The organism is Kitasatospora sp. NPDC059146, assembly GCF_042786665.1.
Classification (GTDB): domain Bacteria; phylum Actinomycetota; class Actinomycetes; order Streptomycetales; family Streptomycetaceae; genus Kitasatospora.
Map to the genome: position 1 here is coordinate 1 of NZ_JBHZCY010000041.1, position 54,304 is coordinate 54,304.

The 54,304-nt window shown below is 73.8% G+C and carries 59 protein-coding genes (1 of these 59 cut by a window edge); 31 read left to right on the top strand and 28 right to left on the bottom strand.

The features are described from left to right. Together ACFXPX_RS19285 and ACFXPX_RS19290 are read right to left on the bottom strand one after the other, a co-directional pair. A partial coding sequence (locus ACFXPX_RS19285) for a GNAT family N-acetyltransferase (RefSeq protein WP_380642395.1) occupies positions 1-451 on the bottom strand: 451 nt, incomplete at its 3' end. A 239-nt stretch (positions 452-690) separates the two neighbouring features. Then, positions 691-1,800 carry a hypothetical protein gene (locus ACFXPX_RS19290; RefSeq protein ID WP_375896326.1) on the bottom strand — a complete coding sequence of 370 codons (1,110 nt, stop codon included), beginning with the start codon at positions 1,798-1,800 and terminating at the stop codon, positions 691-693. Between the two features lie 179 nt (positions 1,801-1,979). Between ACFXPX_RS19290 and ACFXPX_RS19295 the strand changes: the two genes are divergently transcribed. After that, positions 1,980-3,986 carry a transglycosylase domain-containing protein gene (locus ACFXPX_RS19295; protein ID WP_380524373.1) on the top strand — a complete coding sequence of 669 codons (2,007 nt, stop codon included), beginning with the start codon at positions 1,980-1,982 and terminating at the stop codon, positions 3,984-3,986. A 70-nt stretch (positions 3,987-4,056) separates the two neighbouring features. On the opposite strand, the gene sigJ is transcribed toward ACFXPX_RS19295, so the two are convergent. Continuing rightward, positions 4,057-4,983, bottom strand: coding sequence for an RNA polymerase sigma factor SigJ (gene sigJ / locus ACFXPX_RS19300; protein WP_380642397.1), 927 nt, complete (start codon positions 4,981-4,983; stop codon positions 4,057-4,059). Between the two features lie 89 nt (positions 4,984-5,072). On the opposite strand from sigJ, the gene ACFXPX_RS19305 reads away from it, so the two are divergent. Beyond that, on the top strand, positions 5,073-5,444 hold the full coding sequence (locus ACFXPX_RS19305) for a hypothetical protein (protein WP_380642399.1): 372 nt from the start codon (positions 5,073-5,075) through the stop codon (positions 5,442-5,444). 7 nt (positions 5,445-5,451) lie between these two features. On the opposite strand, the gene ACFXPX_RS19310 is transcribed toward ACFXPX_RS19305, so the two are convergent. The 3 genes from ACFXPX_RS19310 to ACFXPX_RS19320 form a co-directional block, all read right to left on the bottom strand. After that, complete coding sequence (locus ACFXPX_RS19310; protein WP_380642401.1) at positions 5,452-6,720, bottom strand: hypothetical protein; 1,269 nt, start codon at positions 6,718-6,720, stop codon at positions 5,452-5,454. Positions 6,721-6,866: 146 nt separating this feature from the next. Next, positions 6,867-7,814 carry a trypsin-like serine peptidase gene (locus ACFXPX_RS19315; RefSeq protein WP_380642403.1) on the bottom strand — a complete coding sequence of 316 codons (948 nt, stop codon included), beginning with the start codon at positions 7,812-7,814 and terminating at the stop codon, positions 6,867-6,869. A gap of 98 nt (positions 7,815-7,912) precedes the next feature. After that, positions 7,913-8,164: a hypothetical protein gene (locus tag ACFXPX_RS19320; RefSeq protein ID WP_380642405.1), complete on the bottom strand. Its 252-nt coding sequence runs from the start codon at positions 8,162-8,164 to the stop codon at positions 7,913-7,915. A 345-nt stretch (positions 8,165-8,509) separates the two neighbouring features. On the opposite strand from ACFXPX_RS19320, the gene ACFXPX_RS19325 reads away from it, so the two are divergent. Then, positions 8,510-9,538: a phosphotransferase family protein gene (locus ACFXPX_RS19325; RefSeq protein ID WP_380642407.1), complete on the top strand. Its 1,029-nt coding sequence runs from the start codon at positions 8,510-8,512 to the stop codon at positions 9,536-9,538. A gap of 5 nt (positions 9,539-9,543) precedes the next feature. Beyond that, a complete protein-coding gene (locus tag ACFXPX_RS19330) occupies positions 9,544-10,755 on the top strand; it encodes an acyl-CoA dehydrogenase family protein (protein ID WP_380524360.1) in 1,212 nt (403 codons plus the stop codon). Positions 10,756-10,849: 94 nt separating this feature from the next. On the opposite strand, the gene ACFXPX_RS19335 is transcribed toward ACFXPX_RS19330, so the two are convergent. Next, positions 10,850-13,579 carry an AAA family ATPase gene (locus ACFXPX_RS19335; protein WP_380642409.1) on the bottom strand — a complete coding sequence of 910 codons (2,730 nt, stop codon included), beginning with the start codon at positions 13,577-13,579 and terminating at the stop codon, positions 10,850-10,852. 298 nt (positions 13,580-13,877) lie between these two features. Here ACFXPX_RS19335 and ACFXPX_RS19340 point away from each other — a divergent pair, with 298 nt between their 5' ends. Further along, positions 13,878-15,167: an alpha/beta hydrolase family protein gene (locus ACFXPX_RS19340; RefSeq protein ID WP_380642411.1), complete on the top strand. Its 1,290-nt coding sequence runs from the start codon at positions 13,878-13,880 to the stop codon at positions 15,165-15,167. A 15-nt stretch (positions 15,168-15,182) separates the two neighbouring features. Here ACFXPX_RS19340 and ACFXPX_RS19345 read toward each other — a convergent pair whose 3' ends face one another. Then, entirely contained in the window at positions 15,183-15,596 is a 414-nt protein-coding gene (locus ACFXPX_RS19345; protein WP_380524354.1) for a winged helix-turn-helix transcriptional regulator, read from the bottom strand. Positions 15,597-15,675: 79 nt separating this feature from the next. Between ACFXPX_RS19345 and ACFXPX_RS19350 the strand changes: the two genes are divergently transcribed. Then, positions 15,676-16,497, top strand: a complete 822-nt coding sequence (locus ACFXPX_RS19350) for an NAD(P)H-binding protein (RefSeq protein ID WP_380592233.1) — start codon at positions 15,676-15,678, stop codon at positions 16,495-16,497. Here ACFXPX_RS19350 and ACFXPX_RS19355 read toward each other — a convergent pair. Further along, on the bottom strand, positions 16,481-16,906 hold the full coding sequence (locus ACFXPX_RS19355) for a DUF3291 domain-containing protein (RefSeq protein ID WP_380642413.1): 426 nt from the start codon (positions 16,904-16,906) through the stop codon (positions 16,481-16,483). The two genes, ACFXPX_RS19350 and ACFXPX_RS19355, sit on opposite strands and share 17 nt — an antisense overlap. A 49-nt stretch (positions 16,907-16,955) precedes the next feature. On the opposite strand from ACFXPX_RS19355, the gene ACFXPX_RS19360 reads away from it, so the two are divergent. Beyond that, complete coding sequence (locus ACFXPX_RS19360) at positions 16,956-17,600, top strand: MerR family transcriptional regulator (RefSeq protein ID WP_380642415.1); 645 nt, start codon at positions 16,956-16,958, stop codon at positions 17,598-17,600. Between the two features lie 45 nt (positions 17,601-17,645). On the opposite strand, the gene ACFXPX_RS19365 is transcribed toward ACFXPX_RS19360, so the two are convergent. Genes ACFXPX_RS19365 through ACFXPX_RS19375 form a run of 3 tightly spaced genes read right to left on the bottom strand, consistent with a single transcriptional unit; the run spans position 17,646 to position 20,196 of the window. Further along, on the bottom strand, positions 17,646-18,629 hold the full coding sequence (locus tag ACFXPX_RS19365) for an NADPH:quinone oxidoreductase family protein (protein WP_380592239.1): 984 nt from the start codon (positions 18,627-18,629) through the stop codon (positions 17,646-17,648). Next, positions 18,626-19,441: an SDR family oxidoreductase gene (locus ACFXPX_RS19370; protein ID WP_380642417.1), complete on the bottom strand. Its 816-nt coding sequence runs from the start codon at positions 19,439-19,441 to the stop codon at positions 18,626-18,628. The genes ACFXPX_RS19365 and ACFXPX_RS19370 overlap by 4 nt, the downstream gene beginning before the upstream one ends. Further along, positions 19,438-20,196, bottom strand: a complete 759-nt coding sequence (locus tag ACFXPX_RS19375) for an SDR family oxidoreductase (RefSeq protein ID WP_375896364.1) — start codon at positions 20,194-20,196, stop codon at positions 19,438-19,440. The genes ACFXPX_RS19370 and ACFXPX_RS19375 overlap by 4 nt, the downstream gene beginning before the upstream one ends. A gap of 149 nt (positions 20,197-20,345) precedes the next feature. On the opposite strand from ACFXPX_RS19375, the gene ACFXPX_RS19380 reads away from it, so the two are divergent. Beyond that, entirely contained in the window at positions 20,346-20,972 is a 627-nt protein-coding gene (locus tag ACFXPX_RS19380) for a TetR/AcrR family transcriptional regulator (protein ID WP_380404707.1), read from the top strand. Between the two features lie 184 nt (positions 20,973-21,156). Here the strand turns inward: ACFXPX_RS19380 and ACFXPX_RS19385 are convergent, their stop codons facing one another. From ACFXPX_RS19385 to ACFXPX_RS19400, 4 genes are all read right to left on the bottom strand, one after another. Further along, positions 21,157-22,230, bottom strand: a complete 1,074-nt coding sequence (locus tag ACFXPX_RS19385; protein ID WP_380642419.1) for a M14 family metallopeptidase — start codon at positions 22,228-22,230, stop codon at positions 21,157-21,159. 15 nt (positions 22,231-22,245) lie between these two features. Continuing rightward, positions 22,246-22,584 carry a hypothetical protein gene (locus tag ACFXPX_RS19390; protein ID WP_375896373.1) on the bottom strand — a complete coding sequence of 113 codons (339 nt, stop codon included), beginning with the start codon at positions 22,582-22,584 and terminating at the stop codon, positions 22,246-22,248. Between the two features lie 50 nt (positions 22,585-22,634). Beyond that, on the bottom strand, positions 22,635-23,354 hold the full coding sequence (locus ACFXPX_RS19395; protein WP_375896375.1) for a TetR/AcrR family transcriptional regulator: 720 nt from the start codon (positions 23,352-23,354) through the stop codon (positions 22,635-22,637). A gap of 253 nt (positions 23,355-23,607) precedes the next feature. Then, positions 23,608-24,225 (bottom strand): LysE family transporter, encoded by a 618-nt coding sequence (locus tag ACFXPX_RS19400; RefSeq protein ID WP_380642421.1) that lies wholly within the window; start codon positions 24,223-24,225, stop codon positions 23,608-23,610. Between the two features lie 209 nt (positions 24,226-24,434). On the opposite strand from ACFXPX_RS19400, the gene ACFXPX_RS19405 reads away from it, so the two are divergent. Continuing rightward, complete coding sequence (locus ACFXPX_RS19405) at positions 24,435-25,064, top strand: maleylpyruvate isomerase N-terminal domain-containing protein (protein WP_380592247.1); 630 nt, start codon at positions 24,435-24,437, stop codon at positions 25,062-25,064. 114 nt (positions 25,065-25,178) lie between these two features. Further along, a complete protein-coding gene (locus tag ACFXPX_RS19410) occupies positions 25,179-25,538 on the top strand; it encodes a hypothetical protein (RefSeq protein WP_375895650.1) in 360 nt (119 codons plus the stop codon). A 143-nt stretch (positions 25,539-25,681) separates the two neighbouring features. On the opposite strand, the gene ACFXPX_RS19415 is transcribed toward ACFXPX_RS19410, so the two are convergent. Further along, on the bottom strand, positions 25,682-26,596 hold the full coding sequence (locus ACFXPX_RS19415; RefSeq protein ID WP_380592249.1) for a lysozyme: 915 nt from the start codon (positions 26,594-26,596) through the stop codon (positions 25,682-25,684). 210 nt (positions 26,597-26,806) lie between these two features. Here ACFXPX_RS19415 and ACFXPX_RS19420 point away from each other — a divergent pair, with 210 nt between their 5' ends. The 3 genes from ACFXPX_RS19420 to ACFXPX_RS19430 all read left to right on the top strand — a co-directional run bounded on the left by ACFXPX_RS19420 (position 26,807) and on the right by ACFXPX_RS19430 (position 31,728). Then, entirely contained in the window at positions 26,807-27,355 is a 549-nt protein-coding gene (locus tag ACFXPX_RS19420) for a GNAT family N-acetyltransferase (protein WP_380404728.1), read from the top strand. Positions 27,356-27,552: 197 nt separating this feature from the next. Continuing rightward, positions 27,553-29,319, top strand: a complete 1,767-nt coding sequence (locus tag ACFXPX_RS19425; RefSeq protein WP_375895657.1) for a glycosyltransferase family 2 protein — start codon at positions 27,553-27,555, stop codon at positions 29,317-29,319. 183 nt (positions 29,320-29,502) lie between these two features. Further along, positions 29,503-31,728: an acyltransferase family protein gene (locus ACFXPX_RS19430; RefSeq protein ID WP_380642423.1), complete on the top strand. Its 2,226-nt coding sequence runs from the start codon at positions 29,503-29,505 to the stop codon at positions 31,726-31,728. Between the two features lie 68 nt (positions 31,729-31,796). On the opposite strand, the gene ACFXPX_RS19435 is transcribed toward ACFXPX_RS19430, so the two are convergent. The 3 genes from ACFXPX_RS19435 to ACFXPX_RS19445 all read right to left on the bottom strand — a co-directional run bounded on the left by ACFXPX_RS19435 (position 31,797) and on the right by ACFXPX_RS19445 (position 33,923). Further along, complete coding sequence (locus tag ACFXPX_RS19435) at positions 31,797-32,690, bottom strand: pentapeptide repeat-containing protein (RefSeq protein ID WP_380524329.1); 894 nt, start codon at positions 32,688-32,690, stop codon at positions 31,797-31,799. Next, positions 32,680-33,198 (bottom strand): hypothetical protein, encoded by a 519-nt coding sequence (locus tag ACFXPX_RS19440; RefSeq protein WP_380524328.1) that lies wholly within the window; start codon positions 33,196-33,198, stop codon positions 32,680-32,682. Before ACFXPX_RS19440 ends, ACFXPX_RS19435 begins: the two co-directional genes overlap by 11 nt. A gap of 245 nt (positions 33,199-33,443) precedes the next feature. Then, positions 33,444-33,923, bottom strand: coding sequence for a hypothetical protein (locus tag ACFXPX_RS19445; protein ID WP_380642425.1), 480 nt, complete (start codon positions 33,921-33,923; stop codon positions 33,444-33,446). 347 nt (positions 33,924-34,270) lie between these two features. Between ACFXPX_RS19445 and ACFXPX_RS19450 the strand changes: the two genes are divergently transcribed. From ACFXPX_RS19450 to ACFXPX_RS19475, 6 genes are all read left to right on the top strand, one after another. After that, complete coding sequence (locus tag ACFXPX_RS19450; RefSeq protein ID WP_380524324.1) at positions 34,271-34,501, top strand: hypothetical protein; 231 nt, start codon at positions 34,271-34,273, stop codon at positions 34,499-34,501. 41 nt (positions 34,502-34,542) lie between these two features. Beyond that, a complete protein-coding gene (locus tag ACFXPX_RS19455) occupies positions 34,543-35,037 on the top strand; it encodes a hypothetical protein (protein WP_375895671.1) in 495 nt (164 codons plus the stop codon). 44 nt (positions 35,038-35,081) lie between these two features. Continuing rightward, positions 35,082-35,759 carry a class I SAM-dependent methyltransferase gene (locus ACFXPX_RS19460; RefSeq protein WP_380642427.1) on the top strand — a complete coding sequence of 226 codons (678 nt, stop codon included), beginning with the start codon at positions 35,082-35,084 and terminating at the stop codon, positions 35,757-35,759. 54 nt (positions 35,760-35,813) lie between these two features. Beyond that, positions 35,814-36,038: a hypothetical protein gene (locus ACFXPX_RS19465; protein WP_380524321.1), complete on the top strand. Its 225-nt coding sequence runs from the start codon at positions 35,814-35,816 to the stop codon at positions 36,036-36,038. Between the two features lie 157 nt (positions 36,039-36,195). Further along, positions 36,196-36,564 (top strand): hypothetical protein, encoded by a 369-nt coding sequence (locus ACFXPX_RS19470; protein WP_380642429.1) that lies wholly within the window; start codon positions 36,196-36,198, stop codon positions 36,562-36,564. After that, entirely contained in the window at positions 36,561-37,034 is a 474-nt protein-coding gene (locus ACFXPX_RS19475) for a nuclear transport factor 2 family protein (protein WP_380592261.1), read from the top strand. Before ACFXPX_RS19470 ends, ACFXPX_RS19475 begins: the two co-directional genes overlap by 4 nt. 61 nt (positions 37,035-37,095) lie before the next feature. On the opposite strand, the gene ACFXPX_RS19480 is transcribed toward ACFXPX_RS19475, so the two are convergent. Beyond that, positions 37,096-37,620: an ArsR/SmtB family transcription factor gene (locus tag ACFXPX_RS19480; protein WP_375895683.1), complete on the bottom strand. Its 525-nt coding sequence runs from the start codon at positions 37,618-37,620 to the stop codon at positions 37,096-37,098. A 57-nt stretch (positions 37,621-37,677) separates the two neighbouring features. On the opposite strand from ACFXPX_RS19480, the gene ACFXPX_RS19485 reads away from it, so the two are divergent. The 6 genes from ACFXPX_RS19485 (at position 37,678) to ACFXPX_RS19510 (ending at position 42,226) form a co-directional block, all read left to right on the top strand. Further along, complete coding sequence (locus ACFXPX_RS19485) at positions 37,678-38,637, top strand: S41 family peptidase (RefSeq protein ID WP_380642431.1); 960 nt, start codon at positions 37,678-37,680, stop codon at positions 38,635-38,637. A 294-nt stretch (positions 38,638-38,931) separates the two neighbouring features. Beyond that, positions 38,932-39,396 (top strand): lactococcin 972 family bacteriocin, encoded by a 465-nt coding sequence (locus ACFXPX_RS19490; RefSeq protein ID WP_380642433.1) that lies wholly within the window; start codon positions 38,932-38,934, stop codon positions 39,394-39,396. A 91-nt stretch (positions 39,397-39,487) separates the two neighbouring features. Beyond that, positions 39,488-40,129, top strand: coding sequence for a DUF6518 family protein (locus tag ACFXPX_RS19495; RefSeq protein ID WP_380592266.1), 642 nt, complete (start codon positions 39,488-39,490; stop codon positions 40,127-40,129). Positions 40,130-40,184: 55 nt separating this feature from the next. Beyond that, entirely contained in the window at positions 40,185-40,649 is a 465-nt protein-coding gene (locus ACFXPX_RS19500; RefSeq protein WP_380592268.1) for a hypothetical protein, read from the top strand. A 727-nt stretch (positions 40,650-41,376) separates the two neighbouring features. Beyond that, positions 41,377-41,679 (top strand): hypothetical protein, encoded by a 303-nt coding sequence (locus ACFXPX_RS19505; RefSeq protein WP_380642435.1) that lies wholly within the window; start codon positions 41,377-41,379, stop codon positions 41,677-41,679. Between the two features lie 43 nt (positions 41,680-41,722). After that, positions 41,723-42,226 carry a GNAT family N-acetyltransferase gene (locus ACFXPX_RS19510; RefSeq protein WP_380592272.1) on the top strand — a complete coding sequence of 168 codons (504 nt, stop codon included), beginning with the start codon at positions 41,723-41,725 and terminating at the stop codon, positions 42,224-42,226. 47 nt (positions 42,227-42,273) lie between these two features. Here the strand turns inward: ACFXPX_RS19510 and ACFXPX_RS19515 are convergent, their stop codons facing one another. The 6 genes from ACFXPX_RS19515 to ACFXPX_RS19540 all read right to left on the bottom strand — a co-directional run bounded on the left by ACFXPX_RS19515 (position 42,274) and on the right by ACFXPX_RS19540 (position 48,114). Further along, positions 42,274-42,669: a transposase gene (locus tag ACFXPX_RS19515; protein WP_380642437.1), complete on the bottom strand. Its 396-nt coding sequence runs from the start codon at positions 42,667-42,669 to the stop codon at positions 42,274-42,276. A 493-nt stretch (positions 42,670-43,162) separates the two neighbouring features. Further along, complete coding sequence (locus ACFXPX_RS19520; RefSeq protein ID WP_380592276.1) at positions 43,163-44,032, bottom strand: hypothetical protein; 870 nt, start codon at positions 44,030-44,032, stop codon at positions 43,163-43,165. Positions 44,033-44,352: 320 nt separating this feature from the next. Next, positions 44,353-45,414 (bottom strand): SDR family oxidoreductase, encoded by a 1,062-nt coding sequence (locus tag ACFXPX_RS19525; protein WP_380642439.1) that lies wholly within the window; start codon positions 45,412-45,414, stop codon positions 44,353-44,355. 203 nt (positions 45,415-45,617) lie between these two features. Then, complete coding sequence (locus ACFXPX_RS19530) at positions 45,618-46,208, bottom strand: TetR/AcrR family transcriptional regulator (protein ID WP_380642441.1); 591 nt, start codon at positions 46,206-46,208, stop codon at positions 45,618-45,620. A 118-nt stretch (positions 46,209-46,326) separates the two neighbouring features. Continuing rightward, the gene (locus ACFXPX_RS19535; protein WP_380642443.1) at positions 46,327-47,046 is read right to left on the bottom strand and encodes a histidine phosphatase family protein; all 720 of its coding nucleotides are present in this window, start codon (positions 47,044-47,046) and stop codon (positions 46,327-46,329) included. Between the two features lie 102 nt (positions 47,047-47,148). Continuing rightward, a complete protein-coding gene (locus ACFXPX_RS19540; RefSeq protein ID WP_380642445.1) occupies positions 47,149-48,114 on the bottom strand; it encodes an aldo/keto reductase in 966 nt (321 codons plus the stop codon). A gap of 103 nt (positions 48,115-48,217) precedes the next feature. Here ACFXPX_RS19540 and ACFXPX_RS19545 point away from each other — a divergent pair, with 103 nt between their 5' ends. The 5 genes from ACFXPX_RS19545 (at position 48,218) to ACFXPX_RS19565 (ending at position 52,230) form a co-directional block, all read left to right on the top strand. After that, positions 48,218-49,201 (top strand): DUF5937 family protein, encoded by a 984-nt coding sequence (locus ACFXPX_RS19545; protein ID WP_380642461.1) that lies wholly within the window; start codon positions 48,218-48,220, stop codon positions 49,199-49,201. 59 nt (positions 49,202-49,260) lie between these two features. Next, positions 49,261-49,692, top strand: a complete 432-nt coding sequence (locus ACFXPX_RS19550) for a hypothetical protein (RefSeq protein WP_380642447.1) — start codon at positions 49,261-49,263, stop codon at positions 49,690-49,692. Between the two features lie 71 nt (positions 49,693-49,763). Beyond that, positions 49,764-50,138, top strand: a complete 375-nt coding sequence (locus tag ACFXPX_RS19555; protein ID WP_375895717.1) for a hypothetical protein — start codon at positions 49,764-49,766, stop codon at positions 50,136-50,138. Next, complete coding sequence (locus ACFXPX_RS19560) at positions 50,135-51,103, top strand: D-2-hydroxyacid dehydrogenase family protein (RefSeq protein ID WP_380524288.1); 969 nt, start codon at positions 50,135-50,137, stop codon at positions 51,101-51,103. Before ACFXPX_RS19555 ends, ACFXPX_RS19560 begins: the two co-directional genes overlap by 4 nt. Positions 51,104-51,144: 41 nt before the next feature. Next, positions 51,145-52,230 carry a hypothetical protein gene (locus ACFXPX_RS19565; RefSeq protein ID WP_380642449.1) on the top strand — a complete coding sequence of 362 codons (1,086 nt, stop codon included), beginning with the start codon at positions 51,145-51,147 and terminating at the stop codon, positions 52,228-52,230. A gap of 25 nt (positions 52,231-52,255) precedes the next feature. On the opposite strand, the gene ACFXPX_RS19570 is transcribed toward ACFXPX_RS19565, so the two are convergent. After that, positions 52,256-53,845 (bottom strand): M4 family metallopeptidase, encoded by a 1,590-nt coding sequence (locus tag ACFXPX_RS19570; protein WP_375895723.1) that lies wholly within the window; start codon positions 53,843-53,845, stop codon positions 52,256-52,258. A gap of 168 nt (positions 53,846-54,013) precedes the next feature. Between ACFXPX_RS19570 and ACFXPX_RS19575 the strand changes: the two genes are divergently transcribed. Continuing rightward, positions 54,014-54,304: the 5' portion of a GNAT family N-acetyltransferase gene (locus tag ACFXPX_RS19575; protein ID WP_380524283.1), read on the top strand. The gene runs 111 nt beyond the window's last position; only the first 291 of its 402 coding nucleotides appear in the window; it begins with the start codon at positions 54,014-54,016; its stop codon lies off the right edge, out of view.

Here is a 54,304-nt window from a genome sequence, read left to right on the forward strand (position 1 = left end):
CGTCCAGGGCGAGGGCCATCAGGGCCTCGTCCGGGATGTCGATGGTCAGGCCGATGCCGTGGGTGGAGGCCCGGGTGAAGCCGAACCGGGGGTAGTAGTCCGGGTGCCCGAGGACGACGACGTACCGCTCGCCCCGCTCCCGGGCCGCGTCGAGGACGGCCCGGACGGCGGCCGAGCCGGCGCCGGTCCGCTGGTACGCGGGGAGCACGGCGCACGGGGCCAGGCACAGGGCCGGGACGTCGCCGATGTGGCAGCGGGTCAGCAGGGCGTGGCCGACCACGGTGCCGGCGGCGTCGGTGGAGACCACGGACAGGCCGTCGAGCCAGGCGGGATCGGCGCGCAGCGCGTCGACGAGGTCGGCCTCGGCCGGGGTGTCGAAGGCGGCGGCGTTGACGGCGTGAACGGTCGGGATGTCGGCGCCGGTCTCGGCGCGGGTGTTCCAGTTGCGCATGGTGGTACGGGGATTCCGTTCCTGGGAGGTGTACGTGTGACGCCCCGCGAGCTCACGCTCCCGGCGGGGCAGGACAGGGCAGGGTCAGGCCGCGGCCCGGGACGCGAGGGAGACCCGGACGCTGCGCACGGCGGCCTTCGACGCGGTCATCAACCCCACCTCCCTACTCTCTGCTCCTGATCGGCACGTACTGCGTTCGAGTGTACCCGACCCTTTCCGGAGCCGCCGGGGATTTCTTCTCAGACCGGCGGCAGGCCCGGCGCCGAGGACTCCGGGCGGCGGTCGGTGGGGCGGGCCGGCGGGATGACCGGGGCGCGGAAGTCGCGCGGGCCGGTCCAGAGGGCGGGGACGGCGTCGCCGCGGCGGGCCAGTTCGTAGGCCAGGGCCTCGTAGTTGACCCGCCAGCCGCGGAAGTGCCGCCAGGCGTCCTCGACCGGGCGCTCGCGCGGGAAGCCCGCCGCGGTGATCATCGCGACGGCGCCCAGGTACTCGGCGTAGCCGAGGCGGATCGGGGTGTCCGGGTCCGGGTCGGTGTCGAAGTCGATCCGCAGGGCCCGGCCGATGTCGCGCATCGCGGTGAAGCCGGCCCGGATCACCAGCCGGGCCTCGGGCGGGGCGGAGCGCGGGCAGAGGGAGAGGTGGAGGGCGGCGGCGTCCATCACCGCGATCAGCCCGACCACCCAGCTGCGGTTGGGCTGGGGGGAGCGGAAGGCCAGCAGCACCGGGTAGTTGGAGTGGCTCTCGCCGATGTCGGCGGCCAGCCGCTCCCAGTCGCGGTAGAGCTGGGGGAGCGCGGTCTCGGTGTCGACCAGGGACTGCCGGGCGAGCAGCTCCGGGCCCCAGGCGGGTTCGCCGGCCCGGGACTGCAGCAGCGTCACCTCGGTCTCGCGCCGCTGGTAGGCCGCGTACAGGGTGGGCAGGTAGGCGATCTGCAGGGCGATCACCAGCGGGCCGCTGGCGGCGGCCATGAAGTCGATCGCGGACAGCTGGAGGCGTTCGCCGCTCGCGTAGCCGAGGGTGAAGAGGCTGGAGCCGGCCTCCCGGATGGAGATCGACCAGCTGAGTTCCGAGGTGCCGTGCAGCAGCAGGGTGTAGGCGAGCAGCATCCCGCTGAGCCACACCGTCAGCATGCCGAGCAGCACCAGCGGGGCGAGCCAGGTCAGGGCGCGGTCCTGCGCCCGGTAGGTGCCGAAGGGAGTGGCCCACAGCCGCAGGGTGGTGCGCAGCAGCGCCCAGAGCCGGAACACCAGGGCCGAGTAGAGCCCGCGGGGGACGACCAGGGTGCGCAGGATGCTGCCCACGACGAGCAGGAGCAGCAGCACGCCGATCAGGGTGTGGATCAACCTCATGGCGACATTGTGGCGGTAGGCCGCCGGGGGCGCGGGGCCGGACGGGCCGGATTGCCCGGGTGCGGTTCGGTTCCCCCGGCCCGATATGAACATGATCACACTGATCTCGGCCCCCCAAAGGACGGCCGGTTCGGCATCTGACGGGGTGGAGGGGGCCGCCCCAGGAGATCGGAGACCGGATGCGCGCACAGCAGGGTGGGGAAGCCGAGGAGGAGCGGAGCGACCGCCGGAGGTGGCGTCCGCTGCGGCGGATCGACTACCCGCGCCGCGGTCGGCGCGGCGTCCGGCGCTGGCTCCCCTCCTGGCGCCAGCTGCTCCTGACGACCGGTCTCGGGACGGCGGTGCTGAGCGGCCTGGCGGGCTGGTTCTACGTCACCACCCACGTCCCGGAGGACCTGAACGCCTTCGCCACCCAGCAGAACAACGTCTACTACTGGGCGGACGGCACCGAGATGGCCCGGATCGGCGAGACCAACCGGCAGGAGGTACCGCTGGGCCAGGTGCCCGAGTCGGTCCAGTGGGCGGTGCTCTCCGCGGAGAACGAGACCTTCTACTCGGACCCGGGGGTCTCGGTCAGCGGCATCGGCCGCGCCGTCTACGAGATGGCCACCGGCGGCGACACCCAGGGCGGCTCGACCATCACCCAGCAGTACGTCAAGAACATCTACCTGAACCAGCGCCAGGACGTCTCCCGCAAGCTCAGCGAGATGGTCATCGCGGTCAAGCTGGGCCGTCGGATGAGCAAGCAGGACATCCTGGCCGGCTACCTGAACACCAGCTGGTTCGGGCGCGGCAGTTACGGCATCGAGCGTGCCGCGGCCGCGTACTACGGCAAGGACGTGTCGCAGCTCGACCCCAGCGAAGGGGCCTTCCTGGCCGCCCTGTTGAAGGGTGCCGGGCAGTACGACCCGGCGGTGAGCCCGGAGAACCACGAGCGGGCCGTGGAGCGGTGGTCCTGGATCCTGGACCGGATGGTCGACGGGGGCAGGCTCTCCGCCGCCGAGCGGGCCCGGTACACGGTGTTCCCCGAGCCGCGGACACCGCCCAAGGGGGCCGGCCTCGCCGGCCAGATCGGCTACCTGGTCGACCTGTCCAGGGGCTTCGTGGAGAGCCACAGCGACATCACCCCGGCCCAGTTCGACCTCGGCGGCTACCAGATCCGCACCACCTTCGAGAAGGCGAAGGTCAACGCCCTGGCCGCGGCCGTGCAGGAGGCCACCAAGGGCCTCGACCCGGACAACCGGGAGGCCGACAAGCTGCTCAAGGTCGGCGCCGCCTCGGTCGCCCTGGACGGGCGGATCGTCGCCCTCTACGGCGGCCCCGACTACCGCAAGCAGGGCTTCAACAACGCCAACACCTCGACCGTGCCGATGGGTTCGGCCTTCACCCCGCTGGTGTACGCGGCCGGACTCGACCAGGGCGTGCAGCGCCGGCGCGACGGCGGCCGGACCCCGGTGACGCCCGGCACGACGTACGACGGCGACAACGGCGTCAACGTGACGACTCCGGAGGGGCCGTACTGGGGGCGGGACGGGAAGATCGTCAAGACCGCCAACGACGGCAAGCGGAACTGGGGCCGGGTCAGCCTGCGCAGCGCGGTCGAACAGTCCGTCAACGGGCCGCTGATGCAGCTCGGCATGGACGTCGGCCTCGACAAGGTGCAGCAGACCGCGGCGGCCCTCGGCCTGCTCCCCGAGAGCCTGGGCGAGCTGGTCCCCGCCTTCGGCGTCGGCAACTCCACCCCGAGCGCGATCCGCGCCGCCGACGCCTACGCCGCCTTCGGGTCCGGCGGCAGCCACACCGACCCGTACTCCGTGTCGGGCGTCACCCGCAACGGCAAGCCCGTCGACCTGCGGCTGCCCACCGCCGCCCGGGCGCTGCCCGCGGCCGTGGCGGCCGACGTGGACACCGCCCTCAAGGGCGCCGTCCGCGGCGGCAGCGCCCAGGCGGTGGCGGGCGCGGGCGTCGGCCTGGCGGCGAAGCCCGGCACCACCCCGGACCGCACCGCGGGGTGGACCGTCGGCTACAACGGGCAGCTGTCGACGGCGGTCACGGTGTTCCGGGCGGACCTCAAGGACATGAAGCTGCAGTCCCTGGAGGGGGTCGGCGGAGCCGCTCCGGACACCCCGGACTCGGACCTGCCGGGGCGGATCTGGACGGCGTTCATGAAGACCGCCGGGCAGTAGCCGTAGCCGTAGCCGTAGCCGTAGCCGTAGCCGTAGCCGTAGCCGTAGTCGTGGCGGTGGCCGCTGTCGTTCAGCGGGCCCACGGGCGGAGCTTCTCCGGGTTGCGGACCACCCAGATCCCGGTCACCCGGCCGTCCGCGACGTCGAACGCGGCCACCGTCAGCACGACGCCGTCGCGCGGGCCCACCAGGCCCGGCGCGCCGTTGACCGGGCACTCCAGCAGTTCCATGCCCGGGGCCCGGTCGGCGACGGCCAGCATGTACTGGGCGATCAGCGCGCCGCCCGCCACCGGGCGCAGCACGGTGCCGACCAGGCCGCCGCCGTCGGCGGTCATCACGGCGGCCGGGTCCAGGACGGCGACCAGGGCCGCGATGTCCCGGCTCTGCCAGGCCTCCTTGACCCGCCGTACGGTGTCGGCCCGCGCGGTCGGCGTCGCCGGGGCCGGGGCGGCACCGACCCGGCGGCGGGCGGAGGAGGCCAGCTGCTTGCAGGCCGCCGGGGTGCGGTCGAGGACGGCGGCGATCTCGGCGAAGGAGTAGCGGAAGACGTCGTGCAGGACGAAGGCCACCCGCTCGGCCGGGGTCATCGACTCCAGGACGACCAGGAAGGCCATCGCCACCGACTCGTCCAGGACGATCAGGTCGGCGAGATCGGCGCTCCCGGCCCGGTCCGACAGCGGTTCCGACAGCCCTGCCGGCAGCCCTGCCGACAGCGGTCCCGGCAGCGGTTCGGGCAGCCAGGCGCCGACGTAGCGCTCGCGCCGGGCCCGGGCCGAGCCCAGGAGGTCCAGGCAGATCCGGCCGGTGACGGTGGTGAGCCAGGCGCCGGGGGCCCGTACCTCCCGCCGCCGGCCGGGCGGCAGGGCGTACCAGCGCGCGTACGCCTCCTGCACGGCGTCCTCGGCCTCGGTCAGCGAGCCGAGCAGCCGGTAGGCGACGTTGACCAGTCTGTGCCGCTCGCCGAAGGTCGCGTCGGTGTCCGCCCCCGCTGCCGTCATGCGCTCGCCTTACCTTTCACGGGCCTGCGTCGTCGGATCGGTGAGACCCTACCGATCCACTGCCCCCGGGCGGAGAAGAGGACCACGACATGGCCACCCCGACGACGAGCGCGACGCACCGGTTCCCGTTCCTGCGGGCCGCGATCGCCCTGCAGACCGTGACGATCCTGCTCCAGGCCGTCTCCGCCGGACTGCTGCTGACCACCTCCTACGGGGAGACGCTGCACGGCGTCGGCGCCCGGGTGATGTACGGGGCGTCGATGCTCTACCTGCTGGCGGCGGTGCTGGCCTGGAAGCCGGGCGGCGGGCCGGTGCGACCGGTGGGGGAGGCGGCCGGCTTCCTGGCGCTCGCCTCGGTGCAGGTCGTGCTCGGCATCGCGCACGTCCCGGCGGTCCATCTCCCGCTGGGGGTGCTGATGTTCGGGCTGAGCCTGCTGGCGCTGGCCCGTCGTACGGGCTGAGCGCCGGTCACTTCACCAGGCGGGACCAGTCGCCCGGTTGGCCGGGGTCGAGTTGGCGGAGCCTGTCGAGGACCTTCGGGTCCTGGGCGTCCAGCCAGTCGGCGACCTGGCGGAAGGAGACGCAGCGGACGCCGTCCTGGTGGCAGACGTTCTTCACCACGTCCTCGACGGCGTCCATGTAGATGCCGCCGTTCCAGTCCTCGAAGTGGTTGCCGATGAACAGCGGGGCGCGGCTGCCGTTGTAGACCCGGTTGAAGCCGGCCAGGTAGCTGTCCCGGGCCTCCTTCTCCCAGTCGGCGTACTTCTTCGGGTCGCCCTTGGTGGTGTCCCCGGACTGGCCGGCCAGGAAGTTGTAGTCCATCGAGAGGCCCTGGGAGGACTTGGCCGGGAAGGGCAGCATCTGGAGCGGGAAGTTCCAGATGCCGCCCTTCTTGACCGGCCAGACCTGGAACTCGCCCGGAGAGCTGGCGTCGTAACGGAAGCCGGCGGCCTTCTCGGCCGGGAGGAGGTTCTTCTGCCCCTGGAGGCAGGGGGCGCGGCCGCCGACCAGCTCCTTGGTGTAGTCGAAGGGCAGCGGCGGCATGTTCTTGAGGCCGGTGTTGGTCTTCCAGTTGGTGACGAAGGAGACCGCCTGGTCGAGCTCGCTCTTCCACTCCTCGGTGCTCCAGTCGTCGCCGCCCTTGGAGCCGCAGAAGTGCCCGTTGAAGTGGGTGCCGATCTCGTTGCCGTCCAGCCAGGCGAGGCGCAGCTGCTCCAGGGTGTCCTTGATGTGGGCGTCGGTCGCGTAGTCGATCGAGGCGGCGCCCGGGTCGTGCTGGGGCGGGTGGTAGAGCGACTTCTTGGACTTGGGCAGGGTGTAGAGGCCGCTCAGGAAGTACGTCATCTGGGCGTTGTTGTCCGCGCCCAGCTTGCGGAAGCGGGAGAACAGGCGGTCGTCGCCCTCCAGGGCGCCGTCCCAGGAGAAGACGACGAACTGCGGCGGCTTCTCACCCGGTTTCAGCTTCTCCGGCTTCGGCTGCTTGGGCTGCGGGCCGGTGTAGGAGGTGGAGCCGTCCCCGAGCACGTGGACCTGGCCGTCCCAGGTGGGCGTCGGCGTCGGCGTCGGGGTGGGGGTGGGCGCCGGGGTGTCGGCGGCGCTCGCCTCCGGGGCCGCCGGGTCGGGATCGGGGGCGGCGGCGTTGGGTCTGCTCTCGGAGAAGGAGTCCCCCGTGGTGAGCGTGAGGGACGCGACGACCCCCACGGCCAACAGGACGACCGCACCGCGAGCAGTCCGCACGGATTCCCTTTCCTTCGGCGACAGTTTCGATCACACAGGGTTCTCCCTAGATCGATGACCTGAGCCGTCGGAAACGTTGCACGGGTGGTCGTACGGATTTTCGGACGGGTGGTCGGACTGAGGCTCCGTCGGGCGCTGGGCTCGGCTCAGGACGCCGGGCCGCCGGCCGGAGGGGCGCCGCTGATGGTGGCCTCGTACAGAGCTCGGACGGCCGGGCCGAAGGGGGCGCTGTAGGAGATCTGGGGGGTGTTGCCGCCGGTGTGGTAGCCGCCGATGAGGCCGATCACGGCCCAGCCGCCGAACCAGGGGATCAGCATGGGGCCGCCGGAGGTGCCGCCGGTGAAGCCGTCGCAGGCGATGCGCTCGAAGGTGCCCGGGTCGGCGGGGTCGTCGCTGGCCCAACGGGTGGTCCGGCTGAAGCACTCCACGGGTTTCGGGGCGCCGCCCGGGTAGCCGATCATCCGGACCGGGGCGTGGGCGTACCCGGTGCCGGTGAGCAGCTGCACCGAGCCCGCGACGTCCTCCAGTGCGTCACCCGCCTGGTTGGGCTCGGTGACGGCGAAGCCGAAGTCGTAGGCGGCGCCCGCGTGTTCGCCCCGGTCGTAGTACTCCTGTGCGACGTGGACGCCGTTCGCCCGGACCGGGAAGACGCCCAGGGGCGTGAGCCCGTCGTGGTACTGCGGGACGAACGCCAGGTGCCGCGTGGGGGAGCCGCCCGCGTAGCCCTTGAGGCAGTGGCCCGCGCTCAGGGCCAGGTCGCGGCCGGGGCTGTGGACGACGGCTCCGCTGCAGGTGCGGCCGGTGCCGGTGGCGTCGGTCCAGAAGAAGGCGCCGACCTGCGGGATGCCGTCGAAGCTGCGGCTCGGGGGGATGTACTCGCCCGGGCGGGGGCCGTCGGCGGTGGGCCGGGCGGCCTTGGTGTCGAGGGGGAGCGCGGCGGCCATCCGGGCGGGGGTCCAGTAGGCGCTGAGCTGTGCGGCGGCGCTGGCGGTGCTGGTGGTGGGTGGGGTCGCGGCGGTGGCGGTGGCGGTCGGGGCGAGGGCGGCGGTGGAGAGGAGGGCGACGGCGATGGCTGTGGTGAACCTGGACGCCATGGGTGGTCCCTTCCGGCTGGATGAGGGGGGCTTCGATGCGGGCACCCGCAGTTGTGGGTGCCCACGATCGGGGCCGGCTCACCCTCACTGTCGGCCGATCAGCCGATGGTGCGTCGGAAGGCCTTGGCGTCCTCGGGGCTGGAGGAGTCGATCAGGCGGACCTCGAAGGTGGTGGGAGTGTTGGTCCGGACCCAGGCCTGCGCCTGCGCGTACGAGTAGAAGCGGAGCGGCTCGTCGGCCGGGGGGAGGGCCTTGACGCATTCGGTGGTCGCGCGGTCCCGGATGACCCAGGCCTGGTAGTGGGTACCGCGCGGGGAGTCGGCGGGGAGGATGGCGTAGCGGTCGCTCATCGGCCGGTCGCCGCCTGGGTGAAGCCGGCGGCCTGGAAGCCGCGCACGGGGGTGCAGGGGGTGTTGGGGGGCATGGCTGTCTCCGTTGTAGCGCATAGCGATCGATACATCACTTGCTGTAGCCATGGTGCCGTGTCGCCGTCCATCATCGGAAGTCGATCCGGACCTTGGAGCGGATGCTCGGCACGTTGCTGATGCATTGGCGGGATCCGACCCCCTCCTTCCCTCCCGTGAGCCCCCGGATCGGTCGGTCCGGGGGCTCACGGCATTGACAGGGGGCATCTTCCGACTGAATGCTAAGCAAGCGCTTAGTCAATGATCCCCCATCCACCCTGGAGTCGCCCGATGGTCGAGAGCCCCGCTGACCTGCCCGGTCTGGATCTGGTGCGGCTGCGCACCCGTCTGGACACCGAGCTGCCCGGCCTCGTCCGGGGGCCGTTCCGGGCCGAGCTGGTCGAGGGGGGCCGCTCGAACCTCACGTACGTGCTCGCGGACGGCGCCGGCCGCTGGGTCCTCCGGCGCCCCCCGCTCGGGCACGTCCTCGCCACCGCGCACGACATGGGCCGTGAGCACCGGGTGATGTCCGCCCTCCGGGACACCGATGTCCCCGTCCCCCGCATGCTGCTGATCGACCACGGCACCGACGTGCTCGGCGCCCCCTGGTACCTGATGGAGCACGTCGACGGTGTCGCGCACCGCTCCCGCAAGGCCCTCGCCGCCCTCGGCGAGGACCGTGTCTCCGCCCTCGGCCGCCGCCTGGTCGAGACCCTCGCCGCCCTGCACCGGATCGATCCCGCCGACGTCGGCCTCGACGACTTCGGCCGGCCCGAGGGCTACCTGGAGCGCCAACTGCGCCGCTGGTCGACCCAGTTGGAGAAGTCCCGCTCCCGCGACCTCCCCGACCTCGACCGGCTGCACGCCCTGCTCGCCGAACGGCGCCCCGTCTCGCCCGCGCCCGCACTGGTGCACGGCGACTACCGGCTCGACAACGTCCTGGTCGACGACACCGACGCCATCACCGCCGTCCTCGACTGGGAGATGTCGACTCTCGGCGACCCGCTCACCGACATCGGCCTCCTCGTGATGTACACCGAGATCGCCGGCATCGGCGGCGGCATCATCCCCGACGCCATGACCGCCCCCGGCTTCCCCAAGGCCGAGGAAATCGTCTCGTACTACGCCGAGTTGACCGGCCGTCAGGCCACTGACCTGGACTGGTACGTGGCCTTCGCCTCCTTCAAGCTGGCCGTCATCGCCGAGGGCATCCACTACCGCTTCCAGCAGGGCCGCACCCTGGGCGCAGGTTTCGAGCGCGCGGGCGAGATGGCCCCGATCCTCGCCCGGCACGGACTGACCACCCTCAAGGAGAGCTGACAGCCATGGACTTCGCCTACGACGCCCGGACGAACGTACTCCGCGAGCAACTCCTCGCTTTCCTGGCCGAGCACGTGTACCCGGCCGAGAGCACCCTCGCCCAGCAGCTCGCCGACCCGGACCGCACCCCCTGGAGCGTCCCGCCCGTCGTCGCCGACCTCCAGACGGAGGCCCGCAAGCAGGGCCTGTGGAACCTGTTCATCCCCGGCGAGCACGGCGCCGGTCTCACCAATCTCCAGTACGCCCCGCTCGCCGAGATCACCGGCCGCAGCATCCAGCTGGCCCCGCCGGCCCTCAACTGCGCGGCCCCCGACACCGGCAACATGGAACTCCTCGCCCAGTTCGGCAGCGCCGAGCAGCAGGAGCGCTGGCTGCGGCCGCTGCTGGACGGCGCGATCCGCTCCGCGTTCGCGATGACCGAGCCCGAGGTGGCCTCCTCGGACGCCACCAACATCGCCACCCGGATCGAGCGCGACGGCGACCAGTACGTGGTCAACGGCCGCAAGTGGTACATCACCGGCGCGATGAACCCGGACTGCAAGCTGTTCATCGTGATGGGCAAGACCAACCCGGACGCCGCCCCGCACCGCCAGCAGAGCATGGTGCTGGTGCCGCGCGACACCCCGGGCCTCACCGTCAAGCGCGGCATGACGGTCTTCGGCTACGACGACGCCGACCACGGCGGCCACGCCGAGGTGCTGTTCGAGGACGTCCGGGTGCCCGTCGAGAACCTGATCGACGAGGAGGGCAGCGGCTTCGCCATCGCCCAGGCCCGGCTCGGCCCGGGTCGGATCCACCACTGCATGCGGGCCATCGGCATCGCCGAGCGCGCGCTGGAGCTGATGTGCCGCCGGGCGAGCGAGCGGGTGGCCTTCGGCCGGCCGCTCGCCGAGCAGGGCGTGGTGCAGGACTGGATCGCCGAATCCCGGGTCCGGATCGAGCAGTTGCGGCTGCTGGTGCTCAAGACGGCCTGGCTGATGGACACCGTCGGCAACCGCGGTGCGCACACCGAGATCCAGGCCATCAAGATCGCCACCCCGCGCACGGTCGAGTGGATCCTCGACAAGGCCGTCCAGACCCACGGTGCCGCCGGTGTCAGCCAGGACACCCCGCTCGCCCAACTCTGGGCCGGCAACCGCACCCTGCGCCTCGCGGACGGGCCGGACGAGGTGCACAAGCGCTCCCTGGCCCGGCGGGAACTCAAGCAGTACCGCTGAGCACCTCGCCTGCCGGGGGACGGCCCCGGCAGGCGGCAGGCGGCAGGCGGCAGGCGGCAGGCGCGACGGGCGCGGTCGGCCCGTGGCCAGGCGGTCAGATGCTCAGCTGGCCGGGCCGGTCCGCCGCGCGCAGTTCGGCCCTGGCGCGGTCCGCCCACGGGGTGGCGCCGAGGGCCTCGAAGCTCGCGAGGGCGGCGCGCAGCGGTGCCCGGGCGCCGGCGGACGCCCCCGTCCGGCGCAGCCGTTCGCCCTGGGCCAGTTGGACCCGGGCGTGGTCGAAGCGCCAGCGCTCGGCGCCGGGGGTGTCCAGCGCGAGGGCGAACAGCCGCAGTGCCTCCTCGTCGTCCTCGGTGCACAGCGCGGCGGAGGCCTCGACCAGCAGGGCGTGCCGGGACGAGACGGCGGCGATGCCGTTCTCGCGCATCGCGCGGACGTGGGCGGCAGCCTCCTCGCGGCGGTCGCCGCGGACGGCGGCCTCGACCAGGTGGGCGGCCACCCAGAGGGCGTGCGGGGCGTGCGAGGCGAGGGTGCCGGCCGGGCTGACCGCGACGGCGTGCCGGTGGGCGAGCGCGTGGTCCCCGTCGCCGAGGGCCGCCACGGCGGCGGCGTGGTGGGCGTAGTGGGCGGCGCAGGGCGCGCGGTGGCGGGTGGCCCAGTCGATCACGGTGCCGGCCGTGGCGAGGCTCTCCGCGGTGTGGCCGCGGGCGCCCAGGACGATCGCCTCGATGTACTGGAAGTACCAGGCGAAGGCGTCGTAGCCGTGCTCCCGGCAGGCGCCGAGGCCCTCCCGGGCGAGGTCGAGCGCCTCGTCCCAGGCGCCGGTGAGGTAGTCGTCCAGGCAGAGGTGGATGAGGGCGGAGATGTAGCGCCGGGCCGGGCCGCCCTCGCGCCCGGCGCGGACCACCTGCCAGGCGGGGGTGCGGACCTCGCCGAGCCGGTCGAGGTAGAGCGCCCCGGTGCCGACCCGGGTGGTGAGGACCGGGTCGGCCTCGCCGGCCGGGGCGGCGGCCAGGGCGAGGGTGAGCGCGTCGAGCGGGCCGTGGGCGGCGGCGCCGGTGCGGGCGGGGTCGGAGAAGGTGCGGCCGAGGACGGCCAGGAAGGCCGGTGGGCCGGGGGTGAGGCGCTCCACGGCCCGGTAGTAGGACTGCCACAGGGCCTCGTCGGCGCCGAAGAAGCAGAGCACCGCCAGGACGTGCAGGGCGTCGACCAGCGCCTTGTCCTCGGCCCGGTGGCCGTGGGCGGCGGCCGCGGACTCGATGGCGGAGGTGAGCAGGCGGTGCGCCGCGGGAACGTCGCCGTCGCCGTTGAGGAGCAGCAGGGCGGCGGCGGTGGCGGAGTGCAGCGAGCCGTCGCCGACCGGGGCGGCCTGCCGGGCGTGGTCGAGGAGTCGGCGGGCGCTGGTGAGGGCGCCGGTGGACTCGGCCCCGAGGTAGGCGGCCTCGGCGAGGCGGCGGCCGCGCTGCGGACCGTCGGGGGTGAGCTCGGCCGAGCGGACCAGGGTGCGCATGGCGCCGGAGGCGTCGCCGCGGCGCAGGCTGAGCCCGGCGGCGTGGGCGAGGAGCGCGGCGACCTCCTCGTCCGGTTCGAGGGTGGCCTCGCCCAGGTGCCAGGCCCGGCGCTCGGGCCGGCCGGCCAGGGCGGCGGCCAGGGCCGCGTGGGCGGCGCGCCGGGCGCTGCTCGGGGCCTGCCCGACCACGGCGGAGCGGATCAGCGGGTGGCGGAAGGCCAGCCGGCGGCCGCCCTCCTCGACGTGCACCAGCCGCTCCTGCTCCAGCGGCGCGAGGTCGTCCCGGCGGTGCTCCGGGTCCTGGCCGTGTTCCGGGTCCTGGCCGTCGCCCTGGCCGTCGCCCGGGCCGTGTTCCGGTCCGTGTGCCGGGCTCTGGCCCGGGCCGGAGCCCGTGCCGAGCTCCTCCGCGGCCCGGCGGGCGGCGGCCCGCAGCACGCCGAGGTCGCCGGTGCCCTCCAGCGCGGCGAGCAGCAGCAGCCGGCGGGAGGGGGCGGGCAGGCCGGCCACCCGGGCGCCGAACAGCCGCTCCAGCCGGTTGCCGAGGGACGAGACGGCGATCGGCGTCACGGGGACGGGCGGTACGGCCGGGCAGTCCACCGGGTCCGGCGGCAGGGCGGTCGGCAGTTCCAGCAGGGCCAGCGGGTTGCCGCCCGCCTCGGCCAGCACCCTGCGGTGCGCGCTGCGGGAGAGGTCGGGGAAGCGGCTGCCGAGCAGGCGGCCGGCGGCCTCCTCGGCCAGCGGCGGCAGGTCGTGGGCGGGCAGGGCGTCGGCGTCCCGGGGGCCGAGCTCGCCGGGGCGGGCCGCGGCCAGGAAGGCGATGTCCAGGCCGGGGGCCCGGCGGGCGACCGAGCCGAACACCGCGGTGCTGGCCGGGTCGACCCAGTGCAGGTCGTCGACGAGCAGGAGCAGCGGCCGCCCGTCGGCCACGGCCTGGAGGAGCCGCAGCACCGCGTTGGACACCAGCAGGTGCTCCGGGGCCGGACCGGTGTCGAAGCCGAGCGCCACCCGCAGGGCCGCGCGCAGCGGGGCGTCGAGCCGCTCCAGGGCGGCGAGGTGCGGGAAGAACAGCTGGTTGAGGACCGAGTAGCCGCAGTGGGCCTCGAACTCGACGCCGGAGGCCCGGAGCACCCGGGCGCCGTCGGCGGGCGCGGCGGCGGCCAGCGCGTCCAGCACGGCGCTCTTGCCGACCCCGGCCTCCCCGGAGAGCAGCAGCGCGCCGCCGCCGCTGCCCAGGCGCAGCCGCTCGCGGAGCAGCCGCAGGTCGCGGTCGCGCCCGATCAGCGGGCACCCGGCTTCGGGCGTGCCGGAATCCGCCACAGCTGCTTCCCTCCCGAGGACCACTCACCCACCCGTGCGCCGGGGCCGGTCCGGCGGCGGGGAACCCGCTCCGCCCGGCCGCGAACGCCCTGGTCAGGTCCAGTATGACGGACCCGGACCGGCCGGGCGGACGGTGGACCGGCAGGGCCCTGGGCCCGCCTGGCCCGGGGCGTACCCGCCTGGCCCGTAAGGGTGTCATACCGGAGTAGTCGGGGGGACTTGGCTCCCCGGTACGACGGCCCCGGCGCGCCCCGCCCGTAGCGTCTGCTCCGTGACCGAACCGGACGAGGAGGCTGGCATGGGCAGGCGGGGACGGGCCGTGGCGGCGGTGCTGTTGGCGGCGTCGGCGACGCTCGGGGTGACGGGTGCGCCGGGCGCGGTGGGCGCGGTGGCGGCGCCGGCGGTGGACGGCGGGGCCGCGCGGCAGGCCACGGCCTGGCTGCCGCGGCCGACCGGGCCGTACCCGATCGGGACGACCTCGCTGCGGCTGACCGACGCCGGACGGGAGGACCCCTGGAAGCCGGGCCGGGCGCGTGAGGTGATGGTCAGCCTCTGGTACCCGACCGCCCGCCCGGCCACCGGTGGGGAGCGGGCCCGCTACATGGAGCCCGCGGCCGGGGCGCACTTCGGCGGCGACAGCGGCGTCGGTGACCTCAACTACCACGTGCGGCCCGGCAGTACGGACTGGTCGGGGATCCTCACCCACGCCCGCCGGGACGCCCCGGCCCGGCCCGGCGGCCCCCGCCCGGTGGTGCTGTACTCGCCCGGGCTGGGCGACCCGCGCACCTGGGGGACGGCCCTGGTGGAGGACCTCGCCTCGCGCGGCTACGTCGTCGTCACCGTCGACCACACCTACGAGGCCTCCGAAGTCGCCTTCCCCGACGGGGAGCTGGCCACCTCGGTGTTCCCCGCCATGCTCCGACAGCCCGGCCTGGACGTCGGCGCCGTGCTGCGCAAGTCCCTGGCCGCCCGGGTGGCGGACACCCGCTTCGTGCTCGACGAACTCTCCGGGCTGCGCCGCGCCCCGGGCCTGCCGGCCGGCGTCGGCGCCTCGCTGGACCTGGACCGGATCGGCATGGTCGGCCACTCGGCGGGCGGCTTCACCGCCCTCCAGGCCATGCACGACGACCCGCGGATCGCCGCCGCGGTCAACCTGGACGGCCAGCTGCACTTCCCCGGCCCCGACGGCCGCACCGGTGTCTTCCTGCCCGACTTCGTCGAGGACGGCCTGGACCGCCCGTTCCTGCTGATGGGCACCCGGGAGTCCGACTCCGGGAGCTACCACCGGCAGCCCGGCTGGGACGCCCTGTGGCAGCACAGCACCGGCTGGCACGCCGACCTCACCCTGGAGGGCTCCCGGCACGGCTCCTACACCGACGCCCAGTCCCTGCTCCCGCTGCTCGCCCGCCAGGGCGCCGTCACCCCGGAGGTGCTGGCCGCGGACGTCGGCGACGTCCGCCCCGACCGTGCCGAGCTCGCCACCCGCTCCTGCGTGGCGTCCTTCTTCGACCGCTGGCTGCGCGGCCACGACGACCACCTGCTGGACGGCCCCTCGGACCGCTTCCCGGAGCTGACGTACGAGCGGTAGCCGACGGCGGACCCCTCAGCGGATCTCCGAGCCGGGATTGGCCTCGTCCCAGCGCTGCCGCGAGGCGAGCATGGCGTCGTGGTGGGCGTAGGACCAGTCCGCCATCGCCCGCACCAGGTGGGTCAGGCTGTGGCCGAGCTCCGTCAGCTCGTACTCCACCTGGGGCGGGACGGTCGGGTGGACGGTCCGGGTGACCAGCCCGTCGCGTTCCAGCCGGCGCACCGTCAGGGTCAGCATCCGCTGCGAGATCCCCGGCAGGGCGCGCTGCAGCTCGCGGAACCGCCGTACGCCCCCGGCGAGTTCGACCACGGCGAGGACGGACCACTTGTCGCCGAGCCGGGTCAGCAGGTCGCGGATCCCGCAGTCGACGTCGTCCTCGCACCAGACGACCGGGCGGGGGGTGGTTACCGCGCTGTGCCCTACGGACATGGAAGTGCCTCCTTACGCCGGACGCCCAGGCTACCGAGGATGGTCCCGTCCCCGAGGATCGGCCATCAGGAGGAGAACCATGCTGCTCGTCACCGGTGTCAACGGAGGTCTCGGCACCCTCGTGCTGGAGCGGCTCGGCGCGCGCGAGGACGTCGTCGCCGGGAGCCGGACGCCCGGCGCGGTGGAGGCCGAGGTGCCCGTCCGGCTGGTGGACTTCGACCGGCCGGAGACCCTCGCCGAGGCCTTCGCGGGGGTCCGGACCCTGCTGCTGATCTCGGCGGGCGCCGCGGAGGACGACGTGGTGATCGCCCGGCACGGCGCGGCGATCGGGGCGGCGGAGCGGGCGGGCGTCGAGCACGTCGTCTACACCAGCCTCTCCGGCGACGGCGACCACCTGCCGTACGCGCTGGCGCACCGCTGGACGGAGCGCCGGCTGCGCGAGTCCGGCACGCTGCGCTGGACGGTGCTGCGCAACGGCCTCTACGCGGAGCTGCTGGCCGCGATCGCCGCGCCCGGCCCCGACGGGGTGATCACCGCGCCGCTGGGGGCGGGGCGGCTGGCGGCCGTGGCGCGGGCGGACCTGGCCGAGGCGGCGGCGAAGGTGGCGCTGGCGCCCGCCGGGCACGCGGGGCGGACGTACGAGCTGGTCGGGGAGCGGGCGGTGGGCGGTGCGGAGGTGGCCGGGGTGCTGGGCGCCGAGTACCGTCCGGGCGGGCTCGCGCAGGCCCGGACGGCGCTGGCGGCCTCGGACGCGCTGCACGACTTCCAGGTGCCGATGACGGTGGGCACCTACTCGGCGATCGCGCACGGCTTCCTGGCCGGGCCGGGCGGGCCGGGCGACCTGGCGGCGCTGCTGGGCCGCCCGCCGCGCCCGGCGCTGGAGGTCATCGCGGGACGCTAGTCCCCGGGCCCCGGTCGGCGGCGCGCTGGGCGTCGATCCGGGCGTGGGCGTCCGGCCACGCGATCGGCAGCCGCTCGACCGGGGTGTCCCAGAAGGTGAAGGTGGACTCCCGCATGGTGGAGCGAAGTCCGGTCATGGTGCTGCGGTGGGGTTCGGCGGTGGCGAAGGCGTTCAGGGCTTCGCGGCTCTCCCAGGCGGAGAGCGTCCAGAAGGTCCGCCGGAGCGGCCGGGCGATCAGCGAGGCGCCCAACGCGCCCGGGGTGTTGCGGAGTTGGCGCCAGACGGCGAGCGAGCGGAGGAAGAACCGCGGGACGTCGGCGAGCGAGTGGACCTCGAAGCGGGAGGCCATGACGACCGCCCCGGTGCCGGGGGCGGGCGGATTCGGGGTGATCCAGGGCAGCGTGGGCACGGCTGACTCTTGGGAAAGCCCGACCAGAGGAAAGCCCGAGGTGTCCGCCGTGCGCATCTCCGAACTGAGCCGCCGCAGCGCGGTCCCGACCGCGACCATCAAGTACTACCTGCGCGAGGGCCTGCTGCCGCCCGGCCGGGCCACCGCCGCCACCCAGGCCGAGTACGACGAGAGCCACCTGCGGCGGCTGCGCCTGGTGCGCGCGCTGATCGGGGTGCGGGGGCTGAGCGTCAGCGCCACCCGGGAGGTGCTCGGCGCGGTGGCCGAGCACGCGGGGGAGCGGCACCAGGTGCTCGGCCTGGTGCTCGGGGCCCGGCCGGTGGACGAGGACGCCCCAGCGCCCGGACCGGCGCCCGGACCGGCACCCGCACCGGCGCCCGGCGCCGCCGAGGTGGACGCGCTGATCGGCGCCCTCGGCTGGGAGGTCTCCGAGTACGCCCCCGCCCGGGCCGCACTCGGCGAGACCCTGGAGACCCTGCGCTCGCTCGGCGCCGCACTCGACCCCGCCACCCTGCGCGGCTACGCCGAACTGGCCGAGCGGACCGCCGTCCTCGACCTCGACCAGCTCGACCCGGACGCCGACCCGCTCGAACAGGCCGAGCGGGCCCTGCTGCGGACCGTCCTCCTGGAGCCGGCGCTGCTCGCGCTGCGGCGGCTGGCCCAGGAGAACGAGTCCGCCCGGCGCGGCGGTTGAGCCGTTCGCCGGTGCAGCCGTCCGTCGGTGCAGCCGTCCGTCGGGCTACTCGCCCAGGACGGCGATCCGCCCGGTGCTGCGCCCGTCGGCGACCAGCTGGACGGCCGCCGCGGCCTCCGCCAGCGGGACCCGGGCGCTGACCAGCGGCCGGACCACGCCCTGTTCGGCGAGCTCGGTCAGCGCGTCGTGGGCGGCGCGCACGGCCCGCGGGTCGTGGGTGTTGTACAGGCCCCAGTGCAGGCCGAGGATCGTGTAGTTCTTCACCAGGGCGTGGTTCAGCGCCGGGGCCGGGATCTGCCCGGCGGCGAAGCCCACCACCACGATCCGGCCCTCGAAGGCCACGCACCGGGTGGAGCCGGTGTAGGCCTCGCCGCCGACCGGGTCGAAGACCACGTCCGCGCCGCGCCCGCCGGTGAACTCCTTGACGGCGGCGACGAAGTCCCCGGCCGGGCCGTCGGCCGTCCGGTCCACCACCAGGTCGGCGCCGAGCGCCCGGGCCGCCTCGGCCTTGGCCGGGCCGCCGACCACGGCGATCACCCGGGCCCCGGCGGCCCGGCCGAGCTGGACGGCCGCACTGCCGACCCCGCCGGCCGCCGCGTGCACCAGCAGGGTCTCCCCGGCCCGCAGCCGGGCCCGGCGGTGCAGGGCGAACCAGGCGGTCTGGTGGCCGATGTGCAGCGCCGCCGCCTCGGCGTCGTCCAGCGACTCGGGCGCCGGGAACGCGGCCGCGGCGTCCAGCAGCGCGTACTCGGCGAAGGCGCCGTGCGGCAGCACCGGGTTGCCGATCAGCCGCTCGCCGCGCCGGGCGCCGTCCGCGACCTCGCCGCACAGCTCCACACCCGGGGTGAACGGCAGCGGCGGGCGGACCTGGTAGTGCCCGCGCACCATCAGCGCGTCCGGGAAGTTCACCGCCGCCGCCCGGACCTTGACCAGCAGCTGCCCCGGGCCCGGCACCGGCCGGGCGGCGTCCTCGGTGAGCCGCAGCACCGCGGCCGGCTCGCCGAGTTCGGTGACCTGCCAGGCCCTCACAGCGCCCCGCCCTTCTCCAGCCCCTGCTGGAGCCGGTTCACCCCGGCGATCCAGCGGTCCGGTTCGGTGGCCCGGACGCGGTAGTACTCGGCGACCTCGGGGTGCGGCAGGATCAGGAACCGCTCCTCCCGCAGTGCCGCCAGGGCCGCCTCGGCGACCTCCGCCGGGTCCAGGGCGGTCGGCACCAGCAGCGCCTCGCCGACCGCGCCGGTGGAGGCCAGCATGTCGGTGCGCACCCCCTGGGGGCAGAGCGCGTGCACCCGGACGCCGCGGTGGCGGTAGGTGGCGGAGAGCCACTCGGCGAAGGCGAGCGCGCCGTGCTTGCTGACCGCGTACGGGGCCGAGCCGAGCATGGTGAGCAGCCCGGCGGCCGAGACGGTGGCCAGGAAGCGGCCCCGGCCGCGCTCCAGCCAGCGGGGGAGCAGCAGGTCGGCCGCTCGTACGTGGGCCAGGACGTTGACCTCCCAGGCGCTCGTCCAGGCCTCGGCGGGGGCGTCGGCGCCGCCGATCGGGGCGACGCCCGCGTTGGCGCACCACACGTCGATCTCGCCGAGCTCCGCGCGGGCCCGCCCGACCAGGGCGGCGAGGCCCTCGGCGGAGGCGGCGTCCCCGGGGAGGGCGGTGCCGCCGCACTCCTTCGCGACCGTGCGGGCGGCGTCGGCGTCCAGGTCGTTGACCACCACCCGGGCGCCGGCCGCGGCGAAGGCCCGGGCGAGCGCGGCGCCGATGCCCCGGCCGGCGCCGGTCACCACGACGCCCTGGCCGGTGAGGTCACCGCTCGGCCCGTCCGAGCCGGCGGGGGCGCCGCTCACAGCCCACCGCCGAGGGTGACTCCGCCGTCCACCACCAGGGTCTGGCCGGTGATCCAGCCGGACTCCGGGGAGAGCAGGAAGGCGACCGCGCCCGCGACGTCCTCGGGGACGCCGAGCCGGCCCAGCGGGTAGGCCTTGACGACCTTCTCCTCCCGGCCCTCGTACAGCGCCTCGGCGAACTTGGTCTTCACCACGGCGGGGGCCACGGCGTTGACCCGGATGCCCTGCGGGCCCAGCTCGGCGCCGAGTTCGGTGGTGAGCCGGATCAGCGCGGCCTTGCTGATGCCGTACATGCCGATCCCGAGCGAGGCGCGGATGCCGGCGACCGAGGCGACGTTGACCACAGAGCCGCCGTGCTCGCCCATCCAGGCGGCGTGGGCCCGGCGGGTCCAGGCCAGCGGGCCGAGCACGTTGACGGCGAAGATCTTGGCGGCCGCGTCGGGGTCGGTCTCCAGGACCGGCCCGTAGATCGGGTTGATGCCGGTGTTGTTGACCAGGTGGTCGAGCCGTCCGAAGGCCTCCAGGGTGCGGGCGACCGCCTCCTCCTGGTGGGCCGGGTCGTCGGCCTTGCCGGCGACCGCGATCGCGTTGTCCGGGCCGCCCAGGTCGCGGACGGCCTCGGCGAGCGGCTCGGGGTTGCGGGCGGTCAGGCAGACCTTGGCGCCGCGGTCGACCAGTTCGCGGGCGATGCCGAGGCCGATGCCCCGGCTCGATCCGGTCACGACGGCCACCCGGCCCTTGAAGGAGTGCACCACGGAGGGTCCTGCCTTTCCGGTCTGCTCTGGAGTGCTGACTAAGCGCTTGCTCAGCATGCTGTCGGTGCGAGAGCCTGTCAACAGTCCGCCGGGCCGCACCGGAGCGGCCGGCGGGAATGCCTGTACGACTTCTCTGGGAGGATGGCGCCATGACCAGCACGCCCATCGCCGACCTCTGGCCGACCATGCCGGGCGCCGACACCCGCCCCGAGGCGGCGTACCGGCTGCTCCAGGCGGCCGTCGAGTCGTTCGCGGAGCGCGGCTTCCACGCCACCACCACCCGGGACATCGCCACCGCGGCGGGCATGAGCCCCGCCGCGCTGTACATCCACTACCAGTCCAAGGCCGCCCTGCTCGCCGAGATCAGCCGGGCCGGCCACGCCGCCACCCTCACCCTGGTCCGGGAGGCGGCGGCCGGGGAGGGCGGCCCGGCCGAGCGGATGCGGCGCGTGGTCGAGCAGTTCACCGCCTGGCACGCCCGGGCCCGGACGGTCGGCCGGGTGGTCAACTACGAGCTGCACGCCCTGCCCGAGGACGCCTACGCCCAGGTCGCGGCGCTGCGCCTGGACATCGAGCGCGAGGTCAGCGCGCTGATCGAAGCGGGTGTGGCGGCCGGGGAGTTCGAGGTCTCGGAGGTGCGTACGGCGGCCCGCGCGGTCACCTCGCTGGGCATCGACGTCTCCCGCTGGTACACCGAGCGCTCCTCCGGCACGCCGGAGGAACTCGGCCGCCGCTACGGCGAGTTGGTGCTGCGGATGCTCGGCGCCCGGGTCTGACCGGGGCACGGGCCCGACGGGGGCACGGGCTTGACCGGGCTCCGGACGGCGAGCAGAATCGTATACGGAGTACGTGTGCCTCGTAGGCGTACAACGCCAACGCCAAGGCGCCCGCCACGGCCGGTCGTGGCGGGCGCCCTGCTGTCGGGCACGGTGGCTCCGGAGGATTGCCGGGGGAGGGCCGTCAGGCGGTGGCCAGGCAGAACTCCACCAGCCCGGCGTCCACGTCGAGGACGATCCGCTCCATCTCCGCCCACGCCGGGTGGAACTCCTTGCCCCACTCGACGGTGAAGCCGAGCACCTTGCCCTGGGCGGGGTCGACGAAGTGGCGGGAGAAGACGTAGTCGTCGCTGGTCCCGCTGGTCGGGTAGAGGTGGAACCCGGTCAGCGGCGTGTAGGCGGTGCCGCGCACGCCCTGGACGCCCCGGCAGAAGGCGGTGGCGAGTTCGAGGGCGGTGTCGACGTCGTCCTTGGGGATGTACTCGGCGTACGCGGTGTCGCCGGGCAGTCCGCGCTTGCCGTCGTAGGAGGTGTTGCGGAAGTTCATGTCCGGGTCCCCGGACTGGTTCTCGTCGTCGCCCCAGTTGTAGAGCATGTCCTGGGAGTAGCTGTGCACGTCGACGAACCACCGCGTCCCCGGGTAGTGGTCCAGCAGCCAGCGGACGTTGCGGGTCTCGGGCTCGGAGAAGGCGCTCGGGCCCTCGTACACCTGCTGGTCGCACGGGGAGGTGGACACCTGGGGGGTGGCGGTCGGGGCGAAGGCGGTGGTGAAGTCGAAGAGGAAGTCGTAGTTGCGGTTGAGGTCGACGCCGATGCAGTCCGGGTTCGAACTGCCGCCGGAGTTGGCCGGGTTGCGGTTCTTGCGCCACATCGGGTCGACGGTCTGGCTGTACAGCCGGCCGTCCGGGTTGACCAGGGGGAGGACCACCAGGTCGAGCCGGAGCAGCAGGTCCTGCACCTGCTGGGCCGTGATGGTGGTGGAGCCGTAGCCCAGGCCGGTGCCGGTCCGGAAGGCCTCCAACAGGTCGGCGGCGAAGTGGACGAGGATCTCGCAGCTGCCCCACTCTCGGGCGTGCACGCCGCCGATCAGCATCACGGCGTCCTTGGGGATGCGCGAGGGGCGGCCGAACTGCAGGGCGTGGGACGTGCGGCCCTCGACGGACGGTTCGGGGAGGGTGATCAGCTGGGCGGAACCGGGGTAGGACGCGGCCAAGCTGGTCACGGCGGACTCGACCTCGGTGATGTTCAGGTAGGACATGACGGGCCTCCCGGTTCAGCCGGCGAGCTTGGCGGCCAGGCCGTGCGGGACGGCGTCGTCGGCGGCGTAGCGGTCGCCGGTGCCGACCTCGGCCTGGGCAGCCCGGCCGTGCTCGCTGGCGTTGCCGGTCCGCGTGACGGTGACGCCCTCGCGTTCGAGCGCGGCGACCCGGTTCTCCGGGGCGTAGACGTCGATGCCGACGCTGCCGTCGGACTCCTGCCGCGGGCGGCCGCCGGTGTCGGGGCGGACCTCGCGCAGCAGGGCGCGCAGGGTGTCGGCGTCCCGGGCGGTGACGCGGAGCCTGAGGATGTCGGGCCGGGGTGGGGTGGGGGGTGTGATGGGGACGGCGGACATGACGACCTCGGGGGATTCGTACGGATATGTCCGACGTGTACCTCGTATCCTCAGGATCCGCCTTCGCCGTAGAAGTCGTCAAGGGGCGGCTCCGGCATCCCGTCCAGCAGGCGGTCCAGGCCGGCCAGCATCTCGGCCCGGTCGTCGAAGTCGGCGAAGCGGGGGACCAGCGCGCGCAGCCGCGGGTAGTCGGCCGCGGGCAGCCGGTGCAGGCCGAGGCGCAGCACCGGGTCCGGCTCGTCCGGGTTGTCGACCACCTGGCGCTTGTCCACCAGCAGGGAGCCCAGGTTCCAGGCCACGAAGGTGCGGTAGATCGTCAGTGCGGTGGTGTCGTCGAAACCGGCCCGGGCGAGCACCGCCAGGATGTGCTCGGTGAGGGCGAGGGCCGGCGCCGGGCGGCGGGACACCGGGACGGCCAGCGGGCGGGTGGCGACCAGCGGCAGGATCTCGGGGTGGGCGTGCGCCACGACGGCGAAGGCCTGGGCGATACGGCGCAGCTCCGTCCGCCAGCCGTGCTCGTGGCCGCCGCCGACGCCGGTGCGCAGCTGGGTGTTGATCTCGGTGAAGTAGGCCTCGGTCAGGCCGTCCAGCAGGGCTTCCTTGCCGGGGGTGTAGCGGTACAGGGCCATCGACTCGACGCCGAGCTCCGCCGCCAGCCTGCGCATGGTCAGCGCGCCGAGCCCCTCGCGGTCCACCAGGGCGACGGCGGCGTCCAGCACCAGGGGGCGACTCAGGCGCCCGCGCTTCTCGGGGCCGTCCCGCTCAGCCATGTCCGCACTCCTCCGAACTCCTCCGAGTCGGTGCCGCCGGGCCGTCGGCCGTGCCCGGGCGGCGGGGCCGGAGGGGGCCGGGGCCGGGCAGGTCGCAGGTTACACAGCGGATACAGAACCAGGATACAAGGGACGAATAGCCGGAAAACAGGCCCCGGTCGTGCCCCGGTCGGTGACGGAGCGCAACCGGTGACCGGGTGTGGCCCGGTGGGGCCTGGTGCGGCTGGGTAGGGCCCGGTGCGGCCGGGTCGGGTCATTGCAGCAGCAGCCGGACGGCGAGCCAGCCCACCAGCGCGGCCGAGCCCAGGGCGGTCCACCGGCGGCCGCGGGCCCCGGTCAGGGCCCGGCCGAGCAGGGCGCCGCCGAGGGCGAGCAGCAGTTGCCAGCTCGCCGAGGCGGCGAACACGGCGAGGGTGAAGACCGTGCGGGTGAGCGGGCCCGTCGGGCTGCCGGGGCCGTCGCCCAGGACCAGGGCGGCGAAGTAGAGCACCGTCAGCGGGTTGAGCAGGGTGATCCCGAGCAGGGTCAGGAAGGCCCGGGCGGGGCCGGGCGGGGTCTGGGCCGCCAGGGCGGCGGAGCCGGGGGTGCGCAGGGCGGTGGCGGCGGTGCGGACGGCCAGGGCGAGCAGGACGAGGGCGGAGACGATCCGCAGCGGCGTGGCCACCGGCGCCAGCAGCGGCGCGAGGCCGCTGCCGCCGAGGGCGGCCAGCACGGCGTACAGCCCGTCCGCGGTGGCCACGCCGAGGGCGGCGCAGGCCCCGGTGCGCAGCGAGGTCCGGGCGCTGAGCGCCACCAGGTAGGCCCCGACGGCCCCCACCGGGACGGCGACGCCCCACCCGGCGAGCAGCCCCGCGACCAGCGCGGCCCTCATGCGAGGGCGCGGTCGGGCCTCCGGGGGTGGCCGGGCTGCTGCTGCTGACCGGCGGCCGGGCGGGCGGCGGCGGTCACGGGCAGCGGGCGGGCAGGTGCGGTGGTCATGCGGTGATGGTGGCGGGCGGGGTGCCGGGGGTGCAAGTGGTTTCTCCGGTGAGGGCGGGTAGCGTGGGGCACTCCGTGGACACCGTTTCGAGGAGGCCCCCGATGACCAGTCAGAACGACCACGTGCGCGAGCTGTTGGCCGAGGCCTGGCGGTCCTGGGCGGAACGCGGCGCGGCCCTCGGGGCGGCCGACTGGGACCGGCCGACCCGGCTGACCGAGTGGACCGTACGGGACCTGTACGCGCACGTGGCACCGGTGCCGGAGATGTTCACCGGACTGCGCGGGGCCGTCCTGGACGGTCCGGCCGAACTGACCTGCGGGGCGGACGTCCTGCGCACCTTCAACCGGCCGGGCGGGCTCGCCCACACCGCCGCCGGACAGGTCGCCGAGCTGGCCAGGGAAGCGGCCAGGGCGAGCGAACCGGCGGCGCTGATCGCCCGGTTCGGCACCGAGGGCCCGGAGGCCCTGGCCGGACTCGCGGACCTGCCGCCGAGCACCGTGGTGGCGCACCCGCTGCTCGGCAGCGTCACGGTCGGGGCGCTCGGCGAGGTGGCGCTGATGGAGGCGACCGTCCACCTGCTGGACCTGGTCGCGGCCGTCGGCGGCCCCGCCCCGGCCGAGGGGGCGCTGCGGTTCACCCGCGGGCTGCTGGCCGAGGTCGCCGACCCGGTGGCCTTCATCGAGGCGGCGGCGGGCCGCGCTTCGGAGCCGGTGCTGCCCGTCATCCGCTGAGCCGGTGCTGCCCGTCATCCGCCGAGCCGGTCGACCACTGACCCGGAGGGTCCCGTTCCCGCTGGTCAGTCGTATGCTGGGGGCTCGGAGAACGCGTCACTCGGGGGGATGTCGATGGACCGGTTGTGGGACCTCTGGTGGCTGCTGCCGATGGTGATCTACGGCGGCTCGGATTTCGCCCGCAGGGCGCTGAAGAACCGCCACCAGCGCAAGCTGGAGGTGCTGGAGGCGAAGGAGCGGCAGCGGGTCGCCCTGGAGGCGGCCGGCCGCCCGCCGGAGCCGGTCTGCGGCTGCACCCACCACCTGGCCAAGCACGACAAGCAGGGCCGCTGCCACGAGGTGGTCGAGGCGCCCACCGGCTGGGACGCCGACCGGCGCCCGGTGAGCTACGAGCCGCGGCAGTGCAACTGCCAGCAGTACGTGGGGCCGGAGCCGCTGGGCACGGTGTTCGCGCCGGAGCTCACCGACCGCTGAGCCCGGCGTCGTCCGGCCCGCCGCCCTGGTAGGCCCGTCCTGGCAGGGCCGCCCTGGCAGGCCCGTCCTGGCAGGGCCCGCCCTGGTAGGGCCCGCTGCTCCCCGCGCCGTCGGTCCGGTGCGGGGAGCAGCGGTGTTCCCGGTCAGCCCAGGGCGAGAGCGCTCAGCCGGTCGGCGGCGCCGTTGAAGAGGTCCTGGTCACCGGGGAAGGTGCCGGAGTCGGCGTACTGCCAGAAGGTCTGGTAGCCCCAGCCGTTCGGCAGGGTGCCGGCGGTGGAGGAGTAGCGGGCGATCCAGAGCGGGTTGGTGGCGCCGAAGCCGCCGTAGTTGCCGGTGCAACTCGCCCACCAGTTGGTCGTGGTGTAGAGGGTGGGGTAGCGCCCGGTGCGGTTGCGGACGGTGGTGGAGAAGTCCCGGATCCAGCTGACCATGGCGCTCTGGCCGAGGCCGTAGCAGCTGGCACCGTACGGGTTGTACTCGATGTCGAGGGCGGGCGGCAGGGTCGCGCCGTCGGCGGACCAGCCGCCGCCGTGGTCGACGAACCAGTTGGCCTGGGCGGAGCCGGAGGAGTTGTTCGGCAGCGCGAAGTGGTAGGCGCCGCGGATCAGTCCGGCGTTGTACGAGCCGTTGTACTGCTGGGCGAAGTACGGGTTGGTGTAGCTGGTGCCCTCGGTGGCCTTGACGTAGGCGAACTGGGCGCCGTTGGCCGCCGCCGTGGACCAGTCGACGTTGCCCTGGTAGCTGGCGACGTCCAGCCCGGGGGTCTGGGTGGCGGCGAGGGCGGGCAGCGGCGACGCACCGGTGCGGCCCTCGTGGGCGGCGACGGTGGAGCCGGCGAAGTCGCGGTCGGGGTGGAAGGCCGGGCGGGCCTCGGGGGTGGGGGTGAGGGCGGGGCCGGTGGGGGCGAGAGGGGCGGGGTCGGCCGCGTAGGCGGGCGCGGTGACGCCGGTGACCAGGGCGGTCGCGGCGGCGAGTGCGGCCAGTACGGGGAGCCGACGGCGGGTCGTGGGTCTTCTGCTGGTACCGGTGGGGCGGGCGGAGCGGGAAGAGCGGGGCATGGACACTCCTCTGGTTCCGGTGTCTGGTTCCGGTGCGAATGGCCCAACGGGCTTGGTGCGGACGGTGGTTGGACCGACCGGGGAGCAGGTTAGCCATGTACCCGCCAGCTGCGCCAGGTGCCTGCGTCCGGGGCAGGGGGGCGATGTGGCACGATGCATAAAAGTCGACATTCACCAGAACGCCGACCGTCACGAGAACGAGGTAGCGCCATGCCCGAGACCGCCGCCAGGACCGCCGGTGAACTGACCTTCCGTCCCGCGACCCCCGCCGACGTCCCGGCGCTGGTCGAGCTGGTCGAGTCCGCCTACCGGGGTGAGGCCAGCAAGGCCGGCTGGACCACCGAGGCGGACCTGCTGGGCGGGCAGCGCACCGACGCCGAGGGGGTGGCGGAGGCCGTCGGCCACGCCGAGGGACTGGTGCTGCTGGCCGAGCGCGACGGTGAGCTGCTGGCCTGCTGCCAGCTGGAACGGCGGGGCGAGCGGGCCTACTTCGGCATGTTCTCGGTGCGCCCGGGCCTCCAGGGCGGCGGGATCGGGCGGCTGGTGCTGGCCGAGGCGGAGCGGCTGGCCGGCGAGGAGTGGGGGGTCGGCACGATGGAGATGACCGTCATCGAGCAGCGCGCGGAGCTGATCGCCTGGTACGAGCGCCGCGGCTTCCGCCGTACCGGCGTGTACAGCCCGTTCCCGTACGGCGACGAGCGCTTCGGCGTCCCGCGCCGTCCGGACCTCCGGTTCGAGCAGCTGATCAAGGAGCTGTAGGGGCGGGTTCGACGGGGCTCGGCGAAGGGCGATTTGTTGATCGTTTGATGGTCTGTCGTCCTACTGATGCAACGTCAAGTCGCTGAGCTGGGGCGATGCGGAGATGTCATACCTCGTTCATGATTGGTCCAGACCAATGTGAGAGGCTGAGGACGTACGGCGAAGTTCCGTCCGATGCCCAGGGGGGCCATTTCCGCATGCCCGTACTCCATGGCACCGCCATGTCCGCACCCGAGACCGGTCCGCGCCGGACGCCCGCGGACCCCGACCTCCGACTCCCCAGCCCGCCCGACGACCAGGAGCTCTACTGGTACTTCGGCCCGCAGCGCCGCTGGGTGCTGCTCTGCGCCACCCTCTCCTACGCGGGAGCCACCGCCACCCTCGGCCTGTTCGCCCTCAGTAAGCCGCTGCTCTGGCCGTTCCTGGTGCTCACCGTGCTCAACGCCGCCACCTGGCTGCTCTCGCTCACCGACGGCCAGCGGGCCCGCCGCTTCACCCGCGACTCGCACGACCTGCTGCTGCGCGCCTGGAGCCCCGCCCGCCACCCGAGCGTGGACCTGCTGCTGCCCACCGCCGGCGAACCGCTCGCCGTCCTCGACAACGCCTACCGGCACACCGCCGCCGTCCAGTGGCCCGGTGAACTGACCGTGCTGGTCCTCGACGACGCCGACCGCCCCGAGGTGCGCGAACTCGCCCGCTCCTACGGCTTCCAGTACCGCGCCCGCCCCGACCGCGGCCGCTTCAAGAAGGCCGGCAACCTCAACCACGGCCTGGCCGAGGGCACCGGCGAGGTCATCGCCGTCCTCGACGCCGACTTCTGCCCCCGCCCCGACTTCCTGCACCACCTGGTGCCCTACCTCGACAACCCCGAGGTCGGCATCGTGCAGAGCCCGCAGTGCTTCGACACGGACGCCGACATGTCCTGGCTCGAACGCGCCGCCGGAGCGACCCAGGAGATCTTCTACCGCTGGATCCAGCCCTCCCGGGACGCCCAGGACGGCACCGTCTGCTGCGGCACCAACGCGCTCTACCGACGCGCCGCCCTGCAACGGATCGGCGGCTTCGCCGAGATCGACCACAGCGAGGACCTCTACACCGGCCTCGCCCTCGCCCGGGCCGGCTGGAGCACCCGGTACGTCCCCGCGCTGGTCGCCAAGGGCATGTCGCCCACCGGTCTGCCCGCCTTCATCAGCCAGCAGTACCGCTGGTGCCTCGGCTCGCTCGCCCTCGTCCGCGACCCGGACTTCCGCAGTGGCCCGCTCCCCCGCTCGGCCCGGCTGTGCTTCTGGAACGGCATCCTCGGCTACGTCACCAGCGCGGTGAACGTGTTCGCCGTGCCGCTGCCCGCGCTGATCATGCTGTTCTTCGCCCCCGAGGAGATCCAGCCCTGGCAGGTCCTGCCCTTCCTGCCGCCGATCTGGGTCGCCCTGGTGCTGCTGCCCGCGATGTCCCGCACCCGCTGGCGCTTCGAGGTCACCCGGGTCCAACTCCTGGGCGGGCTCTGCCACGTGATCGCCATCGCGCACGCGCTGCGCCGCCGCTCCGCCGACTGGGTGCCCACCGGCGCCGTCTCCGGCGGAACCGCCCTGGCCCGCAGTGTCGCCCGACTCGGCGTCGGCTGGCTCGGCCTCGTCATCCTCGCGGGCGCGGCCGGCCTGGTGCGCGCCGGGCTGGAGTACGGCTGGCGGCCCTTCTGGGCGCTCGCCGCGCTGCTCGGGCTCACCGCGTACACCATGATCCCGCTGATCAGGTCGCTGTGGCCGCTGCTCGGCACGGGCCGGGCCGCGCGGGCCGCGGACGGCGGCAAGGGCGCCGCCGTCGGAGAGGTCGCCGCACCGGCGCGGCGCCGCACCGGACTCGGACCCGACCTCGGCTTCGGCCGGGCGGAAGCCGTCGCCGTCACCGCCGTGCTGCTGCTCTGCGGGGTGCTCGCCTCCGGCTGGGCCGACCCGCTGATCTTCTGACCGCTCGGTTCCTGCGCCCGGGTCCTGCGCCCGGTTCCCTCCGCCTGGTCCCTCTGCTCTTCCCCGCTCTTCCCCGTTGCGTTTCCTTGCGCGTCGCCCCACCGGCGCGGACCCCCGCCGCCCGGCCGCCCCATCGGCCCGGCGGGCCCGACCACCGCTGCCAGCCCAGCAAGGAGCACCGCCGTGTCAACGGCCGTACCACCACCGACGTCGTCCGCGTCCTCGGACGAACTGCTGCCCGGAGTCGTCCGGGTGGACCGGCAGGCCGCTGCCGCCGGAACCACCTCCACCTCCGCCTCTCCGTCCGACTCCGATTCCGCCTCCGGCACCGGCACCGGCACCGCCTCCGGCACCGTCGCGTCGACGGGTGAGCCCCGCCGCCGTGCCGCCTTCCGTCCCGACATCGAGGGACTGCGCGGCATCGCCGTGCTCTCCGTCCTGGCCTACCACGCGGCCGTCCCCGGCCCGACGGGCGGCTTCGTCGGCGTCGACGTCTTCTTCGTCATCTCCGGCTTCCTGATCACCGGTCTGCTCACCGGCCGCCCGATCGGCCTGTGGGACTTCGCCGCCCGCCGCGCCCGCCGCATCCTGCCCGCCGCCGCCACCGTCCTGGTCGCGACCGCCGCCGCCGGCGGCGCGCTGCTCGACCCGCTGCGCGGCACCGACCTCGCCCACGACCTGATCGCCTCCGCCGGCCAGTTCGCCAACTGGCGCTTCGTCGGCCAGCAGACCGACTACCTCGCCGCCGAACACGACCCCAGCCCGCTCCAGCACTTCTGGTCCCTCGGCGTGGAGAACCAGTTCTACCTGCTCTGGGGCGTCCTGCTGCTCGGCCTCGCCCGCTACCTGCACGGGCGCCGCCGGACCCTGGCGATCACCCTCGCCACCCTGGCCGTCGGCGGGGCCTCGCTGGCGCTCTGCCTGCGCTGGACGGCGACCTCGGCGCCGCTCGCCTACTTCTCCACCGGCAGCCGGCTCTGGGAGTTCGCCACCGGAGCCTGCGCTGCCCTGCTGGGCAGCGCCCTCGCCGCCCGAACCGCGGGCCGTACCGCCGGTCGTGACCTCGTCCCCGCCCCCGCGGGCGGGCGCGGCTCCGGGCGGGCGGTGACCCGGGTGCTGCGGCTGGTCGGCTGGGCCGGCCTGGCGGCCGTGCTCGCTTCGGTCTTCCTGTACGACCGCACCACCCCCTTCCCCGGCGCGGCCGCCCTGCTGCCCGTCCTCGGCACCGCGGCCCTGCTGCTCGCCGCCCCCGCCGACCGGATCGTCGGCGGCGTCCTCGCCAGCCGCCCGCTGCGGGCCGCCGGACGCCTCTCGTACGCCTGGTACCTGTGGCACTGGCCGGTGCTGACCATCGCCCAGGCCCGGTACGGCCAGCTGACCTGGCCGGTGCTGCTCGCCCTGACCGCCGCCAGCGCGCTGCCGGCCTGGCTCACCTTGCGGCTCGTCGAACAGCCCCTGCGGTACGGCAGCACCCCGGCGCCCCGGCGCGGCCTCGCCGTCGGCGCCAGCGCGCTCGTCATCCCGCTGATCGCCGCGCTCACCCTCGGCGGCGGCACCGTCCGCGCGCTCGGCGGCACCGCGGACACCGCGACCGTCGCCCCCGCCGGAGCCGTGGACGGGCCCGCCCTGCTCGCCCCCGGCGCCCGGGTGCTCGGCCTCACCCCCTCGCTCGCCCGCGCCCGGGAGGACTTCCCGCCCGGCAAGGGCTGCGAGATCCCGCTCAACGCCGACAGCAGCCCCCGCTGCCTCTTCGGCAACCAGGACAGCCCCGACCGGATCGTGCTGCTCGGCGACTCGCACGCCGGGCAGTGGATCTCCGCCGGGCTCGCCCTCGCCGAGCAGCGGCACTGGGCCCTGGAGGTGCTGGTCAAGCCCGGCTGCCCGCTGGCCACCCTGACCGTGCGCAACAACGTCCTCGGCCGCACCTTCGACGAGTGCGACCGCTGGCGCGAGAACACCCTCACCCGGCTCACCTCCGGGCCCAAGCCCCGGCTGGTCCTGATGGCCGGCCTCAACCGCTACGGCAGCCAGGAGGAACGCACCGAGGGCTGGACCCGCACCCTCGACCGCCTCACCGCGCTCGGTGCCCCGCTCGCCTACCTGGGCGACACCCCGATGCCGGGCAAGGACATCCCCACCTGCCTGGCCGCCTCCGACGGCCGCTCCGACGCCTGCTTCTTCCCGCGCGACACCGCCTTCGAGCCCGACCCGATGCTCGACGGCGGCCTCGCGGCCCGGTACGGCGTGCGCACCCTCGACCTCGGGCCGCTGCTCTGCCCGGGCAGCGGGGCGAGCTGCCCGGCCGTGCTGGAGGGCGTGGTGCTCTACCGGGACACCGGGCACATCACGGACACCCTCGCCCGGGTGCTGGCGCCGCGGATCGACAAGGGGGTGCTGGGCGCGCCGTGAGGGTGGGGCGGGGGGAGGTGCACTGCCCGCCCTGCCCTGCGGGCTCAGGCCAGCACTGCCCCGCGGGCTCAGGTCAGCACCGGCTCGCGGGGCAGCTCCCCCAGGCGGGAGTCCGCCCCGACGATCCGGAACACCCCCGGCCCCACCTCCTCGGAGCGGCTGCGGATGTCCATGTAGAGGTGGGCGGGCCACTCCGTCCGCAGCGACCAGCTGACGCCGATCAGATCGGCGCCGTCCAGCCGGGCGCCGGTCAGGTCCGCGTCGGTCAGATCGGCGTGGGCCAGGCCGGCGCCCGTGAAGTCCCCGTCGACCAGGACGGCGGCCGCGAGGCAGGCGTGCTCCAGGGTCGCGCGGGACAGGTCGGCGCCGGTGAGGTCCGCCGAGGTGATGTACGCCTGGCTCAGGTCGGCCCTGGCCAGGGCGCCGCCGCGCAGCGTCGCCCCGGCCAGCACCGCCCCGCACAGCTGGGCCCGGCGCAGGTCCGCCCCGTCCATGGCGGCGCCGGTGAGCAGGGCGTAGCGCAGGTCGGACTCCGGCAGCCGGGTGTCGCGGAGCCGGGCGCCCGCCAGGTGGGCGTTGAAGAGCTGGGCCCGCACCAGGTTGGCGCCGGACAGGTCGGCGGCGTACAGGTTCGCGTCGTCCAGCGTCGCGTCCGACAGGTCGGCGCGCCACAGTTCGGCCTGGCAGAGGTTGATGTCGGTCATGATCGCCGAGCTCAGGTCCACGTCGTGGAGCCGCGCGCCGGCCAGGCTCGCGCCCGTCAGGTCCGCCGCCCGCAGGTCGGCCCCGGACAGGTCGGCGCCGGCCAGCTCGGCGTTGTGGAGCACCGCGCCCGGGCCGGGCACCCGGAGCGGCTCGAAGGCCAGGGCGGCCCGCAGCCAGGTCCGGAAGCCCTCGCCCGGCGGCTCCTGGGCCCGGCCGGCCGCCGACCCCCGTCCGTCCCGTACGGAATCACCGGCCACGACGCCTCCTCCGCTGGTCGGCCCCGTCGGCGGGGCCGTACCTGCCGTCCAGTCTGCCGTTCACGCTGTCGTTCACCCTGCCGTCCACCCGGGGCACGATCGGGGTCCGGAGCGGTCCGGGCCGGGGCCCGGACCTCGGCTCGGAGCCCGGCCCGGAACGCGGCCCGGAGCCTGGCCCGGACCTCGGCTCGGCCCCCCGTGGTGGCGAGGGGAGGTCCGCGCGCGACGGGCCGCGCGCGAACATCTGCTGCAGGATCTGCGGCGCCGCGATGCCGATCGCCAACGCCCCCACCGGGCCCGCCACCTGGTTCGAGGCGGTGGACGCCGCCGTCACGATCACCCCGACGCTCAGCCGGATCGCCACCGCCACCACGTACGGAGCCAGCTTCATCTGCCCCCGGTACGTCCACGGGAAGCCGCCCACGGAGTTGATCCGCTCGTGGAGGGTCCACGCCTCGATGGCAGCCGCACCACCGAGCCCCCACAGGCATGCAGCCAGCATCTGCATCCGAGCAACTCCTCGCACCCACCGCACCGTTGATTCCCGACGGCCCTCTCGCCGACCATGCTGGTGCACCGGGCCGTGCACTGCCGGGCCCGCCACCCCGCAGGGCACCGATCCTCGGGAACTACCGGCGTTTCGGGGGCGGGCGCGGGCCCGCCGTGGTAATGCGCTCGTGCGGGTGTGGGTGGGTGCGTGGGGACGTGAGGGTGGACGTGAGGGTGGGTGGACGTGCGGGCGTCGGGTTCCGGTCAGCCGTAGACGCCGCGGCAGAGCCGGGCCTGCTCGGAACCGGCCGGCCAGCGGCCCATCCGCTCCGCCTGGTCGCAGATCGTCCCCTGACCGAGCGAGGGCAGCCCCGGCGCCCCCGGGCCCGCGTTCGGTGCCGGGCGGCCGGACGGGCTCGGCCGCGGGCTGCGACCCCCCTTGGAGTGCGGCGAGGCCGAGGCGTGCGGGGCTCCGCTCCGGTCCGCCCCGCTACCCGGAGCTGCCGCCGCCGTGGCCGTGGCCGGGTCACCGCCCGGCAGGGCCGGGGCGCCCCCCGGCGCGGGGGAGGGGCCGGGGGACGGTGAGGGCGTGCCGGCCGGCGGAGCGAGCGGCAACAGGCCGGACGGCGTGGCCGACGGCGAGGCCTCCGGCAGGGCCACCACCCGGACGTCGTCACCCGACCCCGGACCGCACATCACCAGCAACGCGGCCAGCACCACCAGCGTCCCGCCGGCCGCCACCACCCGGGCCCTCCGCGACCGGTGCAACGGCGGAGGCGTGCCGCCGGGCGGCGGACCCGCCTGCGGGGGCCCGGCCTGCGGGGGTCCGGCCTGCGAGGGGCCCGCCGACGAGGGCTGCGCCCGGAACGGCTCCGCCTGCGACGGGATCGGGAGGGGGACGGGAGGTGGCTGCCAGGCGTTCGACGGCCACTGCCACTGTCCTCCGGTGGGCTGCCCAGTCATGTGCTCGTCCTTCCAGCGCCGCCCCCGCCGTACCTTTCCGTGCTCAACGAGCGCGCCGACCACGGGACATGACCCGGAAGAGGGGTCTGGACGGGCGCTGATTGCCGCCGACCCACATGCTGGGGGTCATGGAGACCAACAGCACGTCCGCACACCTGGTCGAGGTGGCCGAGTTCCGGGCCGACAGCCGCTACCGCCTGGTCCACCTCGAAGGCCGCGGCTGGGAACCCCTCGCCCCCGAGGAGTTCGAACCCCGCATCCACCAGCTCTTCCCCGACCTCGACCCGCACGACCCCGTCAAGGTGCACTGGGCCGACCACCCCTGGGAATGGCCGAGTTGGCACCCCGGCGAAGCCTGAGCCACTGATCGCCCGGCCGTCGGGTTCGCTACGCTTTCCGGGTGAGCGTGGATCACTTCTGGCGCCGCCTGCCAGGCCAGGCCGTGGACGCCTGTTCGCCCGAGGAACTCGGCGAACTCGTGCCCCGGAGCCGCGACGTCCGGTACGACCGGCTGGTCGCCGCCGGACTCGCCCTTGGCGTACGGCGGACCGCCGTCCTGATGGAACTCGCCCTCACCGAGAACGGCCTCCACCCCGACCCGGCCGCCCGGCTCCCCGTCTACGGCGGTACCCGCCGTGACACCGGGGCCGGGATGCCGGTGCTGCGGCCCGACCAGGTCGCCGCCGCCTTCACCTTCCTGCGCGACTCGGCGCTCGGCGAACTCGTCCGCCAGCAGGACACGGTGCTCGCCCGGCGGGTCGCCCAGCTCGACTCCGAACCGCCCTGGTCCGAGTCCTGGGCCGCCCGCGTCGTCAACGACCTGCGCGACCTGCGGGACTTCTTCGCCGGCGCGGCCGCCGCGGGGGACGCCGTCGTCGTCCGGGAATCCGAATGAGGAGCCGAATGCGATCCGCCGAATCGATACGCTCTGCCGAACCGATGCGCCCCGCTGAACCGATGCGCCCCGCCGAACCGATACGCCCCGCCGACTCGGAGGGCCCGCCGGGGACGGTCGGCTACGGCGAGGCAGCGGAACAACTCGCCGTCCAGTACGAGAGCGTGGACTTCGCCGAGGTCCACCGCTCCCTGCTGCACCTCTACCCGGCCGCGCCCGCCGCCGTCCTCGACATCGGCGCCGGCACCGGCCGTGACGCGGCCGCCCTCGCCGCCCTCGGCCACCGGGTCACCGCCGTCGAACCGACCCCCGAACTACGCGCCGTCGGTGCCCGCCTGCACCCCCGCGCGGGCATCCGCTGGATCGCCGACGCCCTGCCCGACCTGCCCGAGCTGACCGCCCGGGGCGAGCAGTACGACCTCGTCCTGATCACCGCCGTGTGGATGCACCTCACCCCCGCCGAACGCCCGCCCGCCCTGCAGGCCGTGGCCCGCCTCCTCGCCCCCGGCGCCCGCCTCGCCCTCACCCTGCGCCACGGCCCCGTCCCGCCCGGCCGCCGCATGTTCGACCTCCCGCCCGACCACACCACCGCCCAGGCGGAAGCCCACGGCCTCCACCTCCTCCACCAGGGCGAGCGGTCCGACCTGCACGCCCGTACGGACGTGACCTGGACCGAACTGGTCTTCCAGCGCGGCCACCGGCCCCCGCCCCCGCCGCTCTGACAGCGGCCCCGCCGCCGCTTTGACACCGGCCCCCGGGAGCGCGACGATCCGGACATGAGCCCTGCTCCCGCGGCCGCGAGCCTCGCTCTCGCGCACCACACGGGCCTGATCCTCGCCGAGGTCGCCGGCCTGCTCCTGGTGTTCGGCGGGATCTGGCTGGTCGCGGCGCAGATCCCCCGCTTCCGGCACCCGGTCGCCCGGACGGTCGTCGCCGGGACGGCCTTCACCGCGGCCGGAGTGCTGCTGATCATCGCCGTCCGCTGGGGGCACTTCGGCTAGGGCCGCTCTGCCGGGGTCGTCGGCCGGGTCCGTCGGCCGGGCCTGCCTGCTACGGGCCTGCTTGCCGGGACCGGGCCCCGGGGTAAACCCGGTGACACGCGCGTGGCGTGCGGCGAGACTGGCGACGTACGCGAACCGGCAGGGGGAAGGGCAGCACGTGGCACTGGTGAAGAAGGGGTCCCGTCGCATCGTCGTCGACGGCGTCGAGTACCGCTGGCGGATGAGCAGGAAGCACTGGTGCTGCGACTACGACGCCGGCACCCTCGGCTACGTGGTGGAGGACGCGGCCCGACCCGGTACGACCCTCGTCGTGGAGACCGGACGGCCGGAGACGTCCGTACCCCGGCTGGTGCCCGCCGAGGTCGTCCTGCCGGCCGAGGTCGCCGCCGGGATCCGGGCCGCCCGGTCGCAGGGCTGGACGCCCACCGCCGCCGGCTCGCCGTTCCAGCTGCGCCACTCCGCGGTCCGCCACGACCCGCACGAACCTTACGTACCGCGAGAAGCAGCCGAGCACCGAGAGCGATGACCATGACGAACCACCCGGCCGGGGACCAGGCCGCCGCCCACCGCGCCGTCGAGAACCTGATCGCCCGCTACGCCGAACTGGTCGACGACGGGGACTTCACGGGGCTCGGGGAGCTCCTCGCCGACGCCGTCTTCACGGGCAGCGGCGAGCCCCTGCGCGGGCGCGCGGAGATCGAGCGGATGTTCCGCGAAACGGTGATCCGCTACGAGGACGGCACCCCGCGCACCCAGCACGTCACCACCAACCTCGCCGTCGACGTCGACCCGGCGGCGGGCACGGCGACGGCACGCTCCTACGTCACCGTCCTCCAGGCCCTCCCCGGCCTTCCGCTCCAGCCCATCGCCGCCGGCCGCTACCACGACCGCTTCGAACACCGCGACGGCGCTTGGCGGTTCGCGGCACGCCGGGTCCGGATCACCCTGGTCGGGGACGTCAGCCGCCATCTGCGACCGGCGGCCGACCAGGGGTAGCCGCCACCCCTACCTGCTACGCCCCCACCTGCCACGTCCTCACTCGCTACGTCCTCACCCGCTACGCCCCGGCCTGCTGGTAGAGCGTCACCAGGAGGCCGTGCACCGGCTCGCCCTCCGGGTCCTCCTCGGCTTCGTCGACCAGCGCGGCCAGCGCCTCGGCCAGCTTCGCCGCCTTGGCGGGGCTGAGCCGTAGGTGGCGCAGCGTCATGAGGTGGTCGACGGGTGAGCGGTCCAGCTCCTGGGCGACGGCCCCGAACAGCGCGGCCGTGCCCTCGGCCCGGGGCTCGGCGACGAGGAGGCGTTCGGCGGTCCGCCGGTAGTACTTCTCGGTGCCGCCGCGCACCCGTCGCGTTCCCGCGTCCTGGACCAGCCCCGCCTCGCCCAGCACCCTGAGGTGGTGGGAGACGCTGCCCTTGTTCGCCCCCAGCTGCGCGGCGAGCCGGCTGATCGTCGACGGCCGGGTGCTCAGGGCGAACAGCAGGCGCTGGCGCATGGGGTGGGCGAGTGCGGAGTGCTGGAGCGGCGTGGTGATCCGCTGCACGTCCTCGCTGTCGCCTTCGTCTTCATCCGGTTGGTGGCTCACCCGATCAAGCGTTAAGTACGGTTGACGCTTTGGCAAGCCGCTGGTCTACTCCCTCCCATGACCTCCACACCTTCCACCCCGTCACTGCCCGTGCCGCAGGACGCGCCGCTGCCCGCGCCGCTGCCCGCGCCGCTGGACGCCGTCGCCGTCGTCGAGTCGATCGCCGACCTGGTCGGCGAGAACTACGTCTTCCCGGACGCCGCCGAGCAGTTGGCGGACCTGCTGCGCCGCCGCAACGCCGATGGCCGCTACCGGTCCCTGGACGTCGAGGAGTTGGCCGACGCGGTCACCGCCGACCTGCGGTCCGTCAACGGCGACCTGCACCTGGCCCTCAAGTACCACGCCGTGCCGGTGCCGCCGGAGCGCGGCGCGGCCGTACTCGCCGCGATGCGGCGGGACTTCGACGCCTCTCTGGGCGGCGTGCCACGGGTGGAACTCCTCGACGGCGGCGTCGCCGTCCTGGAGATCGGGCCCAAGATGTTCCCGCTGGACTGGGCGGCCCAGCCGCTGGCCGCGGCGCTCTCACTGGTGGCCCCCGCCCGCGCCCTCGTCCTGGACCTGCGCCGCAACACCGGCGGCGATCCGGACACGGTCGCCTTCGTCTGCGGCTACCTGCTCGACCGCCGCACGCACCTCAACACCCTGCTCTCGCGGCAGGGCGCGGTGGCCGAGCAGTCCTGGACGCCCCCGTTCGTGCCCGGCGCCCGCTTCGGCGGCAGCAAGCCGCTGTACGTGCTGACGAGCGGGAACACCTTCTCGGCGGGCGAGGAACTCGCCTACGACCTGCAGCAGTTGGGCCGCGCCGAGATCGTCGGGGAAGCCACCCGGGGCGGCGCGCACCCGCGCGAGGGCTGGACGGTGCACCCCCACCTGGAGCTCAGCGTGCCCGTCGCCCGCGCCCTCAACCCGGTCTCGGGCACCAACTGGGAGGGCACCGGCGTCCGGCCCGACGTCCCGTGCGACCCCTCGACGGCGCTGGACCGCGCGCTGGCCCTGGCCGTGGCGCGCCTCGCGTAGGGCATCAGAGCCTCAACGGCTCGAAGGTGCCGTCCCGGAAGGTGAGGTCGGTCGGCTCGGCACCGAACTCCTCGCGCAGACAACCGCCGTAGCCGGGTGTCGTCGAGCCAGAGCGTGCGGCCCTACAGCCCCCACGCGTGGCGCGGGCCACCGGCCGTGAAGCTTAAGGAGTCTTCAGCAGAGATCGTCAACGATCTTTCACGCTGCTAGCTTGGCACCGCCTTCGAGCTGATGGCAATTCAGTTCGCGGGGCTGGATATTCGCGGCCGCGATGCGGACCAAGGAACGGGAACAATGGCAGTCAAGACGATATGGCGCAGCAACCGGGCAAAAGCCGCCGGTATCGCAGGGGTGGCGCTCTCCCTGGGCGTTCTCTGCGTACCCGCCGGTGCGGCATCACCCACGGCGAATCCGGCGCCGACCACGGGCGCGGTCTCCGAGGTCACCGAGTGGCCCGCCGAGCTGGGGCCCGCCCCCGAGGAATGGGGCGGGGTCACGCTCCAGCCCGACGACGAGGACGCGTCGCCCGTCCTGGAGACCAGGAATGTGGGGGGCGGCACCTGGAACTTCGGCACGGTGCGCGACGGGGCCCTCAAGAAGTGCTACTCCCAGTACATCCACGGGGAGCAGGAGCACCACGCAACCGTCGTCATGGACGACGTGACCGACAGGGACCAGAAGGGCCCCAAGGAGTGGGCGAAGGCCGCCGTCAAGGGAGGCTGGGCGCGGGGCTGCAGCTTCTACTGGGGTAAGGACTAGGGCCCACGGGGCCGGCTCGACGGCCGGAGCCCTGCCGACGGGCTCCGGCTCCGATTGACCTGCAAGTATCGGACATACCGTGAGGTGCCGAGTGGCCGCGAAATGGCCCAGATTCCGAATTCATCCGTACGTCGCCGGACTGGCCGCCGGTGCCTCTCTTGGTTGCCTCGGCCCTCTGCTCATCGGCGTCGACGATGACGCCGTCCAGGCCGTTCACATCGTTGCGAGCACCGGATGTTCCTGGGTTGCGCTGGCTTTCTTCGTCGGCCTTTCACAGGCCACAAGGCTCAAGGCCGCGATCATGGCGCCACTGGCCCTGATCACTGGGGTCCTCGCCTACTACCTCGTCAAGGTTCTCCAAGGTGGCTATCGGACCTTCGACCTCAACACCGACCCCATGGGGACGGACATCCACATATCCTGGGCCGAGGTCTTCGACCACGTCACAGTGTGGTGCTCGGCGGCGACAGTCCTCGGCCCGCTTCTCGGCGCCGCAGGAAACACGGCCCGCAGCCGACAACTGCGCGACCTTCCTGCCCGAATGGCCGTTCCCGTGCTGGTCATCATCGAAAGCGCACGCCGGCTCAGCCTCTCCGCCGCGTTCTCGCCCCCGGCCAGCAGAGCCACCTGGACGGCAACCCTGGCCGTCTCGATCGCCGCAGCGACGGTCATCCTGACGATCGCCTCGGTGCGCCACTGGAGAACGCGCAGCGACAGGAGCGCGGTCGTCTAAGGCTGCCCCGTTCAAGTAGGTGAGGGGGCGTTGACGGTCGCGGTACGGTCCCCGGGTGGAGCTCTTGAACCCGGCCTGCCCGTTGCACGGACCCGGCATCGACCCCTCGTCCTTGGTCGGTAGCCGGCTCGTCGGGGTGCTGGCGTCGTGGCACATTCACGACGGACACCCTGGCGACGGCCCGGTCGAGGTGTGGCTGATCGACGATCGAAACGGGTCCACCAACATTGCCAGCGGCACGGACTGGTGCCTCATGGTCGAGTCCTCCGGGCCTGAGGACGGGTTCGACATGGGCGACTGGGGTCGGATCGACGTTCTGCCCGTAGGCGACGAGACCCCGTTCGCGGCCCACCTCGGCGAGGCGGTGCTCGAAGTCCGGCAGGAGTGGAAGCCGGCAACAGGGCGTGTGGCGCTTGAGCTGGACTTCCCATCGGGCAGCGTCCGCTGCGAGAGCTGGAGCGGAGACCTCCGTCTCCTGGCCGTGGACAGACCCGCGGACCCGACCACACCAAGGCCATAATCTCGGGATGGTTGGTGTGGTCACGGCGTCGCAGCCGTCCTGGACAGGCCTATTCACGGGGCTGGGCCCGCGCGGCTGTAACCACTCAAAGATCAATTGCGGGACGCGCCCCAAGTTTGTTCTTCAACCTTTGGGCTTGTCGTTCAACGTCCGGCTTCGAACAGGCGGGCCGGCCCGGTGATCAGCTGTCGGGCACTCCCGGGGGCGCCGCACGGCCACCGCGTGCAAATGACACCAGATCGTTGCCGCGATCTGGCTCTCACCAGCAAGAACGCACTCAAGCTCTGTATACGATCACTCCTGTGAATGAAACGCACGGCATAGTTCAGTGGATGATCGACCTGCTCTGGGAAGAAACGGTCAAGCAACTCGGTGTCGTCGCTCTCACCGTGGTGGGGATCGGTTACCTCGCTCGAATCGAGCGGTCACGACGGACGGCGGGGCGTTGATCGCCCACTCGTCCGAGTGTTCCTGAGGCTGCGGTACGGCCTTCGCGTGACCCTGAACTCGACCAAGAGGGAGAGGACTTGATGCCTACGGCCGCGGAGGCGCCAAGCGCCGGACGATTTCCCGCCATCCGTCGAGAGGCTGCCCAGCGGCGGGGGGAACCGGCCCGCCCACCACAAGAAGGGCACCAGGCTCCGACGAACCGCTAAGAACAGTCAAAGGACAAGTCCAGGGCTCGTTCCTGCTGTGAGCGCACGTGAAGCGTTGGATGATGCACTGTATGAGCGAACCGTTGACCAAGGGCAGACTGTGGGGGACGGCGGACCGTAGCGGTGGACCGCTGGACGCTGTTCTCGGCGGCGCCCGCCGCCTTCTGCCCGGTCTCACGGTCGAACGGCTGCAGGTGACCCATCCCGGCGACGACGACAACGTGTACTTCCTCAGCATCGACTCCAGCTGCGTCCAGGTCGATTCGGGTCCGCACGGCCAGGCTCCGTTCATCGTCGAAGGCGTCACCCGCACGGAGACGTCCGACCCGGCAGAAGCCTTTGCGGCCGTCTGCGCGGAGTTCGGACTTCACTAGTACCAGCTGTAGTTCGTGACGATCCGCGGGGCAGAGTAGGGGCGTGTCCACGTACGAGACGATGTCATTCCACCTTGAGACCGAGCGGCTGATACTGCGGCCGTGGGCCGAGTCGGACGCCGCTGAGTTCCGCGCCCTCCTCTCCGAATGCGGCAAGGGGACGCCCACGGTTGAGCACACTCGGACGGCCATCGCGAAGCTGCTCACCGCAACGGAGACCACGGGGATCGCCCTGTTGCCCATCCAGCGCCGTGACGAAGGCGACTTCATCGGCTATTGCGGGTTGATCATCGGCCGCTCCACCGTAGAGGAGCCTGAGATCGCGTATGAGCTGTTCCAGCGTGCGCATGGACGTGGCTACGCCACCGAGGCGGCCAGCGCGGTGCTCGATGCCGCTATTGCGACCGGGCGGAAACGGCTCTGGGCGACCGTCGGCGCGTGGAACACACCGTCGTTCCGTGTCCTTGAGAAGCTCGGGTTCGAGCGGGATCACGTTTCCACGGACGACAGCGGTGAAGTGGTATGGCTCACAAGCCCGTTGTCGTGAAGCGGGGGTGCGCCCCTGGGGCTTCACACTCACGTGAGCGCGTGTGTTCAGGCATAGCGGGCGGTTGGACGGCAGTGGTGGCTGGCACGGGATCGGGCTTGGTGGCGAACTCGGTCTTCGGGGCGAGCCCGGCCGCCCGGCACCGGTCGGGCTGATCGGTCCACGAGCGCGGAATGCGGAATGTAGAACTCGCGGTCCACTGCAGCGTGTCCGCGCCGGCTTGCGTAACCAGGTAGACGGCGACCTGGGAGTTCTCGATCCGGCCTGCGGTGCCGGTGTACTGCCGTTGGACGCCGACGGTGTGGCTTGCCCTTCTTCATGTCTCCGGTCTCGTCCGCTACGAGCACCGCTCGATCGTCGTGCAAGTTCTCGACCACGTATTCGCGCAGGTCGTCGCGAACCGCGTCGGCGTCCCACTCGGCACGGTTGAGCATGTGCTGCATGCCGTCCGGAGTCGCCTCACCGGCCCACTCGGCGATCGTCCAGCAGTTCTTGCGCGGCGGGCCGCGAGCATCCCGAGTATCAACCGCCGTACCCGGTGACGGGGTTCGACCCGCATGAACCGGCCCGTAATCCGGTCCATCAGGCCCTCAAAGGCCAGCTGCCACCGTGCAGCGTCTACAAGCCAAGGGGCCTCACCTCGCTTCGACGTCGCCAGGGGAAGACCATTGATCAGCGGGGCATCGGCATCGGCCCGCGTGTCGGCCGACAGTGCGACTGCGGGCGGCCGCTCGCAGTCGCGATGCTCCGGACGGGCAGAACGTCGAAGTCCTGCCGGAGTGCTCGGGGACGGCGGAGGTGTCGTGGGCGAGGTGGTCGGTTCGCCGGTGGCGGGGTGGGGGTGGGGGTGCACAGGAAGTCGGGTGGGTCGACTTCCTGTGTCGGGCGGGGGTGGCTGCTGGCCTTGAATCCGTGATGTCGGCCGGCTGTCGGAGGTCAGGCCCGAGGCGGTGCGGCCCGCAGGGGGGTGGGCTGGGCGCGGTGGCGGGCCCGGGTGGCCCGGCGCTCCCCGGCCTCGGCGAGGACTGCGGCCCGGGCTTCCGCTCCGGTGTCGAACGGCGCCGGGTAGAAGCGGGTGCAGGCGCGGCGGTGCCGTTCCCAGTCGTCCTTCCAGAACTCCACCGTCCAGCCCGGCCACAACTCCGGTACCCGGTAGGCCTCTGGGGTGGAGGAGAGGGACCACCAGCCCAAGCGGCGGCGCTCCGGGTCGAGGTGGATACCGGAGTTGACATGCAGGCGGCAGGCTCCGTGCTCCGGGGCATCTGCCAGTCGGTCGAGCAGCGACTCTCCCTCACGGACGGGGTGGTCGAAAGCCTCAGAGGCGACGTGGCAGCCACCGGAGCCAACGGTGACCACCACACCGCCCGGGTCGGGCCAGGCCAGATCCTCCGCCTCGGGAGCGAGGAACGGGGCCAAGGTCAGGTCCGCATCGCGGCACCGGACGTACTCCGGGTCCAGCCCGACGTAGGCGCGCAGTTCGGCCGCGCCGTCGTACAGCCAACGGACCTCCCAGCCCGGCCACGCCACTCGGATCAGCTCGAAGATGGCCGCGCGGTGACGGAGCTCAGTGCTCGGGCCCTCCCGGGCGAAGAACAGGAGCACCTTTCGGCCGAGGTCGAGCAGCACCCCACCCTGGGCGACGGTGTCGTCCAACCACCAGCCGTCCTGGTGGAGTTCGGGAAGCATGGCGAGTACCGCGGCCGGCCCGTCCAACAGGTCGAGGTCGATTCCGACCGCCCACCCGGTCCGGTACAGCTCATGTGTGCCGTTCTCGCGGACCACGATGACGTTGGCTCTGTCTCCCATGGGGTCAGAATGACCGGGCCGGGAGCTACCGGCCATCCCTTTTCCGCTCGTCAGTCAGACGTGATCAGGCCAGTGCCGGTCAGGCAGCCGTCGGCCAGGTCCGGACGGTACCGGATCTGCTGGAGCCGGTGGTGCCCTCCTGAGGGTTGAGGTCCGGCGCGTAGGTGGGTGGCTGGACAACGCTGAGCCAGTCTCTGTTCGCGGCGATGAACTCCCGCAGCGGCTTGGTCAGGTGGATGCAGACGCTGGATACGCCCCAACGGTTACCGGAACCGACCGACGGCCTTCAGGCGAACAGCCCCGACACCACTCGATCACGTTCAGTGTCGGGCGCCGAAGGCGTCGTGGACGAGGCGGTCGGCCCAGTGGTGGAGGGCGGGGGTGAGGGGCGGGTGGGTGAGGCCGGCGGCGGTGGCGAGACGGTCGGCGGAGGTGGTGTCGTAGCGTTCCTCGGAGAGGAAGGTGAGGGTCTCCGGGTCGGCGCCGGTGAGGGCGCGGGGGAGGCGGCGGACGAGGGGGACGGGGACCAGGCCGCGGGGTGGGCGGACGCCGAGGTGGGTGGCGAGGAGGGCGACCAGGTCGGGGAGGGCAGGGGTGGTCGGGTCGAGGACGGTGTGGGCGGCGACGGGGGCGCGGTCGTGGACCGGGACGGCGGCCAGGAAGCGGGCCAGATGGTCGACGGTGACGACGGGGACGAAGGTGCGGCGGGTGCCCGGCAGCAGGGGGAGGCGGCCGCGGTGCAGCTGGTGCACCAGTTGGGCGAGGCCGAGGTACTGGCCGGCCTCGCCGGTGGTCGAGTGGCCGATGACGCTGCTCGGGTTGACGGTGGTGAGCGGGACGCCGAGCCGGGGTGCGGTGACGCGGACGGCGGCGTCGGCGAGTTGCTTGGAGGCCTCGTAGGCGCCGAGGCGGGCGTAGAGGGCGTCGGTGGTGCCGGGGTCGAGCGGGTGGCGGGGGGGGGGGTCGCGGCCGACCCGGTAGCCGGAGAGGTGGACCAGGCGGCGCAGTTGGGGCCGGGTCGCGGACCAGTGCAGTGCGTGGAGGGCGCCGTGGAGGTTGGCGGGCTCGGCCTGGGCGCGGGTGAGGCCGAACTGGTAGCGGGCGGCGAGGTTGTGGACGTCGCGGACCTTGCCGAGGCGGGCGTCGTCCTCGGGGGAGAGGCCGAGGCCGGGGCGGGTGAGGTCGGCGGTGACGGTGGTCAGCGGGGTCGGGTCGGTGTCGTGCTCGCGCAGCCAGGCGCGGAGAGCGGTGCCGCTCGCGGTGGTGCGGACGGCGGCGGCCACGGGCTCGCCGCGGCCGAGGAGTTCGAGGAGCAGCCAGCGGCCGAGGAAGCCGCCGGCGCCCAGGACGAGGGTCTGCGGGGGCGGGGGAGTGGGTGGCATGAGCGGTCTCTGCTTTCTGTGGACCGATCGGCATATTTCGGTAGACCGATCTGCATAATTTCTGGGCATGATGGAGCGGGGGCGACTGGCGGGCGAGTGGTGATGCGGCCGAATCTTGGATAGCTAGACCGGTCTGCATATTTTTTGGCGAGCGGTCAGTGCTGCATCGAGCCGGCCGCAGGGCGCCCGTGCAGCGGCAACGGCTACGAGCGGCCGGACGCCTTCGCGCCGAGGAGGTGGAGGACGGCGTGCCGGGCGTCGTCCAGGGGCTCGCGGCTGCGTCGGACCGAGGCCAGCAGCACCGCGCCCTCCATCAGGGCCAGGGCCTGGCCGGCGGCCACCGCGGCCTCGGCCGGGCGGAAGCCGCTGGCGGTCAGCTGCTCGGCCAGGATGCGCTGCCAGCCCTCGTACACCTCGGCGCACACGGCGCGCAGTGCCTCGTTGGTCCCGGCGACCTCCAGGGCGACGGTGGCGATGGGGCAGCCCTTGGTGTAGTCGGAGCGGGCCAGGCGGTCCGCGAACACCTCGGTGAGGTGTCGGCTGAGCGCGGCGGCGTCGGCTCCGTCGGCGGCGAGTCCGGTCAGCAGGTCGGCGACCTCCTGGCCGGACTGCAGCAGTGCGGCCGCGACCAGTTGGTCCTTGCCGCCGGGGAAGTGGAAGTAGAGGGAGCCGCGCGGTGCGCCGGTGACGGCCAGGACCTGGTTGAGGCCCGTGCCGGAGTACCCGTGCTGCTCGATCAGTTCCCGGGTGCCGGCGATCAGCCGGGCCCGGGTCTCCTCGCCCTTTGCTCCCATGGACGGAGACTGTAGACCGGTCTGCATAATCCTGTCGACCACATTTCTGTCGACCACATTCCTGCCGACCGCAGGCCCGGCGACGCGCTGCCCCGGGCGGAGGCTCCGCGGTGGCTGCTCAGGCCCGCAGCTCCGGCGGGAAGCCCGTCCAGCGCAACTCCTCGGGCAGGTGGGACTGGTCGTTCAGGAGGAGGACGGCGGAGGGGCGGCCGGGGGCGAAGCGGAGCACGGTGAGCGCCGCGTTGGCCGCGTTGAGGCCGAGCCAGCGCCAGGCGGGGGCGTCCAGGGTGTGGCGGACCAGCCAGCCGATCAGGAAGGCATGGGTGACGACCAGTTCGTGCCGGTCCTCGGGGCCGTCGACCGGTCCGGTGAAGCGGTCGACGGCCCGGCGGGCCAGTTCCGGTCCGCGGGAGAGCTCCTCGGAGGAGGCCTGGGCCAGGAAGCGCAGCAGGAACTCGGCACTGTCGGCGGGCAGTTCGTCGGCTGACGGCAGATACGGGACGTAGTCGCCTGCCTCCTCGCAGGCGGACACCGGTACTCCGCCGAGCTGGTCCCCGATCAGCCGGGCGGTCTGCGCGGCCCGGGGTAGCGGCCCGTGGTGGACGGCCGTGAGGGGGCGCTGCGCCAGGCGGCGGCCGAGCAGCACGGCCTGCCGGCGGCCGGTGGGGCTGAGCCCGTCGTGGTCCGCCCCACTGTTCGCCTCGCCACCCACCTCACCGGCTGACCCGCCACCCGACCCGCCACCCGACCCACCATCCGACTCGCTGCCGGCCGGGCTGTGGTGGGCCGCCTCGCCGTGGCGGGCGAGGTACAGGTAGCGGGTGGCGCGGTCGGTCACGGGCAGGCTCCGGGGGTTCGTTCGGTGGGACGGGGTCCGGTCCCGGAGTGTGACGCCCGTGCGGCGGGTGGTGGTTCCGGGGCCCAGGTCCCAGGTCCCAGGTCAGCCGGAGTGGGCCCGGTTCAGCAGGGCGAGTTCCTCGGCCGTCAGCCGCAGGGCGCCGGCCGCGATGTTGTCCTCCAGGTGCGCCACGTCGCCGGTGCCCGGGATGGCGAGGACGTGCGGACCCCGGTGGAGCGTCCAGGCGAGCCGGACCTGGGCGGTGCTGACGCCGCGCGCCTCGGCCACCGTCCGGACCTCGCCGGGTTCCGCCCCGGCGGCGGCGCCGCCCTCACGCCCGGCGCCGGCGATGGCGTAGAACGGGACGAAGGCGATGCCCTGCTCGCCGCAGAGTCGCAGGACCTCGTCCTGGGCGGGCGAGGCGCCGATCCCGTACGGGTTCTGCACGCAGGTGACGGGGGCGATGGCCCGGGCCTCGGTGAGCTGGTGCGGGTGGACGTTGGAGAGGCCGAGCTGCCGGATCAGTCCGGCCTGCCGCAACTCGGCGAGTGCGCCGTAGCGTTCGGCGATCGAGTCGGTGCCCAGGATGCGCAGGTTGACCAGGTCGAGGTGGTCGCGGCCGAGCTGGCGCAGGTTCTCCTCGACCTGGGCGCGCAGCGCCTCGGGGGTGCGGGCGTGGTCGATCCACCGGCCGTCGGTGCCACGGGCCGGGCCGACCTTGGTGGCGATCACCAGGGCGTCGGAGTACGGGGCGAGGGCGCGGTTGATCAGCTCGTTGGCGGAGCGCAGCGGGGAGAAGTAGAAGGCGGCGGTGTCGATGTGGTTGACGCCCAGTTCGACCGCGCGACGCAGTACCCGCAGGGCCTGGTCGCGGTCGCGCGGTACGGCGTCCGGTACGAGCGCCGGCCCGGTCTGCGGCAGGCGCATGGTGCCGAAGCCGATCCGGTGGACGGTGCGGTCGCCGAGCTGCCAGGTGCCGGACGAGGCGGCGGACACGGAAGCGCTGGTCGGGGAAGCGCCGGTCGGGGAAGCGCTGGTCGAGGTGGTGTCGGAAGTCATGCTGGTCATGATCGCGATTGAACTAACCTGATCGCCACTGATTCGGACATGTGTGAATCCACGGGGGAAGGCGTTGGCGGAGCTGCTGTTCACGGCAGGTGACCTGGCCCGGATGCGGTTCGCGGTCGCACCGATGTGGGAGGTCGGGCCGAGCCTGCGTCTGCTGCGCTCGGGAGCGCCGCACGCCGTCCACGGCCCCTGGGTGGAGCAGGTCCGGCCCCGACTGGCGGCGCTCGGCCCGGCGTACGGGCTGCTCGCCGAACTCGTGCCGCCCGCCGGGTACGTGCCGGACTTCCTCAATCCGGCCCCGACCGGACCCGCGCCGACCCTGGCCGGGGAACTCGCCGCGATCCGGGCCACCCCCGCCGGGCAGGTCCGGCGCGACCTGGACCGACTGGCGGCGGACCAGGCCGACCAGGCGGACCAGGCGCACCGGGCGGACCGGGGCACGCTCGGGCCGAGGCTGCGAGCCCTGTACGCCGACCCGGAGGCCGGGCTGGCCCGGCTCGCCGAGGCGGTCGAGGCCTACTGGGAGCTGGCCCTCGCGCCGTACTGGGCGCGGATCCGCGCCGTCCTCGACGCCGACGTGCTGTACCGGGCCCGGCAGGCCGCCGAGCACGGCGCCGAGCGGGTACTCAACGACCTGCACGCCGAACTGCGGTGGACCGACGGCGCCCTGCGGCTGAGCCGGCGCTCCCGCCCGATGCCCCGCCGCACCGCCGGGCCGGGCCTGCTGCTGATCCCCTCCGCGTTCACCGGCCCCGGCCTGTTCACCCTCCTCGCCCCGCCGGCTCCTCCCCAACTCGCCTACCCGGCCCGGGGGATCGGCCGTCTCTGGACCGCGGGGCCACCGGCCCCCGGCACGGCGGCCCTCGCCGCGGTGCTCGGCCGCTCCCGCGCCCTGCTGCTCGCCGAACTCGCCGCCCCCGCCTCGACCACCGAACTCGCCCACCGCACCGGCCTGTCGCCCTCGGCCGTCTCCCAGTACCTGACGGCGCTGCGGGACGCCCGCCTGGTGAGCGCCCACCGCGCCGGGCGCTGGGTGCTGTACGCCCGGACGGCCACCGCCGAGGCGCTGCTCGACCCGGACGGCTGACGGGCGCCTCGGCTACGGTGGGAGCAGGGTGGTAACCGCAGCGTTCGGACGGGGGAGACATGACGGCAGTCGGCGTTCCGGGCCCCGAGCCGGACTGGGGTCCGGCACCCTCCTACCAGGGCGGCAACCCCAACCCGGCCTTCCAGCAGAGCATGTGGGAGTACGCCGCCGGTACATTTCGCCTGGTGGCGGGCCTGCAGCCCCCGCTGGACGTGCTCGCGGCGCGCCTGCGGCTGACCGTCGAGCGGGGCTGGGAGGACCTCGGCCCGGTGGACGTCGCCATGTTCCGCATCGGGAGGACGTCCTTCGCCCTGAGCAGGCTCGGCGGACAGGTTCCCCCGTGCACGTTCGTCTGGTTGAGCCGCTCGGTGGACGACCCGGAAGCGGCCCTGGACTCCCTGCTCGACGCTCTCGGCATCGGCCGTGAGGCCCTGGCGTTCCGCGGCAGCGTGGAGACCGGCTTCGAAGACCTCAACGGGTGGAACGGGTAGCGGCGTCGGAGCCATCGGCCCTGCTGCGCGGCGGAGTTGGCGGCCGGGCCGGACCGACTAGGCTGCCCGACATGGAGCAGGAACAGCCCGTGGACGAGGCGCCGGTCCCGCTGACCGCCTTCGACGGACGCATCGCCCTCGACCCGGTCACCCGGATCGCCACCGTGGACGGCCGGGAGGTGCAGCTCACCCGCCAGGACACCCGGGCGCTACGTACCCTGATCGAGCTCGGCGAGGGGATGCACGACCTGCGGGACATCCGACTGCACGGCTGGGACGGCCTGTCCGACCACCGGGAGCTGCGCCACCCGATGGCCGTCCTGCGGGCCAAGCTCGGCGAGCCATCGTGGGTCGTCCGGGAGCGGGACCGGGACCGGGAACGGGAGCGGGACCGCTACGGACTGCGGCCCCCCGGCCCGCCGCCGTCTGGGAAGCTGCGGGCATGACGTTTCCGCTCCTTCGCTGCGCCGTCCTGGACGACTTCCAGAGCGTCGCCACCAGCTCCGCCGACTGGACCCCGGTCGCCGACCGGGTCGAGGTGACCGCCTTCCGTGAGCACCACACCTCGGAGGAGGAACTGGTCGCCGCGCTCGCCGGGTTCGACATCGTGGTCACCCTGCGCGAGCGGGTGCCGTTCCCCGCCACGCTGTTCGCCCGGCTGCCCCGTCTCAAGCTGCTGGTCGCCTCCGGCATGCGCAACTCGGTGATCGACCTCCGGGCCGCCGAGGCGCACGGCGTGACCGTCTGCGGTACGGCCAGCTCCGGCACTCCGCCGGTCGAGCTGACCTGGGCGCTGCTGCTGGGCCTGGCCCGCGGTCTCGTCCAGGAGAACACCGCGCTGCGCGAGGGCGGGCCCTGGCAGAGCACCGTCGGGGCCGATCTGCACGGCCGGACGCTCGGAGTGCTCGGTCTCGGCCGGATCGGCTCCGCCGTCGCCCGGGTCGGGCTGGCCTTCGGCATGGAGGTGCTGGCCTGGAGCCGGAGCCTGACCGACGAGCAGGCGGCCGCGGCGGGTGTGCGCCGGGCCGCCTCGAAGGAGCAACTGCTCGGGGAGAGCGACTTCGTGTCGGTCCACCTCGCGTCGAACGCGGGCACCCGGGGGCTGATCGGCGCCGCCGAGCTCGCTCTGATGAAGCCGGAGGCCTACCTGGTGAACACCTCCCGGGCGGCGATCGTCGACCAGGACGCGCTGCTCGCGGCCCTCACCGGCGGCCGGATCGCGGGGGCCGCGGTGGACGTCTTCGACGTCGAGCCGCTGCCCGCCGACCACCCGATGCGCCGCGCGCCCCGGCTGCTGGCCACCCCGCACCTGGGGTACGTCTCGCAGGAGAACTACCGGCGGTACTTCACCGAGGCGGTGGAGGACATCGCGGCGTTCCTGGCGGGTGAGCCGATCCGCCGTCTGGGCTGACGCTCGCGCCCCGGCCCGGCCACCGGTCGCATACTGACGGCATGACGAGCGGAGACGGTGGCCGGGGTACGGGCCGACGCGGGGTGCTGCGGGCGGGTGCGGCGGCGGTGCTGCTGGGCGCGGCGGGGTGTACGAGCGGTACGAAGTCCGCCGTGGCCCCGGCGAGTTCGACACCGGCCCCGGCACAGGCCCCGACAGCGGCCCCGTCCCCGACCCCGTCCCCGACAGCGCCCCCCGCAGCGACCCCGCTGCCCAACCCACCACTGTGGCAGCCCGGCCCCGGCGAGATCCAGCCCGACGTCAAGCGCCGCGCCGTCGAGCTGGTCGCCGCGCTCGGCGCCTGGCCGCCCGGCGGGCAGGGGTCCGGGGCGGCCCGGGCCCGGGTGGCGGCGCTGGGCCTGCCGCCGGGCCTGGCGGACGGGGCCGGGCGGCTCGCCCCGGCGGCGCCGGAGGCCGCCGTGGAGGTGGTCGACGCCCAGTACGGCGGGATCCTCGCCGACTCGGCGAGCGTGCTGGTGGTCTGCCGCCAGTGGACCAGGCAGCCGGACGGCTCGGTGGCGGCGGGCGGCATCACGGTGGACGTCCGGCTGAGCCGGGCCGAGCCCCGCTGGACGGTCACCGCCGTGCACCCCGGCGACCCGGGCCCGGCCGCCGGGTCACCCGCCGCCACACCCGCCGCCTCACCCGCCTCACCTGCCGCGCCCGCCGCACCCACCCCCGCGGTGGCGAAGGTGCTGGCCGAGCCGAGGATCGAGCTGCCGCCCGAGGCCGCCGCCGATCTGCTCAGCGGCACCGTCCACGACAGCGTCCTGACGGCGATGCTGCGGCTGGCCGGCCCGTACGCGCTGTCGGTGAGCGTGGTGCGCACCGGTCACCCCCTGGACGTCTTCGGGACGACCCGGCCCAGCGACCATCCGCTGGGCCGGGCCTTCGACGTCTGGCGGATCGACGGCCGGGCCGTGGTGGACCCGGCCACGCCCCGGCAGCTGATCGAGTCCTTCATGCGGGACGCGGCGGCGGCCGGTTCGTACAACGTGGGCGGGCCGGTGGCGATCGCGGGCGTCGGCAACCAGTTCTTCACCGATGACACCCACCACGACCACGTCCACGTCGGGTTCACCGGCTGATCCGACAACGTCGGCCGGCCGGGACCTAGTTGACGTTGACGCCGCTCCAGGCCGCGGCGACCGCGTTGTACTCGGTGCTGCCGGCGCCGTAGAGGTCGCGGGCGGCGTTGAGCGAGGCGGCGCGGGCGCCCTTGTAGTTGGTGGTGGAGGTCATGTAGACGGTCAGCGCGCGGTACCAGATCTTGGCGACCTTCTGGTTGCCGATGCCGGTGACCGTCGACTTGTTGCAGGTGGGGCTGTTGTAGGTGACCCCGTTGATGGTCTTGGTGCCGCTGCCCTCGCTGGCGAGGTAGAACCAGTGGTTGCCGACGCCGGAGGAGTTGTGGACGTCCAGCTTGCCGACCGAACTGCTCCAGCAGTCGGCCGACTTGCCGTCCAGCGAGGGCTTGTCGAAGCGGCGCAGCCACGGCGGGGTGGACTGGTCGCTGAACAGGTAGTCGCCGGTGTCGATCTTGTTGTTGGCGTACCACTCGACCATGGTGCCGAAGATGTCGCTGGTCGACTCGTTGAGGCCGCCGGACTCGCCGCTGTAGCGCAGGTTGGCGGTGGCGCTGGTGACGCCGTGGGTCATCTCGTGGCCCATGGTGTCGAGGTCGACCTGCTCGGGGTCGGTGGTGCCGTCGCCGTCGCCGGTCATCATGCAGAAGCAGCTGTCGGACCACTGGGCGTTGTCCCAGTTGGTGCCGACGTGGACGAAGACGGTGGCGCCCTTGCCGTCGTTCTTGATGCCGTTCCGGCCGTGCACGTTCTTGTAGTAGTCGTACGTCCAGGCGGTGTTGGCGTGGGCGTCGACGGCGGCGGTGGCGCGGTTGGTGGAGAACTTCTTGCCGTCGCCCCAGACGTTGGTGGTGCTGGTGAACGGGGTGCCGGAGCTCGCCTTGATCGAGCTGGCGGACAGGTTGCCGGCGTCCTTGGTGACGTGGCCGCGGACCGGGTCGGTCAGGGTGTAGCCGCCGTTGGCCGGGGTGGTGTCGACGGTGACCTGGCCGGTGTACTCGGAGTTGCCGGTGCCGGCGGCCTGGTGCTCGGCGTCGTAGGACTCGATCTGCTCGCCGGTGGTGGCGTCGGTGACGACGACCTTGCCGGCCGGCTGGCCGTGCTCGCCGGTGCCCTCGACGACGGTGCGCCAGGCCAGTCGCGGGGTGCCGTCGGCGGCCCAGACGACCAGTTCGGGGCTGCTGGTGGCGTCCCGGACGCCGGGTGCGGCGGAGATCGCGTTCGCGGCGCCGGCCTGGGCGGGGACCTTGGGGACGGTGGTCTTCACGGCGGCGTCGTGGGCGGCCGCCCGGGAGGTGTCCTTGAGCCTGCCGCGGGCGTCCTGGTGGACGACCAGGTCGCCGCCGACCACCGGAAGGCCCTGGTAGGTGCGGTCGAAGCGGATGTGCGAGGCGCCGTCGGCGTCGAGGACGACGTCCTTGAGGACGAGGTCCTGGCCCGCGCCGTAGCCGAACACCCCGGCGTTGTGGGTGACGTTGGCGCGGGCCTGGGCGATCGCGGCCTCGCGGGTGGCGGGGGCGGCGGAGGCCGTGGTGGGGACGGCCACGGCGGCGAGGGCGGCGACGACGGCTATCGCTCCGGCCGTGCGGGCACGGCGGGACGAGGAGTTGGGGCTCACTCTGACTCCGGTGGGGGTGGGGTGCAGGGAAAGGGGCTGCAAAGAGCTGCGACCGAGATTGACGGCGATCAGTCAGGTCGGGCTAGAGGAAAGGTCATAACTTTGCCAAGTTGTGTCCTGGTCCAATCAAAAATGATCGGAACTTAACAAGCCGTCTACGCTGCCGTCGTGACGATCGACTACCAGTGGCGCGGAGCGCTCACCGACCCCGAACTCGACCGCCTGCACGCGGACGGCTTCGGCCACCCCCTCGAACCAGGCCAGTGGCTGGCCCGCCTGGCGCGGCACAGCCTCGGCTGGGTCACCGCCCGGCGGACCGCCGACGGCGCCCTGGTCGGCTTCGTCAACCTCGCCTGGGACGGCGGCACCCACGCCTTCCTGCTGGACACCGTGGTCGCACCGGCCGCCCGGCGGCACGGCGTCGCCACCCGGCTGGTCGGCGAGGCCGCCGACGGCGCC

Coding starts and splice junctions, on each gene's coding strand:
- ACFXPX_RS19290 (WP_375896326.1), bottom strand. CDS start 1,800: ATGAGGTTGATCCACACCCTGATCGGCGTGCTGCTGCTCCTGCTCGTC.
- ACFXPX_RS19295 (WP_380524373.1), top strand. CDS start 1,980: ATGCGCGCACAGCAGGGTGGGGAAGCCGAGGAGGAGCGGAGCGACCGC.
- sigJ (WP_380642397.1), bottom strand. CDS start 4,983: ATGACGGCAGCGGGGGCGGACACCGACGCGACCTTCGGCGAGCGGCAC.
- ACFXPX_RS19305 (WP_380642399.1), top strand. CDS start 5,073: ATGGCCACCCCGACGACGAGCGCGACGCACCGGTTCCCGTTCCTGCGG.
- ACFXPX_RS19315 (WP_380642403.1), bottom strand. CDS start 7,814: ATGGCGTCCAGGTTCACCACAGCCATCGCCGTCGCCCTCCTCTCCACC.
- ACFXPX_RS19320 (WP_380642405.1), bottom strand. CDS start 8,164: ATGAGCGACCGCTACGCCATCCTCCCCGCCGACTCCCCGCGCGGTACC.
- ACFXPX_RS19325 (WP_380642407.1), top strand. CDS start 8,510: ATGGTCGAGAGCCCCGCTGACCTGCCCGGTCTGGATCTGGTGCGGCTG.
- ACFXPX_RS19330 (WP_380524360.1), top strand. CDS start 9,544: ATGGACTTCGCCTACGACGCCCGGACGAACGTACTCCGCGAGCAACTC.
- ACFXPX_RS19340 (WP_380642411.1), top strand. CDS start 13,878: ATGGGCAGGCGGGGACGGGCCGTGGCGGCGGTGCTGTTGGCGGCGTCG.
- ACFXPX_RS19345 (WP_380524354.1), bottom strand. CDS start 15,596: ATGTCCGTAGGGCACAGCGCGGTAACCACCCCCCGCCCGGTCGTCTGG.
- ACFXPX_RS19350 (WP_380592233.1), top strand. CDS start 15,676: ATGCTGCTCGTCACCGGTGTCAACGGAGGTCTCGGCACCCTCGTGCTG.
- ACFXPX_RS19380 (WP_380404707.1), top strand. CDS start 20,346: ATGACCAGCACGCCCATCGCCGACCTCTGGCCGACCATGCCGGGCGCC.
- ACFXPX_RS19385 (WP_380642419.1), bottom strand. CDS start 22,230: ATGTCCTACCTGAACATCACCGAGGTCGAGTCCGCCGTGACCAGCTTG.
- ACFXPX_RS19390 (WP_375896373.1), bottom strand. CDS start 22,584: ATGTCCGCCGTCCCCATCACACCCCCCACCCCACCCCGGCCCGACATC.
- ACFXPX_RS19395 (WP_375896375.1), bottom strand. CDS start 23,354: ATGGCTGAGCGGGACGGCCCCGAGAAGCGCGGGCGCCTGAGTCGCCCC.
- ACFXPX_RS19400 (WP_380642421.1), bottom strand. CDS start 24,225: ATGAGGGCCGCGCTGGTCGCGGGGCTGCTCGCCGGGTGGGGCGTCGCC.
- ACFXPX_RS19405 (WP_380592247.1), top strand. CDS start 24,435: ATGACCAGTCAGAACGACCACGTGCGCGAGCTGTTGGCCGAGGCCTGG.
- ACFXPX_RS19410 (WP_375895650.1), top strand. CDS start 25,179: ATGGACCGGTTGTGGGACCTCTGGTGGCTGCTGCCGATGGTGATCTAC.
- ACFXPX_RS19415 (WP_380592249.1), bottom strand. CDS start 26,596: ATGCCCCGCTCTTCCCGCTCCGCCCGCCCCACCGGTACCAGCAGAAGA.
- ACFXPX_RS19420 (WP_380404728.1), top strand. CDS start 26,807: ATGCCCGAGACCGCCGCCAGGACCGCCGGTGAACTGACCTTCCGTCCC.
- ACFXPX_RS19425 (WP_375895657.1), top strand. CDS start 27,553: ATGCCCGTACTCCATGGCACCGCCATGTCCGCACCCGAGACCGGTCCG.
- ACFXPX_RS19440 (WP_380524328.1), bottom strand. CDS start 33,198: ATGCAGATGCTGGCTGCATGCCTGTGGGGGCTCGGTGGTGCGGCTGCC.
- ACFXPX_RS19450 (WP_380524324.1), top strand. CDS start 34,271: ATGGAGACCAACAGCACGTCCGCACACCTGGTCGAGGTGGCCGAGTTC.
- ACFXPX_RS19460 (WP_380642427.1), top strand. CDS start 35,082: ATGCGCCCCGCTGAACCGATGCGCCCCGCCGAACCGATACGCCCCGCC.
- ACFXPX_RS19465 (WP_380524321.1), top strand. CDS start 35,814: ATGAGCCCTGCTCCCGCGGCCGCGAGCCTCGCTCTCGCGCACCACACG.
- ACFXPX_RS19475 (WP_380592261.1), top strand. CDS start 36,561: ATGACCATGACGAACCACCCGGCCGGGGACCAGGCCGCCGCCCACCGC.
- ACFXPX_RS19485 (WP_380642431.1), top strand. CDS start 37,678: ATGACCTCCACACCTTCCACCCCGTCACTGCCCGTGCCGCAGGACGCG.
- ACFXPX_RS19490 (WP_380642433.1), top strand. CDS start 38,932: ATGGCAGTCAAGACGATATGGCGCAGCAACCGGGCAAAAGCCGCCGGT.
- ACFXPX_RS19505 (WP_380642435.1), top strand. CDS start 41,377: ATGAGCGAACCGTTGACCAAGGGCAGACTGTGGGGGACGGCGGACCGT.
- ACFXPX_RS19515 (WP_380642437.1), bottom strand. CDS start 42,669: ATGCAGCACATGCTCAACCGTGCCGAGTGGGACGCCGACGCGGTTCGC.
- ACFXPX_RS19520 (WP_380592276.1), bottom strand. CDS start 44,032: ATGGGAGACAGAGCCAACGTCATCGTGGTCCGCGAGAACGGCACACAT.
- ACFXPX_RS19525 (WP_380642439.1), bottom strand. CDS start 45,414: ATGCCACCCACTCCCCCGCCCCCGCAGACCCTCGTCCTGGGCGCCGGC.
- ACFXPX_RS19530 (WP_380642441.1), bottom strand. CDS start 46,208: ATGGGAGCAAAGGGCGAGGAGACCCGGGCCCGGCTGATCGCCGGCACC.
- ACFXPX_RS19540 (WP_380642445.1), bottom strand. CDS start 48,114: ATGACCAGCATGACTTCCGACACCACCTCGACCAGCGCTTCCCCGACC.
- ACFXPX_RS19545 (WP_380642461.1), top strand. CDS start 48,218: ATGCGGTTCGCGGTCGCACCGATGTGGGAGGTCGGGCCGAGCCTGCGT.
- ACFXPX_RS19550 (WP_380642447.1), top strand. CDS start 49,261: ATGACGGCAGTCGGCGTTCCGGGCCCCGAGCCGGACTGGGGTCCGGCA.
- ACFXPX_RS19555 (WP_375895717.1), top strand. CDS start 49,764: ATGGAGCAGGAACAGCCCGTGGACGAGGCGCCGGTCCCGCTGACCGCC.
- ACFXPX_RS19560 (WP_380524288.1), top strand. CDS start 50,135: ATGACGTTTCCGCTCCTTCGCTGCGCCGTCCTGGACGACTTCCAGAGC.
- ACFXPX_RS19565 (WP_380642449.1), top strand. CDS start 51,145: ATGACGAGCGGAGACGGTGGCCGGGGTACGGGCCGACGCGGGGTGCTG.